Genomic DNA, 57,671 nt, shown 5'->3' on the forward strand with positions numbered 1-57,671 from the left:
CCCATTTTCAGGGAGGAGCCGCCAGTATTGGTGGATTGGCTGCCTTGGAACCACACCTTTGGCGGCAGTCATAACGTCGGCATTGCTCTGTACAACGGCGGCACCCTGTACATCGACGATGGCAAACCCACGCCGCAAGGCTTTGCCGAAACCCTGCGCAATCTGAAAGAAATTTCGCCCACTGCCTACCTAACCGTACCCAAAGGCTGGGAAGAATTAGCCGCCGCACTGGAAACCGACACAGCCTTACGCGAGCGCTTTTTTGACCGAGTGCGGGTGTTCTTTTTCGCCGGAGCGGCCCTATCCCAAGCGGTACGCGAGCGTTTGGATCGCATCGCCGAGCGCCATTGCGGGCACCGCATTCGGATGATGGCTGGCCTCGGCATGACAGAAACTGCGCCCTCCTGCACCTTTACCAATGATCCCTTAGATATTCCCGGCTACATCGGTGGGCCGGCTCCGGGCTGCCAAATCAAACTGGTTCCGGTGGATGGCAAGCTGGAAGGTCGTTTTCGCGGGCCTCATGTGATGCCGGGCTACTGGCGCAACCCCGAGCAAACCGCCGCCGCCTTTGATGAGGAGGGCTATTACTGTTCCGGTGATGCCCTAAAGCTGGTCGATCCGCAGCGGCCTGAGCTGGGACTGCTGTTTGATGGGCGCATTGCGGAAGACTTCAAACTGACGTCTGGGGTATTCATCAGTGTCGGGCCTTTGCGCACCCGTATCATTTTGGCCGGTGCGCCTTACATCCAAGAGGTGGTGATTGCCGCGCCCAATCGCCCGGAATTAGGTGCCATGATTTTCCCACGCTTCCCCGAATGCCGTGTGCTGTCGGGATTGGGAGAGCAAGCCTCCGTAGCTGAGGTGCTGGAATCTCCAGCGGTACGCACTTGGTTAGCCGCTTTGCTGGAAGACTTAAACCGAGAATCCACCGGCAGCTCAACCTATTTGGCTTGGGCCTGTCTGTTGGCGGAACCACCTAGCATTGATCGTGGCGAGGTAACGGATAAGGGCTCGATCAATCAGCGCGCGGTATTGCAGTTTCGCGCCGCCACCGTGGAAGCCCTGTATGCCGGTACTGACTCCAGCCGCTTAACGGCAACGAGGATTTCCTGATGAGCACTGAAGGCTTATTCAGTGAATACCGCTTGGTCGCTTTATTGGCGGCGGTGCGCACGCCTTGGGTGGATCTGGGGGGGGCTTTGTCTCAGGTGTCACCCACGGATTTAGGCATTGCGGTGGCGCGGGCGGTGCTGGCTCAAGCCTCGGTTGCACCTGAGGCGGTAGAGGCAGTGATTGCGGGCTCGGTGGCGCAGGCCAGTTTCGATGCGTATTTTTTGCCTCGGCATATTGGTTTGTACGCAGGGATTCCCCAAGCCGTACCCGCTTTGGGAGTGCAGCGGATTTGCGGAACGGGCTTTGAAGTCTTGGCCCAAGCCGGGAGTTTGATTGAGCATCAAGGCCTTGGGGCGGTGTTGAGCGTGGCCAGCGAATCCATGTCGCGCAATCCGATCGCGGCTTATACCCACCGCAATGGCTTTCGGGTGGGTGCGCCGGTCGAGTTTAAAGACGTGCTCTGGGAGGCCCTGTTCGACCCCGCCGTGGGCATCGACATGATCCAAACCGCAGAGCGCATCGCCCAAGAGTTTGCCCTGAGCCGCATTGAGGTAGACAGCTTTGCTGCCCGCAGTTTTGCGCGGGCTCAGGCGGCGCAGATTGTCGGTTGGTTTCAAAAGGAAATTCTGCCGCTCACCAGCCAAACCTTTGCCGTCGAAGGCTATCAGCCCCGGCATTTGCGGTTGCCGCGTGGTGTGGAGCAACTGAGTACCGATACCCACATCCGCGATTCCTCATTGGCGGCGTTACAACGACTCAATCCCGTGCATGCTGGTGGCGTGCAAACTGCTGGCAACAGTTGTGCGCTGGTGGATGGGGCGGCGGCGGTTTTGTTGGGTTCAACCGCTATTGGCGGTACACCGCCGCTGGCTTGGTTGCGGGCCTCGGCGGTGTGTGGTGTAGCGCCGGAAACTATGGGTTTAGGGCCGGTGGCAGCCATCCGTTTGCTGTTGCAGCGCACGGGCTTGCACCTGTCGGACATTGGGCGCTTTGAAATTAACGAAGCACAGGGCGCGCAGGTGTTGGCCGTGCAACGCCTGCTGGAAATCGACGACCAGTGCCTGAACGTGCATGGCGGGGCCATTGCTCTGGGGCATCCCCTTGCCGCTACGGGGCTGCGTTTAACCCTGACCTTGGCTCGCCAACTTCGGGCCGCTCATCTGCGCTATGGCATTGCCTCAGCCTGTATTGGCGGAGGCCAAGGCATGGCGGTTCTGATCGAAAACCCCGATTACTCAGGTTAAGCCATCATCCTGAATGGAGATTGAACCATGTGGCAGTATCAGGCACCACTGCGCGATATGCGCTTTGTGATCGAAGAATGGTTAGCCGCGCCGAACGATTGGCAAAACACCGCCTCTTTTGCGGGGCTGGATGGAGAGCTGGCTGCGCAGATTTTGGAAGAGGCCGGACGTTTTAGCGCCGGAGTGTTAGCGCCCCTTAATGCTTCTGGCGATCAGGAGGGCTGCCAGTACGCCCAAGGCAAGGTGAAAACCCCGACCGGCTTTCCTGAGGCGTATAAAGCCTTTGTCGAGGGCGGTTGGGCTTCCTTAGCTTGCGCCGAGGCGGATGGTGGCCAAGGCTTACCCCAACTGCTCAACGCAGCCTTGATGGAAATGCTGTTTGCTGCCAACCACGCTTGGGCCATGTACCCCGGCATTGCCCACGGCGCCTATGAATGCCTGAAGGCCCACGGCTCTGATGCACTCAAGGCGCTGTACCTACCTGCCATTGTGTCGGGGGAAATTTTGCCCACCATGTGCCTGACCGAGCCCCAAGCCGGCAGCGATGTGGGCCTACTGCGTACCCGGGCTGAACCCAGCGCCGCAGGGCAGTATCGGGTGACGGGTAATAAGGTCTTTGTCTCCGGCGGGGAACAGGATCTTACCGACAACATTCTGCATCTGGTTTTGGCCCGCTTGCCGGATGCACCTGCCGGCAGTCGCGGTATTTCCTTATTTTTGGTGCCCAAAATATTGCCTGATGGCCGCCGCAACTCCATTAGCTGCGACGGCATCGAGCACAAAATGGGTATTCGTGGCAGTGCCACCTGCACCCTGAGTTTTGAGGGCGCTGAAGGCTGGTTGTTGGGGGAGCCCCATCGTGGCTTGGCCGCTATGTTCGTGATGATGAACTCCGCCCGCTTGCACGTGGGGCTGCAAGGCTTAGGGCATGCAGAAGCTGCTTGGCAAAATGCCTCAGCCTACGCTGCTGAACGCCAGCAGATGCGCGCCGTTTCCCGCCCCGAAGGTAAGCCTGAGGCCAAAGTCGATCCCATTCACTACCACCCAGCCATGCGCCGAACCCTGTTGGAGCTGAGAACCCTCACTGAAGGTATGCGGGCGTTAGGCTATTGGACGGCTCACGGGTTGGACTTGGCCGAGTACGCCGACACCCCAGAGCAACGCCAGCAAGCCCATCGCTGGACTGCGTTGCTGACACCGGTGATTAAAGCCTACTTCACGGAGCAAGGATTTCGGCTGGCCAGCTCGGCGTTACAGGTGTTTGGCGGCTACGGCTATGTGCGTGAGTACGCCATTGAGCAAACCCTGCGCGACAGCCGCATCGCTATGATTTACGAAGGCACCAATGAGATTCAGGCCAACGACCTGCTGTTGCGTAAAGTCATCGGCGATGCTGGTCAGGGGTTGCAGGATCTATTACAGCGGATGCAACAGGAAATAGAACAGTCGGAATCCATTCCCAGTTGCCAGACTTACGCCCGTGCTTTAGCGGACTACGGCGACAAAACCTCGGCCATCACCACGACCTTGATTCAAGCAGCCAGCACCGATCCAGAGCGCCCTTACCGAGCGGCGGGGGATTACTTGCGGCTAATTGGCTTATTGAGTTTGGGCTTTGTCTGGCTGCGCAGTGCGCGTTTGGCCGCAGGGCGCGAGGCCGATCCTTTTTACGCCGCTAAACAAGAGTCGGCGGCCTTCTACTTCAACTACCTGTTACCGGAAGCCAATCATCGGTTGGCTTTGTTGGGCGCAACGCGGCACGGCCTGCCGTTCCTAGCGGAATAACTGAGAAAATAACAATGAAAATCATGGTAGCGGTTAAGCGCGTGGTGGATTACAACATCAAAGTGCGCGTTCGAGCGGATCAAAGCGACGTGGATTTGAGCAACGCCAAAATGGCCCTCAATCCCTTTTGTGAAATTGCCTTGGAAGAAGCCATCCGCCTTAAGGAAAAAGGGCAAGCCAGCGAAGTCATCGCCGTATCGGTCGGGCCGAGCCAAGCCCAAGAACAACTCCGTACCGCTTTGGCGATGGGTGCAGATCGAGCCATTTTGCTGGAAACGGAGGCGGCCCTCAGCTCCCTCAACGTGGCTAAATTGTTGAAGGCCTTGGTCGATCGTGAGCAACCCCAACTAATCATCACCGGCAAGCAAGCCATCGACACCGACAACAACCAAACCGGCCAAATGCTGGCGGCTTTAGCCGGATACGCCCAAGGCACCTTTGCCTCTAGCCTTGAGTTACAGGGTGAGGAAGTGTTGGTGATGCGCGAAGTAGACGGTGGCTCACAGCAAGTCGCCTTGCAGCTCCCCGCCATTGTGACGGCGGATTTGCGCTTGAATGAGCCGCGCTACGCCTCCTTACCCAACATCATGAAGGCCAAGAAAAAGCCCTTAGAGGTGCTGCAACCTGAAGCTTTGGGCGTTGCTTTGACCTCCAACCTTCGAGTTCTGCGGGTCGAAGCGCCCACCGAGCGCCCGCCCGGAATTCGAGTGGATTCGGTGGCGGCGCTGGTGGATAAACTCAAGCACGAAGCACGGGTGATTTGATATGACGATTTTAGTGATTGCAGAACACAATAATCGTGAGCTGGCCAGCGCGACCCTAAACACCCTCACGGCAGCGCAGAAGATTGGGAGCGATATTCATGTGCTGGTGGCCGGTCATGAATGCCAAGGGGTTGCCGCAGCGGTGGCGAAGATTTCTGGGGTCTCGCAGGTTCTGTTGTCGGAGAGTCCCAGCTACGCACAAACCCTAGCCGAGCATCTGGCTTCTTTGGTGGCGCGTTTGGGGCCTGATTACAGCCACATACTGGCCCCGGCGACCACTACTGGGAAAAACTATCTGCCTCGCGTGGCGGCGTTGTTGGATGTGGAACAGCTTTCGGAAGTGGTTGAAATCCTAGCCGCCGATACCTTTAAACGGCCCATTTACGCCGGTAATGCGCTGGCGACAGTACAAACTTGTGCGCCAATTAAGGTGCTAAGTATTCGGCCCACTGCCTTTGCCCCCGCAGCCTATGGAGATCACAGCGCTCCGATTCAAAATCTAGCACCGGAAGCGACACCCGCCTTGTCACGGGTGGTCGCCGAAACGCAAAGCTCATCCGATCGTCCAGATTTGGGCAGTGCTCGCATTGTGATTTCTGGCGGTCGGGGTTTGCAGAACTCTGACAGCTTCCAATTGCTGTACCAACTGGCGGATAAGTTGGGTGCAGCGGTAGGAGCTTCCCGCGCGGCGGTGGATGCGGGCTATGTCTCCAACGATTTGCAGGTGGGACAAACTGGAAAAATCGTTGCGCCGGATCTGTACATTGCGGTGGGTATTTCCGGAGCCATTCAGCATGTGGCTGGCATGAAAGATTCGAAGATTATCGTCGCTATTAATAAGGACGAGGAAGCGCCGATCTTTCAGGTGGCAGACTATGGATTGGTGGGGGATTTATTCGAACTGCTGCCCGAATTAGAGCGAGCGCTCTAGGCTCGTAAAAAAGCTGCCTTACCCACCTAGAGTAAGGCAGAAAGCTAGGGGAAGCCTGCCGAAGCATTCTTCCCTACGAGGCATCTGTGTATTAGACCGGCTCAAGCAGCATGGTGGCTGCGGCCGTATTGGAAATCGGGATATGCAGGTTGGAATGCACCACCCTCACTGGGCCGGGAATGGTGCCGCGCGCTACCAGCCAATTCAGCAGTTCCACGCCTTCGTTGCCGGTTTGCTCTACCAGATCAAGGTCAGAGAACTGGGTAGCCCACTGTGGATCAGTGACCATACTGTCCATGAACTGGAGGTCGAATTCTTTGTTGATGAATCCGGCGCGCTCGCCTTCCAGTTGGTGCGACAGGCCACCCGTGCCGATCACCAGAATTTTGGTGTCTTCTGGGAAGTTAGCAATGGCGCGGCCAATGGCTTCGCCCAGCTTGTAGCAGCGGCGAGCGGAAGGCAGCGGGAAAATCACTGTATTCACGCACACGGGCACCACTTTAACCGGCCATTTCTGATCCGGCCACAGCAAGGCCATAGGGATGGTGAAGGCGTGGTCGACGGACATTTCTTGGCAGGTAACCATGTCAAAGTCATCACGCACTAGGCTGTCGCGTACGTGCCAAGACAGGTCTTCCGCGCCGGGGAACTCGGGCATGGTGGGAATGCCCCAGCCTTCGTCTTCGCTGGTGTAAGTCGCTGCCGTACCGATGGCGAAGGTCGGTTGCTTATCGAGGAAGAAGTTCAGGCCGTGGTCGTTATAGCAAGCCAGCACTACATCGGGCTTCACTTTTTCCAGCCATTCACGAATGGGAGGAAAACCATCAAAAAAGGGTTTCCAGTACGGATCTTGCTGCAGACCAAGATGGATCGCTTTACCAATCAGAGGTACGTGCGAAGTGGTCATGATGCCTACGACTTTTGCCATGATTATTTCCCCGATGCGACCAATTTGGCTTTGAATTCTTCTTTTGTCATGCCGGTTTGCAGAGCGCCGATGTCTTGCATATCAAGACCCAGTACGCCGCTGGCCAGCTTGCCCAGGAAATAAACGCCACCCCCCACACGGATTAAGGACAGCACATCACGCTCTAAAATGGCTGTAGTCTGGCTCTGATCGAGGCCGAATTTTTCGCAGTAAGAGCGCTCGTCACGCAGAAAGTCGTCACGGTTGGCTTTGCTGTTGAAGGAGTAGCACATTTTGTTCAACAGGTAGCCACGGCGGGCTGCTTCGCTATCGAAAATGGGCGCACCCGGAATGGTTCGCTTAGGAGGACGAGGTATCATGTGGCGCTTCCTCAAAGTAGTGAGAATTATTGTTCTGTAAGGAGCCTTAGTCCGTACTGAGCGAGGATTCTCCCCCTCTGAAATAACAAGATAAACGGGGCATTTGTAATACAAAGCATGAGTAATTTCGATTATTTGGACATTGACGGACGCTTATTGCGCATACTGGTTGCTGTGTATGAGGAGGGTTCAATTACTCGGGCCGCCCAACGCTTGGGCATCACCCAATCCGGCGTGAGTCACCTGCTGGAAAAACTGCGCGGTATTGTGGGTGATCCGCTGTTTGTTAAATCTGGGCGCTCGGTAGTAGCTACAGCGCGCGCCTGTGTGCTGGTGGTTGAGGCGCGCCGGTTGCTGGATGAGTTACACGATTTTGGCAGCAAAGCGGAGTTTTCCCCGGCCAGCCTTGAGCAAACCTTGACCATCGCCGCCAACGATTTACAGCGCGACCTGTTGCTTCCGGCGTTATTTGCCTTATTGAAACAGGAGGCTCCCGGCCTGTGTTTTCGGGTGATTCCGTCCAATATTCCCAGCACCGAACTGTTACGCGCCGATCGCTGCCAACTGGCGATTTCCCCCCGTCCACCGGAGGGTACGGACATTTTGCAGCGTCGATTATTTGATGACCGCTACGTGGTGTTTTTTGACACTGAAGTACGTTCCGCTCCCGATGATCTGGCTGATTATCTGGCCGCCGAGCACGTCACCGTAGTTTATGAGCCGCAACGCAGCCTCGATATTGATGATTACCTGAAAAATAAAGGCATTATTCGTCACTTTGGGGTGTGCGTAGCGGGATTTGCAGGTATTCGCTCCTTTTTAAAAGGTTCCCAGTATTTGGCCACTCTGCCACAGCGTCTGGGGGCTAATCAGTTAGCAGGATTTGGTCAGGCTGAAGTGTTGTTTGATTGTCCAGCCATGCCCATGTATGCGATATGGCACAAGCGTTATCAACATGATCCTATGATGCGCTGGCTATTAAATAAACTGTACCAAGTTGCCACTCATATTTAGACTTAGAGCCAATTAAACACAGTTATTGCATAGAATAAAAAGTGAGTATTAATGTATGGATCTCAAGCAACTGGAATATTTTGTTCGTGTCGCTGAGTTAGGTAGTTTTACACGAGCTTCTATTCTGTTAGATGTTGCTCAATCAGCACTCAGCCGACAAGTGCGCTTGCTCGAATTAGAATTTAAGCAAAGTTTATTACTACGCAATGGGCGCGGTGTAGTCACTACCGATGCTGGAAAGTTAATGTTGGAATACGGGCGCGGAATACTGCACCAAGTAGAGCGCATGAAAGAAGAATTAGGGCGCGCTCGAGGTGCTTTAGTGGGAAATGTAGCCCTTGGATTGCCCCCCAGTTTGCTTAAAACCTTGACGGTACCCATCTTTCGAGAGTTTAAAGAACAATTCCCCGCCGCCACGCTGGCTATCCGCGAGGGCCTAACTACCAGTATGCAGGAGTCTTTGGTGTCGGGGCGCTTGGATATTGCCCTGCTGTATAATGCTTCACCCTCTCCCGATATAGATTTAACGCCCTTATTTGAAGAAGAGCTTTTTTTAGTCAGTAGAGCCGTAGATCATCCCTTTAATGATCCTATTTCTATTATGGACTTAGTGGGATATCCCTTAATTATGCCCAGCCGCCCCAATGCCATTCGCATGTTAATTGAGAGCGAACTGGCTAACTATGGGCTACGACCTACAGTAGCATTCGAAGTAGATGGAATTAACGCCATATTAGACTTAGTAGGTGAAGATTTTGGATATGCTATTTTAACTAAAACTGCTGTTATAAACTTTGCCGGCAATCGTCAGTTTCATTTACGCTCGGTAAGCGATAGCCATTTAAAAGCTAAGTTATCACTGGCGGTTAATTCACATCGACAAATAACAGCAACCCAACGGGCGTTAATTGATTTAATTCGGCGGGTGGTTGTGCGTCACTTAAGTTGCTCGGTTTAGCCGCCGTATTGATGGCCCGCCAAGGTACGTCCAGCCAAATAACCAAAAGTCATGCCCGGCCCTAGGGTGATGCCGCCACTGGGATAATAGCCCCCGAATGCCGTATTCATGTCGTTACCCACGGCGAATAAGCCGGGAATAGCTTGGCCTTCCGTGTTTAATACCCGCGCCTGAGCATCCGTTTTTAGGCCGGCAAAGGTGCCTAAACTGCCCGGCAGCAGCTTGACCGCATAAAAAGGCCCTTGTAACGGACGTAATGAAGGATTAGGGCCATGCAACACCTCGCCTTGGGCTTTGTTGTAAGCCGAGCGACCGCGGCCAAAATCCGGATCTTCGCCTTGGGCTGCGTACTGGTTGAAGCGTTTCACCGTGGCTTCAAGACCGGCTGCGTCAATGCCACAGGCTTTAGCCAACTCCGCTAAGGTTTTACCCCGGAATAAATAGCCTTTGTACTGGTAATAACAAGCCCAAAACGGGAAGGGTTTGGCCCAGCCAATGCCATAACGGTTGCGGGCTTTGTGGTCGCAAATCAGCCAAGCGGCATAGGGTTTCCCGGCGGGTGTGCTGGCAAACAAGTGGTTCATAAAGTCGTGGTAGCAGTCGGCCTCATTGGTGAAGCGCTGTCCATCGGCACCTACGGCTAAAAAGCCCGGTTTGGCGCGGTCAATCAGGTGCGGGAAGTTTCTGTACTGCCCATTTGAGCGCGGCACTAAGGAGACGGGAGCCCAAGCTACCGCATGGACTAGATCATCAGCCACTTGGCCACCAACCTGCTCGCCCAAACGCAGCCCATCGCCGGTGTTTTCGGGCGGTGCTGCGGAGTAATGGGGCTGCTTGGGCGTTGTTTGAGCGGTTAATTGAGCAAGGCGGGCTTGATTATGGGGGAAACCACCACAGGCTAATACCACGCCGCGTCGAGCCAGAACTTCAACCCGTTGGCCTTCTATTTCTAAAACCGCGCCACTGATCTGTTTAGCCGTGCCGATTAGTTGCACAGCGGGCGCGCTGGTCAAAAACTCAACCCCCAAATCCAGCGCGCTGCGCAGCAGACGGGCTACTAACGCATTGCCATTCACCAGTTGTTGCCCACGTCCATAACGCAGCACATCCCAGATATGGCGCGCTAATCGTTTAGTAACGTGTTTCATGGAGGCCAGCGAGGTAGTGGCATTGAAAAAATGGCCTAAATCCACCCCACCGGCAATGCCCATACCGCCCAAGCTGATGACATCCAGCGGCGGGCGCAGTTTGTAGATCCAATCACCCAAGGCGCGGCCATCGTAGGGTTGTGCGCAGAGGGAACGCCCGCCCAAAGCGGCCCCGGGGGCATCGCGCATATCCGGCATCCGTGTACCGGAGTAAAAGCGCACGGCGGTGTGCTGCTGGAAAAAATCCACCATCTCCGGGCCGCGTTCTAGATAGGTACGTTGCAGCTCATTGAGCTGATCTTGGTGTACCTGTGAGCGCAGGTAGCGGTCGGGCTCTTCAGCGCTTTCTTGCTGACCTTCGGCCTTGGCTAAGGCGTTACGCGGAATCCACAGCCAGCCACCCGACCAAGCACTGGTTCCGCCCAATTGTGTAGCTTTCTCCGCCACTATGACTTTTAAACCGTAATGGGCTGCCGTAACAGCGGCCGCCAGCCCCGAAGCACCGGAGCCAATCACCAATAGGTCACATTCGAGCATTCGAGGGCCGTGCATGCCGGTGCTCCTTTTATTGTTGGATTGAGATGGGGAAGGATGAGCGGCGAAACCCAAGGCTTCGCCGCTGTGAAGCTATTTCAGCGGGGAGAAACCGGTGGGACGCATCAGACGTGAATCCAGATGCTCTACGGCATCCAGCTCACGGTTTTTACGGCTAAATTCTGCCCAGCGCGGATCGGCAGCCATGCGGGCACGGCGGGCAATGCGGTCGTCCAGACTTTCGTAAGCCCAGATATGCACCACCTGATTGGCTTCACCAAATTCAGTGGTAAAAAAGCCCACCAATTGGCCCAAATGTTCGGTTTGTACGGCCAAAGCATCGCTTTGGTATAGAGCTAACCACTCAGCCATACGGGTGGGTTTCAGGGTGTAGGTGCGCAGTTCGTAATACATAGTCAAGCCTCCAAAGGCTGGATTTAAGCGCGTAGGCGCTCGGTGACGTGGGTGGCAGCGATGTAACCGAAGGTCAGACCGGGGCCAATGGTGATACCGGGGCCGGGGTAAGTGCCGTCCATCAGGGAGTTCATTTCGTTACCGGCGGCGTACAGGCCCTCAATGGGCTGACCGTCTTCGCGCAGCACTTGGGCTTGGGCGTTGGTGACTAAACCGCGAGCGCTGCCTAAATCGCCGGTAAAGACTTGCACCGCGTAAAAAGGTGCTTTGAGTAAGGGCGCTAGGCAGGGATTGGGCTTGTGGTAGGGATCACCCAAGGAGCGGTTGTAGCTGTTACCGCCCTTAGCAAAGTCTGGATCAACACCGCGCTCGGCGTTGGCGTTGTAATCGGCGAGGGTTTTGCGCAGTCCTGCCGCATCTACGCCGATTTGTTGCGCCAATTGCTCGATGCTGGCGGCTTGATGCAGATAGCCGGCTTTAATCAGTGCCGAATTATCCACCGGGCTGGGGCGGGCCAATCCAATGCCGTATTTGCCCAAGGAGTCCGCATCGGCAATCAACCAGCAGGGTGCATTGCCCGACGTGAACATGGCCTCGACAAAGGCGTGGTAAGAGTCGGATTCGTTAACAAAACGCTGGCCTGCTTTATTGACTGCGATGATGCCGGGTTTAGCGCGGTCAGTAACCAAATGCGGGAAGCGCTCTTTGCGGCCATCGGCATGGGTAACTTCCGAGACCGGAGCCCAGAAGAAATTGGCCGCCATGTGCTGGCCAGTTGCGGCCTGTACCTGACTGCCAAGGCGCAGACCATCGCCGCTGTTAGCTTCAGGGGACATGGTGAGGTGCGGCGTTCTGGTATTGGGACGCTGGCTAGCGGCGATGGAGCCCGCTGCAAATCCGCCCATGGCGCAAACCACACCACCAGAAGTCAGTACCCGCTCAGAGCGACCTTCACGCTCAACCACCACACCAATGACTCGGCCCTGTTCCACGATCAGGGACTCAGTGCGCGCGTTTAGCCACAGGGACAATCCCTTGTCAAAGGCTGTAGTAGCCAAGCGCGCAATCAACGCATTACCTACCGTGAGGCGCGTGCCCCGTGGATAGCGTAGCCGGTCGCGGCCATAACGAGCCATCAGGCGCAGACAGTGCCAAAGGGATTTGGGCGAGCGGCGAAAGCTCAGAAAATGCTGAATATCCACCCGGTTGACCATCATGCCGCCAAACAACAGCATGCCGGGCGGTGGGCATTTGAGGTCTTTAAAACGGGCACCTAAACGGCGACCATCGTACTCGATCATTTCCAGCGCACGGCCAAAATCAGTGCCGCCTTCAACCTCAGGGTAATAGTCGGGCGATAGCGGGCGCAGGCTGTAGGCCAGTTCGGTATTTTTTTCCAGAAAACGCAGCGCCTCGGCACCGCGCTGGACAAAGGCATCCACCAATTCCGGGTTGTAGTTAGCGCCAATGATGTGCTTGAGGTAGGTACACACGGCTTCGGGCGAATCCTGCACCGCTGCCGCCTGCGCCTGATCGCTGCCGTAAATCCACACCGCGCCCCCGGACACGGCGGAAGTACCGCCAAAGGTGTCGGCTTTCTCGATCATCAGCACCCGTAAGCCTTTGCACACTGCGGTGGTAGCCGCTGCAAAACCAGCGGCACCGCTGCCGAGTACCACCAGATCGTATTGACTCGTCGGTGCCCCTTGTGGGGCCGAAACAGAAGTTGTCATTCATCAGCCCTCAGATATCCAGCGGAGTTACGCCCATAAAGGCACCTAAATTACCCAGTTGAGCGCGCGCCATTTGCGGGCCGGTCTGGATGGCACAGCCTTTGGACTGAGCTAAGGCCAGCAAGGGGGTGATTTCAGGGGAGGTCACTACATCGGCGACCCAGGTATGGGCAGAAAGGCTTTCCAGCAATTCGCGGGACAGAGGCAGTTCGCCCGTGCCGCCCATGCCAACAGGGGAAGCATTCACCAGTAAATTCAGCCCAGCCAAGGAGGTGGGGGCACGTTCAATGGAGAGGCTGGGGAAGTGGGTTCGCAGTACGTTAGCCAAGGCTTCGGTACGTTCTGCGCTGGGATCTGAGAGTGCCAAACGTGCTACGCCAGCGGCGGCCAGCGCGTAGGCAATGGCACTGCCGACACCCCCTGCGCCTACCACCAACACTGAGGTGCCAGCCGCTTGGAAGCCGTTTTTACGCGCGGCATTTAAAAAGCCTTCACCGTCTACGTTATCGCCCAGCAGCTTTCCGTTGGCTTCACGGCGAATCACATTCACCGATTTTAGAGCAGCTGCGCGCTCACTCAGGCTGTCCAGCAAAGGTACGAGGCTTTGTTTGTAAGGCACGGTTACCACGCAACCGTCTAAGTTATGCCAACCGCGTAAGGCTTGAATAAAAGTTTCTAGGGACTGGCCATCCATATCAATCGGGATCAGCACTTGATCCTGATTTTGGCTGGCAAACCAGGTATTGAAATTCTCGGGCGATTTCACCTGCGCAATGGGGGTGCCCAAAATGGCCACCAATCTCGTTGTTCCACGAACCATGTACACCTCCACTCGGTGTTGTTGGATTTATTGTGGAACTAGCTTGCTTGGACTGATTGCGCTATACCATTCGAATAACGCGCTTTTAATTCGATTATCAGAGTTTAAATGCGATTATCGCAATAAATCCCCCATTCCCAGAGTCGATATGGACAGCCCTAATATTCACCCTCGCGATCTGATTGCCGGTCTGCAAAAAGGCTTGGCCTTGATGCAGTTGTTTAATGATGAGCGTCCGCGCCTATCCGTGCCTGAGGCGGCGCGGTTGTCCGGCATGACGCCCAGCGCCAGCCGCCGTTTTCTACTGACCTTGGTGCATGAAGGCTTTGCTGAGACCGATGGCCGCCAGTATTGGTTGACCCCAAAGGCGTTGCGGATTGGTCAGGCTTATGTGGATTCAGCCCAGCTGCCGCGCATGTTGCGGCCCATCGTGGAACAAACGGCGCGCACTACGCAGGAGCATGTGTCCGTAGGGGTACGCGATGAAGACCACATCGTGCATGTGGTGCGCAGCCGCTATAGCCATATTGCATCGCTGTCCATCCGGCCCGGATCGCGGGTGCCGCTGTATTGCGCGGCCAGCGGTCGGGTGTGGTTGGCCTTTTCGTCGGCTTTAGCGCAGGAGGAATACTTAGAACGCACGCCACTGCGCGCCTTAACGCCCTATACCCAAACCGATAAGGCCCATATTCGCGCTGAGCTGCAACAGGTGGCGATACAGGGCTTTGCCTGTGTGGATCAGGAGTTTGAAATCAATATGCGGGTGCTCAGCGTGCCGCTGTTCGACAGGGCAGGCTTGTTGAAGGCTACCCTGTCCATCACCACCCATGCCTCACGCTTAACGCTGGAGGAAATGCGCCAGCGTTACTTAGGCCCGCTGTACGAGGCCCAAGCGTTGCTGCGGCCCATTTGTTAATCCAGCTTGGCTTCCGGCTCAGTGGCTCCAGCGATGTGGCGTGCGGCCAGATAGCCAAACACCATCGCCGGGCCGAGGTTAATGCCGCCGGAGGGATAGTGTCCGCCCATAATGCTGGCCATGTCCGCGCCAGCCGCATATAAGCCAGAGATGGGCTGGCCTTCGCTGTTCAACACCTGCGCATGGGCGTTGGTACTGAGTCCGGCAAAGGTGCCAAAGCAACCCGCTTCCACCTTGACCGCGTAAAATGGCGGCTTAAGGATCGGCGCTAGGCAAGGATTCGGCCCCTTGTGCAAAGCATCGCCCTGTTTACGGTTATAGGGTGTGCTGCCTTTGCCAAACGCAGGGTCGAGGCCTTGGGCAGCGTGCGGGTTATAACCCTCAACGGTGGCTTGCAGCCCCTTAGCATCAATACCGCACTGCTGAGCTAAGCCCGCCAGCGTGGGCGCGCGTTTTAAATAGCCCGTGCGTACTGCCCCCGCCAAAGGAATGGGGAAGGGACGCGAAAAACCCAGCCCATAACGGCGTTGGGTCGGATGGTCACAGATCAACCAAGAGGCCACCGGCTGATCGGCGGGACTTTGAGTCACCATCGCTGCCACATAGTCGTAGTAACCACCGGCTTCATTCACAAAGCGCTGCCCGTTGGACAGTACCCCAATCACACCGGGCTTGGCGCGGTCGATGATGTGGGGAAAATGGCCAAGGTTACCGTCCCAGTGCATCAAGCGCGATACCGGAGCCCAAGCTACTGGGGAGGCCAAATCAGTGAGCATCTGTCCACCGGCAGCACGTCCTAAAGCAATGCCATCGCCCTCACATTCGGCAGGCGGCAAGGGCAGATGCTCGTTACCTGTGGGTGTACGGGGAAACAGCGCCTTACGCTGGGCTTTGTCGTGGGGAAAGCCGCCGGTGGCCAAAATTACGGCTCTGGCCTGAATACGCACCAAGCCCTTGGGTGTACTGACTTCAGCGCCGGTGACGCGGCCTTGCTCCATCAATAAGCGAGTGACCGGACTGGATTCCCAAAAACTGACCCCCAAAGCCTCGGCCGATTTCGCCAGACGGCCCACCAAAGCCACCCCGTTGACCAATTGCATGGTGCGTCCGTGGCGCAGTAAATCCCAGCCGTGCCGCGTAATTCGACGTAGCACATGCAGCAAGGATTTTGGCGAGCGAGTCACGCTCAAAAATGCGCCTAAATCCGGCCCGGCCATGATCGGCATGCCGAAAAAAGAGGTTTCGCGCATTGTGCGCCGCAACCGGCTCAGCAGGGGGCCAAGTTTGCGGCCATCGTAAGGCGCGGCCACCACCTGATGTCCGCCGGTAGCGGCACCGGGCACACTGCCGTGGATGTCGGGAATGGCATTGCCGTCTCGAAATTGCAGTTCGGTGTGTTGCTCGAAGAAGGCCACCATGTGCGGGCTGGCGGCTAAAAAGGCTTCAATGCGCGGGGCATGGGCGGGGTAGCGCGCTCCCAACTCATGGCGCAGGTAGGTGAACGGCTGTTGTGGGTCTTCGTGGATACCGGCGCGGCGGGCCAGCGGATTGCCCGGTAGCCACATCCAGCCCCCAGACCAAGCCGTGGCCCCGCCGAGCACTGAGGCTTTTTCCACCAAAATCACCCTTTGCCCATGCCAAGCGGCGGTTACCGCGGCTGAAAGCCCCGCGGCTCCGGAACCTATGACCAGTACGTCACAGGTCTGGCTGTTACCTGCTGTGGTTGTATCCATGCTGCTACCTGCGTTGTTTTTAGAACCATGTTCCAATTTTATGAGATAGACCGACGCGATACCAGCCCCAAGCACAGGCTTAGGTTAAAAACTGCGACTTTGTTTAAAGATCAAAACCTTCTACACGGGTATTAAGCTCATGCGCCAAGCTGGCAAGTTTCTGACTGGTGTGCTGGATCAGAGCGGCGGCTTCTGCACTTTCAGAGGCAAAATCACGGATCAAACACAGGTTACGGTCAATTTCACGGGCTACTTGGGCCTGCTCTCCAGAAGCACTGGCGATCAGCAAGTTGCGATCCATCACCTGTCCCATAGCTTGGCAGATGGCTTCTAACACCTGCCCTGTGCGCTCAGCCGCTTGATGAGTTTGGGAAACCCGCTGATGGTTGCCCGTGATGGCCTGCACCACGGTTTCCGTACCGTTTTGGACGTTGGCAATCATGCCTTCGATTTCGCGGGTGGATTCTTGGGTTCGGTGAGCTAAGGCGCGCACCTCATCAGCCACCACTGCAAAGCCGCGTCCCGCCTCACCCGCTCGGGCGGCTTCGATGGCCGCGTTCAGGGCCAATAAATTGGTCTGTTCGGCAATGCCTCGAATCACGTCCAATACTTTGCCGATGGCGCGTGTTTGGGTGGCTAGCTGTTGAATCTGAGCGGTAGCGACTTCGGCTTCTCCAGTCATCTGCTGAATGCAATTTAAGGTTTCCCGTACTTGGCGTGTGCCCTGTTCCGCCACCGTGACGGATTCGCGGGTGGCTTCGGAAGCCAGTTCTGCATTGCGCGCGACCTCTTCTGCGGTTACCGACATTTCGGTCACCGCAGTGGCTGCTTGGCCTACTTCATCGTTTTGCTGAGACAGACGCTGACTGCCGTGCTCGGTGGCTTGGGTCATTTCATGGCAGGACTGACTCAGTTGCCCTGAGGCTCCGACGATGAGGGTCAGGGTGTCGCGCAGGCTGTCCTGCATATGAGCAAGGGCTTCCAGTAACCGAGCCGCTTCATCTTGGCCACTGAGGGGAATCGCTTGTGACAGTCTGCCCTGAGCCACACGCTCTGCAACAGCAACCGCCTGCTGTAACGGCTGCACAATGCTACGAATCAGCAGCCAAGCCATGACTAGGGTAAACAGAATACTGCCCCCGAAAATTACGGCCATGCTCAGTTGAATGTTTTGGTAATGCCCGTCTGCCTGCTGAGCCGCTTTCTGATTAACACGGCTGCTGTAGGTCATTAAAGCGGCATATTGATCCCCAAGGCGCGTCGAATACTCCTGTAATGGCCCATTGAGTAACACTTTAAGATCCTCTAAACGGTTATCGCGTGATAACTGGCGATAACGGCTCAGTTCTTTGAAATACTGATCAATAGTGGCCATGAAGTCTTTGTATTCATTCACTGATTGAAGGGTATTCAATGTACTGAGTTTGGATAAGGCTTCACGCAGCCAATCTTCCACAAGATTTAATCGATCTTGTGTGGGTTGAAGTATGGCGGGCTCGCGGTTAAGCACCATGCGCAGGGTTAATACCCGAATACTCAGAATATAATCCCGAGCCTCGCCCAAATAACGCACGCTGGGTAATAGTTTCTCTTCAGTATGGCGGCCGGTATCCCTGATTTCGCCTATTTGATGCAGTGCGTAGACTCCTTGAGCTATAGCAATTACCACAATAAGGCTAAAGCTGATGAGTGCGCGCCGCGCAATACTTAAACGCCGCAAACAGTCAATAACGAGTTGAGCCATAACAAACCCAGAATGGTATTTAACAGGGGCAATGAAAAAGGCCCTGAAGGGCCTTTTTCATTGCAGGCGATAACTTAGTCCGAAGTCTGTACCAGTTTTCGGGGAGCCATCAGGAACATCCAGGTCAGAGCAATAAAGTACATGACTGGAATCATGGTGAAGAGGATTGAGTAGTTGTTATGGGTGGTGGTCAGAACATAGCCCACGATCTTGGTCATAAACATGCCACCGATCGCAGCGATCATGCCGCCGAAACCAAAAACACTGCTCATCATATGCTTGGGCGTATAGTCCATGACCATACTCCAAATATTGGCAGTCCAAGCTTGGTGAGCACCCACTGCCACGGAGATAGCGATGACTGCCATCCACAAGCTACTGGCGTTAGCGGCTAGAATTACGGTGCTGATACAGCAGGCGAAGCACAGCATGGAGATCAAACGAGCCCGTACCGGAGCCACACCGCGTCCAATCAAGAAGGATGAAAGGATGCCGCCACCCACACTACCAAAGTCAGCCGTCAGGTAAATAATGATCAGCGGGATACCCATCTGAGTCACGCTAATGCCCAAATCGTACTGTTGGTTCAAAAACGGTGGCAGCCAGTAGAGGTAAAACCACCATACAGGCGCTGTAATTGAATAAGCGAGTGCAAAGGCCCAAGTACCGCGCATGCGTATGATGGTGCTGAGGGACGCAGGCTTTCCTGAGTCAGCTTCACCGCTTTGCACATATTGACGTTCAGCATCTGAAACTTTGGGGTGCTCTTCAGGGTTAAAGTAATTCAAACCCCAGAACACCAACCAAATCAAGCCCAAGGCACCCATAAACATAAAGGCTGCTTGCCAACCCCAAACGGCCAAAATCAAGGGCAACAGCATGGGGGTCAACATGGCACCGACGTTAGTACCGGCGTTAAAAATCCCCGTGGCGATGGCGCGCTCTCCGGCTGGGAACCACAGGCGTGTGGTTTTAACACAGGCGGGATAGTTGGCCGCTTCGGTCAAGCCCAGGAAAAAGCGGCACACCATAAAGCCTACGGCAGAGGTGGCCAAACCGTGTAGCCCGGTAGCCAAACTCCACAGCAAAACAGCTAAAAAGAAGGCGCGCTTGACCCCAACCCTGTCGATAAAACGACCTTGCAGCAAAAAGCCAATGGCATAACCGGCTTGGAACCAGAAGTTGATGTCTGCGTAATCCTGCGCAGTCCAGCCCATTTGCTGCGATAAAATGGGCTGCATAATACCGAGGGCCGCTCGGTCAACGTAATTAAGGGTCGTCGCGAAAAAAACCAGAGCGAGCATGTACCAACGTGTATGGCCAACAGCCATGGAGCCACGAATTTTGCTCCAAACACTTTCATGGGGAATAGGAGTTGGCATAGGGTCAGCCGCTGTAGACGCTGTAGAAACGTGGTTCATTGAAAAGCCATCCAATTATTGTTGTGGGAAGGCAGAGGAGGTCTGCTGGAACAGCCTATCTTCGGAAAAAATCAGCCAAAAGTAGCCGAAATACTAAAAATTAAGGGCGATAATGGATTAACTTGCTCGATCAACATGGCACCACCTTTTTTGAAATTGTTATGGAGGACTTGGAGTACAACAAAACGGCTTCCCCAAATACCTATCTCGATCTTTGTGCAGCCGCTTAGGGAGCGTCAATCAATAAACTCTTGTTTGTTCGATAATAGAACACTAAACTCACCAGTTAGTACATTACTAATTGCTTACCTATTAATCGCCCGCGAATAATCCCTGCATGTGGACTTCAGCCACTGACTTTCTGGGCACAGGGTCTCAGTTTTGTTAAACCGATCACCCAAAACACCCTGCCATTGGGTAGGAGCTAACCTATGCATCGCTCGATTGCCACCGTTTCTCTGAGTGGAACCCTTCCGGAAAAGCTTGAAGCCATTGCAGCCGCAGGTTTTGACGGGGTAGAAATCTTCGAAAATGACCTTCTGTATTACTCCGGCAGTCCGCGTGAAATCCGGCAGATGTGTCAGGATTTGGGCATCGCCATTACCCTATTTCAGCCCTTCCGCGACTTTGAGGGCTGCCGTCGGGATCGGCTGGCTAAAAATTTGGATCGAGCCGAGCGTAAGTTCGATCTGATGCAGGAATTGAATACTGATCTGGTACTGGTGTGCAGCAACGTAGCTCAGGACTCGCTCAGCAATGAGTCCATGCTGGTTGACGATCTGAGCTTACTGGCTGAGCGGGCCCATACTCGTGGCCTGCGCATTGGTTATGAGGCACTGGCTTGGGGACGGCATGTCAATACTTGGCAACAGGTATGGAGCATCGTCCATCAGGCCAATCATCCAGCGCTGGGCGTATTGCTCGACAGCTTCCATACCCTGTCGATCAAAGGTGATCCCAGCGCAATTGACCAAATTCCCGGCGATAAAATCTTCTTCGTACAGATGGCCGATGCGCCTTTGTTGGCCATGGATGTGCTGGAATGGAGCCGCCATTTCCGCTGCTTCCCCGGACAAGGAGACTTTGATCTGGCTAATTTCTTAGCCCCGATCATCCGCAGTGGCTACACAGGCCCGCTGTCTTTGGAAATCTTTAACGACGGTTTTCGCGCTGCACCACCGCGCAGTACGGCTGCAGACGGCTTGCGCTCCTTGCTGTATTTGGAGGAGAAAACCCGGCGCGTATTGGAAAAAGACCCAACGCCCCCTGCTGCATTGGATATCCTATTCCAGCCGCCCAAGGCCAGCCGTTACGCAGGCGTGGAATTCATTGAGTTTGCGGTAGACGAGCCTCAAGGTGCCCGTTTGGGCCATTGGTTGGAGCGCTTAGGCTTTAGCTGCACCGGCGCGCATCGCTCCAAGGCGGTTAAACTCTGGCAGCAAGGAGAGATCAACATTGTGCTCAATGCTGAGCCTTACTCCTTTGCCCACGGATTTTTCGAAGTCCATGGTTCCTCCCTTTGTGCTACGGCATTCCGTGTCAAGGATAGCAATGCGGCTTTAACCCGAGCTCGTGATTTCAAAGGTCAGCCGTATCGTGGGCTGGTCGGCCCCAACGAGCGAGAAATCCCCGCTGTACGCGCTCCAGATGGCAGTCTGATTTATTTGGTGGAGCCTTCTCAGCCCGGTCAGCGGATTTACGATACCGACTTTCAACTCCAAACCAATGCCAAAACTTCCTGTGGTCTAAATAGTATCGACCATATGGCTATGGCCCTACCGGCGGAAAGTTTGGATAACTGGGTGCTGTTTTATAAGTCCCTGTTTGACTTTGAAGCCGATGACGAAGTAGTCGTACCCGATCCCTATGGTTTAGTAAAAAGCCGAGCGGTACGCAGTCCCTGTTCCAGTATTCGCTTGCCGCTGAACATCTCTGAAAGCCGCAATACCGCCATTTCTAAGGCCGTATCCAACTATAGAGGTTCAGGGGTACACCATATTGCTTTTAGCTGCGACAACATTTTTGAAGCTGTGAGTCGCGCTAAGGATGCGGGCGTACCTTTGCTGGAAATTCCCCTGAACTATTACGACGACTTAGCGGCTCGCTTGGATTTTGAACATAAATTCCTGAGTGAGTTGGCCTACTACAACGTGCTGTATGACCGCGATCCTCAAGGCGGGGAGCTATTTCATGTATACACAGAACCCTTTGAGGATCGGTTTTTCTTCGAGATCTTGCAACGCAAAAATAACTATGCGGGTTATGGTGCCGCTAATGTGGCTGTTCGCTTGGCTAGTTTAGCCAAATTACGGGCCAACCGCTGACTGGGTGCCTTTTTATCGCTTTCCGCTCAGGGACAGGTGCCCGCATAATGGCGGGCATCTGTCCCTTAGGTGCCCCGTCAATATGACTTATCACACCTCTTCTTCACTTGAAACTTCTACTCGTAAGCCGCGTAAAAACAATCCTGATAAAACCCGTGAGGATATCCTTCAGGCTGCCATCACCGAATTTGTCCAACAGGGATTATCGGGAGCACGGGTAGACGCTATAGCAGAACGTACCCGTACTTCAAAGCGCATGATTTATTACTATTTTGGTAGTAAAGAACAGTTGTATTTGCGGGTATTGGAAAAGCTTTATGGCGATATTCGCCAAACAGAAGCTCAACTTAACTTAGCCGCTTTAGATCCGATACAGGCTATTTGCCGTGTAGTGGAGTTCACTTTTGACCACCATGAACAGCATCAGGATTTTGTGCGTATTGTGAGTATTGAAAATATTCACTACGGTGCCTATGTAAAGAACTCAACCACTATTCGCTCCCTGAGTAACAGTATTTTATCTGCTTTAGAAGATATCTTGCGGCGAGGAGCGGAGCAGAAACTCTTTAAATCTGGAGTTAATCCGTTGGATGTACACTTACTGATTAGTTCGTTTTGCTTTTACCGAACCTCTAACCAATATACTTTTGGACAAATTTTTGATTTAGATTTACAAGATGCTGAAGTCAAACAACGCCATCGAAAAATGATCATTGAGGCGGTACTGGGTTATTTAAAGTTATAAAAATGCTTTTGATACAGTAAATATAATGGAAACATCAATCAGAGTCCACCTCCTAAAACTTGTACGAATCTTTAATTAATGAGATATATAATATTTTAATCCAGATGACATTTGGAGAAATAATCCTCCAAATGTCTGTATATGATTATGACCGGAAAGTACTTTAAAAACTAAAGCTGATTGTATAGCTGAGCACTTAATTCACGGCTAGCTTGCAATAAGGTGGGTAGAAAACGACTTTCTAGTTCTTGGCGGCTAATGTAATTAGTCTGGGTTCTTACATTTAAGGCTGCTAATACCTGACCGCCCGAGCTACATACGGGAACGGCTAAAGAACGTAAGCCAATTTCCAATTCCTGATCTACGAGAGACCAACCTTGTCGGCGTACATCCTCAATGCAATGGCGCAAAGCATTTACCGAATGCAAAGTCCGGTTTGTTTTAATATGTAAGTCTATATTGTCTAAATATTCGTCTAATACTACATCATCTAAGGAAGCTAAAAGAATGCGCCCCATAGAAGTACAATAGGCAGGTAAACGGCTACCCACGCTTAAATCTACGGTACTTAATCGTTGAGGGGTCGATGAGCGCGCAATATAGAGCACTTCGCTTTCTTCTAAGGTAGCTAAAAAGAAGGTTTCGTGGAGTTGTTCACTTAATCGGTTAAGAATAGGTTGCGCTGTTACCGTAAGAGGATTTGAGGATAAATAGGCGTGTCCTAAAGTCAGTACCTTAGGTAACAGTGAGTAAGTACGCCCATTTGAGGTGGCATAGCCCAGCTTCATCAGCGTATGCAGGCAACGACGCACCGCAGCGCGTGGAATTTCTGTACGGTGGCTAATTTGGGCAATGGTTAATTGACGTTTACGCTCTTGAAAAGCATGGATCACCGCCAAACCACGAGCCAGTGAAGCCATAAAATTAGGATCACCGGTAAAACCTTTAATACGCGCAGCGGGTGAGGTTACAGTAGGCGGTGCAATCGTTGAGAAGCTAGGGCGTTGAACGTCAGTCATAAAAAGCCTCCAATCAAAATTGCCTGAAAACAAGTCACGGAACAAACATTGATTTATATTTATTGTTTCGAGCTTCGTTTTCATGCCTTATTAATATTTATTTTATAGATTATTATCGTCGGACAAAACTTATAATAGCTTTCGCCAAGTTATATATTATTAATCAATCAAAAACTTAAAAAGACCAGCTAGCTATAAACTAGCTGGTAAATTAGAAGAACACATCCCCCTGAGATGTTTCCTTCTTTTGCTGCTTAGCACTAATAGGAAAGAGGCAATACTAAATCAGCTCTGCCCATTCCATATTCTTTTAGGGATGTATACATCCCCTGACATTAATAGTCGGGCTGTTCTTACAAGACCACATCCAAGAAGCACTCCATTCTTTTGCTGGAGTTCAACAGTAAATTCGCCAGTGGGGTGTTCAACAGATATTCTAACTCTTTCCTCATCCGTTACATGAGCTATGCCCTGTGTGACCGAGTTTGGAATCAGGCAAGCAGAAGCAAGACTAACAGCCCCAAATACTCCAATAGCTGTATGGCAACGATGGGGTATAAAGGTTCTGCTGCAAATATTGCCCCCATTAGTAGGTTTGGCAATTAATGAGATTTTAGGTACCGTTCTACTCGTTACGTCTCCCAAATTCATGGCCTGTCCTGCTTGAATTCGGATGGATTCGATAACTTTTTTTAACTCTTGATTTGCATTGAGCTGTTCAGCACTTTCGTAGCCCGTACACCCCAAATCCTCTGCCTTAATAAGGATGACTGGCATTCCATTATCAATACAGGTTACTTCAATGCCACCAAATACATCTTTTGCTTTTCCTGTAGGCAGCAAACTGCCACAACTCGAACCGGCGATATCTTGAAATTCAATAATAATCCGGGATGAGGTTCCTGGTACGCCATCAATACAGGTATCGCCCTCATACTCGACGGTTCCGTTAGGTGTTTTAACTTTGGCAACAGCAATTTGACCCGTATTTTCCATAAAAATACGAACCTCTGTTACATCCCCAGTTACCTTAACTAAACCTGACTCAATCGCAAAGGGGCCAACACCCGCTAATATATTTCCACAGTTTTGGCCGAAATCCACAGTAGGAGAATCAACTACTACCTGAGCAAATAAATAGTCAACATCAACCTCTGGTTTTTGAGAGGGCTTTATAATAGCAATTTTGCTGGTAAGTGAATCAGCCCCACCAATACCGTCAATTTGCCTTTTATCTGGGGAGCCCATGCAGGTTAATAAAACTTCTTTAAGTAAATTTTGATCCACCGGCAGATCTTTAGAGTGAAAATAAGCTCCCTTAGATGTTCCACCGCGAATCATCATACAAGGAATACGAGTTTGGGACATTACTGTATCTTCCTCTATTTACTTAAAATAGAGCTAGAGAAAATTAATAGTTATTTTTATAGGTAAACACTATTTAAACGGCTACTCTCTAGCATTTTAGAGTATTTAATTAATTTAATACGGAATTACAGCTCATCTATAGTGTCGATATAACGCAGCCCTTTTTCTGCTAAACGCGGGCGCATATTGTATATATCTAATCCCAGTTCGCCGGCTGCTAAACGGAGGCGCTTTTGCTCTTCTAAATCCGCGCGTTTTTTAGTGGCTTCAAGTACCCTAGCGGCTTCTGAATGTCGAACGACTACCACACCGTCATCGTCTGCGATAATAACGTCACCGGGATTAACCAACTGTCCGGCACAAAGTACGGGCAAGTTGACAGATCCCAAGGTTTCTTTAATAGTGCCTTGGGCATTGATGGCTTTAGACCAAACGTGGAAACCCATTTCACGCAAGGTTTTGGTATCCCTAACCCCTGCATTAATCACTAATCCACGCACACCACGAGCCTTTAGTGAAGTAGCGAGTAAGTCACCAAAATAGCCGTCACAGCAGGCTGAGCTTGGGGCAACCACTAAAATATCACCCGGCTTACACTGCTCAACCGCAACATGGAACATCCAGTTATCACCGGGAGCCACTAAAACCGTTACCGCTGATCCGCTGATAGAAACGTCGCTTTGAATAGGGCGGACATTATAATCGAGTAGACCTTTTCTACCCTGAGCTTCATGAACCGTAGCAACGCCATATTGGGCTAACTCATCGACAATAGATGAGTCAACTCTATTAATGCTTTGAACTACAATTCCTGTTTTTCCGACTAATTCACTCATGGGAAAGCGCTCCGTGGAGTAATTAAATCTACTTTTAATTATTAACTTATTTGCATAACTTAACTTATTCTCTAGTACCAGAGGTTGACATTTTATGCTTAGGCGGGATAATACTTTTATCTAAAGTAGGTATACGTTTTTTTTATGCAAAAAACCCAAATCCTGCCCGAAAGCAAAAAGCATCTAAACTTAATGCACATAAGGGCTTTTATTAAAGTTGCGGAATGTGAGTCTATATCTAAAGCCGCTAACACTTTATATAGATCTCAGCCTGTTATAACACGCTCTATTTCTGACTTAGAAAAAAGATTGTCCGTTCTTTTATTTGAGCGTCATATACAGGGTATGAGACTTAGTAACTATGGAAAGCAGATTTTACCTAGAGCAAAACAGGCAATATCCGAATTATTGAGCATTGCTGATCTTATTAACCAAACACATGAGCCTATTTATTTATACAATACAAAAAGACTTGAGTTATTTATAAAACTATCAGAAACCTACCATGTGCAAACGGTCGCCAATCATTTTGGATTGACCCAACCCGCTGTTAGCACTGCCTTAAAAACCCTAGAGCAAGGATTTGGATTTCCATTGTTTGAACGTACCCCCAAAGGGCTGCAACCCACAAAAATAAGCGATGAAATCAGTGTTTTTGTGCGCCGGGCTTTAAACGAGTTAAAGCATATCGACAGTGATATTGCAGCGTTACAGGGAGAAATCAGCGGGAAAGTAGTGGTTGGAGCCTTACCCTTGGGCCGAACCCGAATTCTCCCTGAAGCCATTGTTAGAATGGTCAGTGCCTATCCAAAAATACAGATAGTAACCATCGAAAGTCCCTTTGATTTATTGGCTAAGGACTTAAGAACAGGAGATATTGATTTTATTTTGGGGGCATTAAGATCGACGGATTATGCCAGTGACTTATTTGGAGAAAAATTGCTTACCGAAGACTTAGTGATTCTAGTACGAAAAAACCATCCGCTACTAAGCCAAGAAAATGCCTTAGATAATCTGAGTTTATCAAAATGGATTTTACCCAGAGCAGGATCTCCGTCTAGAGAACAAATCGACCATTACTTTGATACTATAGGTATGAATCCACCAGACCCTGTTGTTGAAACAGGAGATTTGGCTATTATCCGTGGAGTTCTAATTCGCTCAGATATTCTAGCAATAGTATCAAACCATCAATTAGAGTATGAGATTAAGTCTGGTGATTTAGTAAAGCTACCCATCTATACAAATCATACCAAAAGAGATATTGGTTTAATTTATAGGTCTAAGTGTTTGCACTCTCCTGCTGCCAATATTTTAATGGAGTTCATTAAGTCGGTCGTACAGGACAGTAAACAGCACCATGAGTTTATTTGAACAGCGCTTTAAAATCATACCAACAAGGGCTTCTTAACCATGTTCGTTATAGAAGCCCAAACAGCTATTGAGTTAAAGATTAAGTATTCATCTGGTGAAAGTGAGTCTGCATCCGTTCTGCATTCGCGGGACTACCAGAAAACAGCTCAAAGGCTTTAACCGCTTGAAACACTGCCATATTACTACCATCCAAAGTACGGCAACCCATTTGGCGGGCTGTTTTTAATAGCTCGGTCTCCAATGGAAAGTAGATGATCTCAGCTACCCAAAGCTTAGGGTGTAACAGTTCAGCAGGCAGCGGCATTCCGGGCAATTTAGCCATGCCCACAGGGGTGGTGTTAACCAGTCCATCGGCTACTGCAACCGTAGCGGCTAAGTCGGTGCCTACCACTGCACGATTGGCTCCGAAGTGCGCATTCAGGTTACTCACCAGTTCTTGGGCCTTGGTTGGGTCTACTTCAAAAATCGCCAGTTGTTGAACGCCTTCCGCCAGCAAGGCTTGGGCTACTGCTGCGCCTGCTCCTCCTGCGCCCATCTGCACCACTTTTCCCCGCGCAACATCGGACAGCCCACGACGAAAGCCTTCACCAAACCCTAAGCAGTCAGTGTTATAGCCGATACGTTTACCATCGCGGAATACCACGGTATTTACTGCTCCGATGCTCCGAGCTTCGTCGGAAAGCTCATCAAGCAGCGGAATAACCGCTTGTTTGCAGGGAAAGGTGATGTTCAGTCCGGTAAAACCACCCACTTCGGCGGCCCGAACTAAATCAGGGAGGGCATTGCTATCCAACTTGAGGGCATCCAGATCCAGTAAACGATAAATATATCGAATACCCTGAGCATCACCTTCATGCTCATGGAGGGCTGGAGTGCGCGAGGCTTGAATGCCCGCGCCAATAAGTCCTGCTAAAACGGAAGAGTTTTTATTGTTCATGCTATTCACGCGTTGAGCAAGTGGGCGAAATACTCCAGTCCCAAGCGATAACTCTGGGAACCGAAGCCAGCGATGACACCAACGGCAATAGGTGTCACAAAAGAGTGATGACGAAAGCTTTCGCGCTTATGGACATTGGATAGATGGACTTCGACAATGGGTAGTTCACTGGCTACCAAGGCATCACGAATGGCCACCGAGGTGTGCGTCCAAGCGCCGGGATTGATCAGGATGCCGCCGTATTGGCCACGAGCTTCGTGAATCCAGTCAATCATTACACCTTCATGATTGGTTTGGCGAAATTCGATACTCAATCCCAGATTATCGGCACTGCGCTGACAGAGCGCTGCTATATCCGCTAGGGTTTCATGGCCGTAGGTAGTCGGTTCGCGAGTACCTAACATGTTGAGGTTGGGGCCGTTAAGTATAAGAACGGAAGTTTTCATTATTTTTGTCCATTGCTAACCTGAATGTACTATCTAGTTAATACAGTATCATTCGGTATACTCCAGAGCTATTAGTGTTTGCAAGGTAAATTTTCTGGGACTGGCTCATCAAAAAATATCTGTTCGCCCCCAAAACGGTGAGCCAGATAGACTGCCTAAGTGGTGAACACTGCTTATCGAGTCTTGCTTGCGAAGACTGAGACGAGACTGAGAGCGCCTCTCCCCAAAGTCTTAACAACACAGGCTGATCAAAGAGATGAACGGGTTAATAAAACAGGCTCTAGGCAAGCTAAACCAGCGGTATGGCTGACTGAGCTGAGGGCAATCGGAGCTCCTCTTAGTCCGACATGGTCTCGCCATAGGTTGTTGGAGCTTTTTGAACCGTCGTTCGTACTGTTCCCGAACATCTTTGGGTTTAGTCCGCAAGCGTTTTCTATGCCTCGTTTGGCATCGGCCATCCAGCTTTCGGTCAGATCCTGGATTCGGCGGGCCTCATGTGTGCAGCTTTCTAGTCGGTTATTACAAGTGAGATACCGAAATCGTATTTGTAAGAAATTGTCCGTAAGTTGCTCGATTAATATGGCTCTATCACATTCTAGTTATAGCTTTGTTTAACTAGTTTTAATGTTAAGGCTTTACTGATGGCTTGAGTGCGGCTAGCTACCTGCAATTTTATGTATAAATTTTTTAAATGCCATTTAACCGTTTCAGTAGAAATACTTAAAGATCTAGCCATTTCTTTGTTAGAAAGCCCAGAAGCTAATAAGCTGAGCGTTTGTAACTCACGCTCACTCAGAGGGCAAGAAGTATCAAGATCACTAGTATCTTCGCCACTAAGTTGTTGAAATATATTATGAGTGTAGTTAAATAATTTTATATTTTCTTTTATATTGGTTAAACACTGACTTAATATAGGCAATAATGGACTACCATAATCCAAAATACTGTGCAGTAAGCCCTCCCGGTATCCGAACTCTAAAGCGGACAGCAATGTTTTTTCTGCATCAAGGGGTAGTCCCTTTTTCCATAACAAAATGGCTTTTAAGGGTTTGAGGCGGGCTATCTCTAACCCGCAACCATAATGCTCAAACTCTTTAATTAACTCAGAGATACACTCATCTCCCATATCATATAAATTACGAGCTAATAGTAAATGTGTATGAGCTATCTTTGCATAATGGTGACAGTTAGGGATACTGTGCTCTTTACTAGGAAGCATCTCTATTTGCCAGAGCAATTGCTCAGCCATTACCAAATTATCACGCTGAATATACATAATAATTTGTTCAAGCAATAACCCCGCATGTAAACGCTCCCAAGAACGCTGTACAGCAATGTTCCGCGCACTTTGTATCAGCAATAAAGCCTGGTTATCCTCTGATTGCGCCACAGCCTTTCTAAACAAAGCTCTATACGCAGATAAAACTCCCTCTAAAGGAACCCATTTATCTATTTGCTCTTGTCTTTGGATGACTAAATATTCTAGCTGATCCCAACAACCTCGCTCATAAGCTAGCTCGGCCAAAAGGCTGGCAAGAGTAGCACTTCCGGTGGAATAAGCTCCGGTGAGCTTTTCAACAGACTCTAAGGAGTCTAATAAATATTGTTCAGCGATGTTAATACAGCCTTGCTTTATATAAGACAGTCCTAAAATAAAATTTCTATATACCGTGACAAAAAGATTTTCCATAGGGGATTGTGGGGTTGGCATATAACACTGAACGGATTGAACTAAGTGTAAATCCCCACGCAATAAATGACAAAAACTCAATATATTACATATTAATCCATCTACCCAAATATGGCCCGTTGGAATTTTTGATAATAAGGGTTGAACATAAAACAGTGCTTTATCAATTTGCTCCGCAAAGGCCTCACAAATGGCTTGAGTAACATTTAATCGAATAATCAGTAGCTCTTGAGATATTGATGAGTCTTGAAACCACTGATTGAGCTCATTCAATAAACTTCTTGACTCGTCAAAACGAAAACGGTGGGCCAATGCCCAAGCCATATTCAGCTGGAGATCAATGCGGTATTGGTTATTCGTTATGGGTAACTTCTGTAACCAGCGCAATAAGGTATCAATATCGCCCTGTTCTGCTAAAGATTGGGCACCTGACTCTGCTAAAGTCGGATCGGATGTATTACTTAATCGGCCCGCAGATAAAGCATGGCGCACTGCTTCAGCCCATAAGCTGTGTTTTACGAACCATTGACTGGCTCGCTCATGTAAATCTATAGAATTTACATCAGAGCGCTTTTGTAAGCGCTTTTGCAAGGCTTCAGCAAAGAGTTGGTGATAACGAAACCATTGCCCTTGAGTATCTAAGGCCGCTATAAATAAATTATGCTGTTCTATCCAATCCAGCATGACATGAGCATTGCCTGATCCTGTAACTGCATTGCACAAATCAGCATTTAAACGGTTCAAAACAGAGGTAAGTAATAAAAACTCTTCTACCTCTTTGGGCAGGTGCTCGAAAATAACGTCATGCCAATAGTGATCAATACTTTTAATACCTTCCTCTAAATTTTTTATAGCTTGCTCTGGATTTCGTTTAATCGAGGGTATTAAAGTTACCATTTGCATGCCCGCAATCCAGCCCTCTGTTACCCTCAGTAAGAGCTTGCTTTGAGCTTTATCTAAAGCAAGATCGGCAATCTTTTCAAAGTAAAAATAAGCCTCTGCTGAATCGAATCGTAGTTCGGATGGCCCCAGCTCAATTAACTGTTTATGAATTCTCAACCTACCCAAAGACAAGTCCACAGGACTACAGCGAGTCCCTATAATCCAATGTACATGGGATGGACTTTTCTCTAGCAAAAAATTAATTAACTTGTGAATACTCAAATTATTAATAATATGAAAATCATCTATAAAAAAATAGACCGGCTTTGAGTACTGATATAATACATTTATAAGCGATGCAGTTAACTGCTCTACTGATTTGGAGCTTGCTACAATATCTCGCAAAGTATTGATGTAATTTGGAGGAAAAGCTTGGCTTAGTGAGCCAATTAAATAGCGATAAAACGTATTTATTTGGTTATCTTCAGTATCTAAGCTTAACCAAGCTGCACAATACTCTTTTTGCTTAAGTAAATTATACCATTGAGTTAATAGGGTTGTTTTTCCAAATCCAGCCCCTGCACAGACTACAGCCAAGGTCCAACTTTTTGTTTCTGCCAGTTTACTCTGTAATCGAGGTCGCTCTAACAATCCACCCGTTGAGCGGGGTGGATTTAACTTTGTTATAATTAACGGAAAATCCTGGGTAATATCATTCGAGTCTTGACTATATATTGAGCTTAATGCAGTGCTTGAATTTTTTCTGTTCATTGCATAAACCTTATAATTATTTATTATAATTTCGCCTAGTATAAGGCCTATATAACCTACGTTCCAGATTACTGTCAATGATAACAATTAAAAGCTGAGTGGATACTCGACTAGTATTCGCAACTCATCAATATTGGATTCTGCGGTATGATCACCACTCACTCTATGGGTGGCTTGTAACATTTTAATAGCCAAATCTTTAGCGGCTCCACTTTGAACCACATAACTTACCCAAAAGTTACGCTCCCAATGACGGCCATTCTTAATATTTTTATAGGCTGAATACCCAGAAGCCACTGAAGTGCCATCAATATCCGTGCCTCGTACATAGCGGGTGATGATTGATAATCCCGGTATTCCCAATGCTGCAAAATCATAATCGTAGCGCATCAGCCAAATACGCTCATTGGGATTATTAAAATCCGATACCTGAGAATTGGTATTTAAAAAGAAGTCCCATGTGTGCCATAGGTAGTCAAAAGGGGAGTCTTTATCTATTTGAGTATGGGCTACCACAAAATTATGCGGGCCTGCCTTTAAACCTATCTGGCTGCTCCAAGAGTTATTAGAGAACTGACCTAGCAACTTTTGCCCGGTATCACGGGTACGGTAGTAACGCAGATTAGCATTTAAGGTGAAATAATCGGACAAAGGCTGAACCCAATCAAGATATAAGGAAGTCTGATTCCATATGTTATCTAAACGTCCGTGATGGAGCTTTACAAAAAACTGATCTTTATGATTTAAGTCAAAACCAAAGTATTTAAAATCATCGACTTGTTTAAATCTTCCTCCATAGGCTGTGCCTAAATCCTGATTATGGCCTGTATCGGTGCGGTCACTTTGAGACTCCAATTTTCCGGCCTGAATACTAATGCCTTTGAAAGAGTCGTTAACCAGAGTTAAGCCTCGAAAACTTTGGGGTAATAGTCGTATATCACTGGTATGTACCACTGGATTAATGGGCCGAACATCGCCGTACCTTAACTCAGTATCCAAAAATCGGGCTTTCAATTCGTAGTCCAGTTTACCAAAACTGTCTTTGGGCTTACCGTCACGATTATAACCTCGTCGGGGTAGTAAGCCGGGGCCACTGTTGCCATCCCCCGCCAGCCCATTTCCGCCATCTAATTTAAATCCATATAATCCACGAAGATCCAAGCCCAACCCTATCGGCCCTTGGGTAAAGCCTGAACTAAAACTGGCGATAACGCCATTGGCCCATTCTGCCCGTCGCCCTTTTCGTTCTTTGGTATTCGGGTTAATGGTAGCGTCACCATTTTTAAAATCTTGGGAAAAATAAAAATTTCTATTCAGTAATTTGATATCAGCATCTTCAAAAAAACCGGCGGCATGGGTTTGCATACTGATACATAATGCGCAGGCCGAAGCGACCGAAATACGGCAGGCTCTATCGAGCATAAAGGACACCCGTATCATTAAATTATTTTTATTAAGTATTGAGGAGTTAACTATTGACTCAATAGATTAAATATTCGTTAAAAGCATAATTCGTTCACTGAGGAAATAGCGCTCGATATATATTGTTATTTTTTTACTCATAGAAAGCTCCCGATAAAGCTATTGTTTGTCTTGTTGAGTTATTAGCTTTATGCAGCCCTATAGGGATAGGACTCCCTAGAGGTTAATCGCTCCCCCCCTTAATGGCTCCCCCCCATCTGGGTAGTTATCTGGCGTTGTGTTAATTCCCTACTCTAGGTCTGCCTATCGGCACGAGCACTGAGTTCACAACAATTATTTAAATAATAATGAGGCAAACGCCATGTCATTAACTAAGCCAGAACTTCTTCAGGCTTATCGAAAGATGTACGAGATCCGTGCCTTCGAAGAGCGACTGCATTTAGAAAACACCGGCGGCGATATTCCGGGCTTTATTCACCTCTATACCGGCGAAGAAGCCATCGCCGTAGGGGTGTGCGAAAACCTGACTCCTCAGGATTACATTGGCTCAACCCATCGCGGACATGGCCATTGCATTGCTAAAGGCTGCGATATTCGCGGCATGATGGCGGAAATTTTCGGCAAAGAAACGGGATTATGCCGTGGCAAAGGCGGCTCCATGCACATCGCCGATTTGGAACAAGGCATGCTGGGTGCCAATGCCATTGTGGGCGGCGCACCACCCTTAGTGATTGGAGCCAGTTTGACCGCTAAAACCCTTGGAAACAAAGGCGTTGGGGTGTCTTTTACCGGAGATGGCGGCTCCAACCAAGGTTTAGTGTTTGAAGCTATGAACATGGCCGTGGTACTGCAACTGCCCACCATTTTTATCTTTGAAAACAACGGATTTGGCGAGGCCACCGGCCACGATTACGCCGTAGGCGGACGCAACATCACCCGCCGCGCCGAAGGTTTTGGCATGCCCGCCGTGCGTGTAGATGGCGTGGATTTCTTCGCCGTGTACGAGGCGGTTAAAGAAGCGGTGCAACGTGCCCGTGAGGGTGGTGGCCCCACCGCGATTGAAGCCATGGCCTACCGCTGGCACGGTCATTTTGAAGGCGACCCTATGCTGTACCGCGCCGAAGGCGAAGTAGAACGCCTGCGCGCCGAGAAAGACCCTCTGAAAATCTTCCGCAGTAAAACCCGCAAGCAACTCAGTGATGCGGAGTTGGATGCCATAGAAACCGAAGTAAACGCCCTAGTCGATGAAGCGGTCAGCAAAGCCAAAGCCGACCCCTATCCACCGGCTGAGAACGTTTTAACTGACGTATACGCATCTTACTGAGGAATTTGTACATCATGGCCATCAAGACCTATCGGGAAGCAGTAAAAGAAGCTCTGGCGCAGGAAATGGAGCGCGACGAGCGTGTGGTACTCATCGGTGAAGACGTGCGCGGCGGACAAGCCGGTACTGCCAGCCCGGAAAAACTAGCCACCATCGAAGCCTTCGGCGGTGTACTGGGGGTGACTAAGGGTCTTTGGACTCAGTTTGGCTCATCGCGGGTCATCGACACTCCCATTACAGAGTCGGCCATTGTGGGTATGGCAGCGGGCGCGGCTATGACTGGACTCCGCCCTGTGGCCGAGTTGATGTTCATGGACTTCTTCGGCGTTTGCTATGACATGATCTATAACCAAGCCGCCAAGTTCCGCTATATGTTCGGCGGCAAGGCCAAAACCCCTCTGGTGATGCGCGGCATGATTGGCGCGGGCTTTTCAGCGGCGGCTCAACACTCCCAATCCCCTTACAACATCTTCGGCAGCACACCGGGGGTTAAGGTGGTGGTTCCTTCCAGCCCCTACGACGTTAAAGGCTTGCTGATCCAATCCATTCGCGACGAAGATCCGGTAATTTTCTGTGAACACAAAGCCCTGTACGAGCTGAAAGGAGAAGTTCCGGAGCACGCCTACACCATCCCGCTGGGCGTAGCCAACTACACCCGCGAAGGCACCGATGTCACCATCATCGCCCTGTCAGCGATGGTGCATAAAGCCAACGCAGTAGCCGACAAGCTGCTCAAAGAAGGCATTTCCGTTGAGGTGGTTGACCCACGCACGGTGTCACCGCTAGACGAGGAAGGCATCCTCGAATCCGTTGCTTCCACCGGTCGGGTGGTGATTGTGGACGAATCCTCCGCCCGCTTTGGTTTTGCCCATGACGTAGCGGCTCTGATTGCCTCCCAAGCCTTCCACCACCTGAAAGCCCCCATCGTACTGATTACCCCGCCGCATACGCCGGTTCCCTTCTCACCGCCCCTCGAACAGGCGTGGATTCCCAGCGTGGAGCGCATTGAAGCGGCTGTTCGTAAGCTGATGGAGGCCTAACATGAGCAGCCTATTTGCCATTGAAGTACCCAAGTGGGGGCTCTCTATGGAGGAGGGCACTCTGAGTCGCTGGCTGATCCAAGAGGGCGACTCCTTCAAAGCCCATCAAGAACTGTGCGAGATCGAAACCAGCAAAATCGCCAACGCCTTGGAAGCCCCCAGTGACGGCGTACTCTGTCGCATCATCGCCCAACCCGGAGTCACCCTGCCCGTAGGCGGACTGTTGGGGGTAGGCGCTCAGGGCGAAGTCAGTGCGGCGGACATCGAAGCCTTTATCGCCAGCCGAGGCGGAGCACCTAGCGCTGCTGCAACGCCAGCACCGAGCACAGCCGCCGCGCCGGTTAAAGCCTCAGCCCCTGAGCCTCAGGCAAAAGCTTCCCAAGCGGTAGCGGCCCCTGTGGCAACTCCAGCGCCTCAGAGCACGGCCACCCAGATTCCGGCCACGTTGCAAGGGCAAACCGATGAGACTCAGGTTCAGGCCACACCCCATGCCCTACGGATGGCGCGTGAACTGGGCATTGATCTGGCCAAAGTCACCGGGCAAGGACGCAATGGCCGCATATCGCAAAAGGATGTGGAACAGGCCATTGTGGCGCAGGGCGGACGACTGGCAGCGCCTCAATTGGCAACGCCCAACCGTCAGCCGTTGCGCTCTACCGAAGATGACAGCCGCTTGGAAGCAACACCTCTGGCCCGCCGTTTGGCCAAGCAATGGGGCATTAATCTGCACGATTGCCGCGCTACAGGGGCACGGGGCCGGATTTGCCAAGCAGATGTGGAGGCCGCGCAGCGCACCTATCAGCCTGCCACCTCTACAGTGGCAGCGGCAACTGCTCAGCCGACCGCTATCCCTCAGGCCGATTTTGAGGTTCAGCCGTTGTCGGGGATGCGGCGGGCCATTGCTCAGCGTCTACAAGAATCCAAACGCAACGCGCCCCACTATCGGCTGAGTCTGGACTTGGATCTGGAAAACCTGATGGCCCTGCGTCAGGAAATCAATGCTTCCATTCCACAGGTCAAAGTATCCATCAATGACTTGCTGATTAAGGCCTGCGCCCAAGCCTTGATTCGTGTGCCCGAAGTGAATGTGCAGTACGATGAGGCGAGCCAAAGCATTCGGCGCTACAGCGATGCGGATATCTCCGTAGCCGTGGCCTTACCCGGTGGGCTTATCACGCCCATCGTGCGCGCCGCCAACCAAAAGTCCATTGCGCAAATCTCCACCGAGATGCATCACCTTGCCACCAAAGCTAAGGCGGGCACCTTAAAGCCGGAGGAGTTCCAAGGCGGAACCTTCAGTATTTCCAACTTGGGCATGCTGGGCATTCGTCAGTTCGATGCCATCATCAACCCACCCCAAGCCGCCATTTTAGCCATCGGCAGCAGCGAGCAACGGGTGGTTGCCTTGGATGGGCAAATGGTGATTCGGCAACAGGTTACGGTTTCCCTATCCTGCGATCATCGGGTTATTGACGGTGCGTTAGGCGCTACCTTCCTGCGCGAACTCAAGCGACTGGTGCAAACCCCAGTGCTGATGTTGGTCTGAGGAATTAGCCATGAATGATTACGATGTTTTAGTCATTGGCAGCGGCCCCGGCGGTTATGTAGCCGCCATCCGCGCCGCGCAACTGGGGCTCAAAACAGCCGTGGTTGAAAAGCAACACTTGGGGGGAATTTGCCTCAACTGGGGCTGTATTCCCACCAAAGCCCTGCTCAAAGGCGCTGAAATTGCCCATACCCTGACCCACTTAGATCAGTTCGGTTTCAGTGTCGAGAATCCGCAATTCAAGGTGGAGCGACTGGTTCAGCACAGCCGGGACGTATCCGCCAAGTTGACCGGCGGCATTGCTTATCTGCTGAACAAAAACGGCGTTGAAGTGATCCGAGGCCGGGCTCGGGTGCTGGATAAGGGCGTGGTTTCGGTGCTGGAGGAAGAAACGGAGTCGGTGTTTAAAGCCGCTCATATCATCCTCGCCACCGGCGCACGGCCCCGCAATCTGCCGGGAGTTCAGGCCGACGGGCAGCGCATCTGGAATTACTTTGATGCGCTGGTTCCCAAAGCTGTACCCAGCTCCTTGCTGGTGATTGGCTCGGGCGCGATTGGCATGGAATTCACCAGCCTGTATCAGGATTTAGGCAGCCAAGTCACCTTGGTGGAGCTGAATAATCGCATCATGCCGGTTGAAGATGCCGAAGTCGCCGCCCTAGTGCATAAAAGCTTTGAGCGGCGGGGTATCCAGATTCATACCCAAACAGCGGTTACGGCAGTGGATACGCAAAATCCGCAGCATTTGGTATGCACCCTGCGTCAAGCCAACGGGCAGGAAACTCAGGTCAGCGTCGACCGCGTGCTGATCGCTGCCGGTGTACAGCCTAATATCGAAGATTTGGGGCTAGAAGCCTTGGGCGTGGAGCTGGAAACCGGCTTTATCAAAACCGATGCTTGGGGGCAAACCAATGTGTTTGGTCTGTATGCCATCGGAGATGTAGCCGGTGCCCCTTGTCTGGCCCACAAAGCCAGCCATGAAGGCGTGCTCTGTGTGGAAAAACTGGCCGGTGTGGACTCAGCCCATGCCTTGGATTACGACTACATCCCCGGCTGCACCTACACAAGGCCCCAAGTCGCTAGTTTAGGGCTAACGGAAGAACAAGCCCTCGCTCGAGGTTACCAAGTCAAGGTAGGCCGCTTTCAGTACCAAGCCAACGGCAAGGCCTTGGCGATGGGTGATAGCGAAGGCTTCGTGAAAACCCTGTTTGATGCGGCCACCGGCGCTTTGCTGGGTGCGCACATGGTGGGGCCAGAAGTCACTGAGCAAATCCAAGGTTTTGGTATCGCCCACACCTTGGAGGCTACGGACGAGTTTTTACAGCAGGTGGTATTTGCCCATCCGACGCTGTCGGAAGCCATGCACGAAGCCATCTTGGCCAGTAGCGGGCGGGCATTACATCACTAACGTCGGGTCATTGCTGATACATCCCTTGGTATAAAAATAAGGAAAACGCTATGTCTGTGCAGACCAAATCCGTCACCTCACCGCCTAAATTCTTCATTGGTAAGAACTTTCTGGGCCAACTGGGAACCTACGTTTCTGATTTAGGGAGTCACGCCTACGTTATCTGTGACCCCTTCATTCTGGAGCGCGCCCTGTGCGAGGCTGCGCCTTCTTTTGAAGGTAAAGGCCAAGCGATTTTTGAGCGCTTTAATTTGGAATGTACTCAGCAAGAAATTGATCGCCACTGTGGATTGGTAACGGCAGCAGCGGCCAATGTAATTGTGGGCATTGGCGGCGGTAAAACCCTCGATACCGCTAAAGCAGTGGCTTATGAGCGCAATCTGCCGGTGGTGATTTTCCCAACAATTGCCTCAACCGACGCACCCTGCACGGCATTGGCGGTGTTATATACGCCCACTGGAGAGTTCGACCGCTATCTGTTCTTGCCCCGTAATCCCGATTTAGTGCTGGCCGACAGCCGTATTTTGGCAGAAGCCCCTTTGCGCTTGTTCTTGGCTGGAATCGGCGATGCCTTAGCCACCTATTTCGAGGCGCGGGCCTGTTACCGCGCCAACGGTGAAAACCTAACCCGCCTGAAAATGAAGCCTTCTCGCACCGGTTTAGGATTATCGCGCCTGTGCTTAGACATCCTGCTGGAAAACGCCGTGTCTGCTTGTGTAGCGGTGCGGGAAAAGCGCGTTACTCCAGCGGTTGAGCACACCATTGAGTCCACCATTTACCTAAGTGGTGTGGGGGTTGAAGGCGCAGGGATTGCGGCCGCCCACGCTATTCACAATGGCATGACCCAAGTGCCCTCATTGCATGGCGCTCAGCATGGTGAAAAGGTCACTTTTGGCGTGATTGCGCAACTGGTGTTGGAAAATGCGCCCCAAGCTGAACTGAATTTAGTGCTGGATTTTATTAAAGCCGTGGGCTTGCCCCTGACTTTAGAGGATTTAGGATTGGATCAGTTTGTGGAAAGCCAGTGGCGGCAAGTGGCTGAGTTGGCCTGCTCGGAACAGGATTCCATGGGCAATATGCCCTTTACCGTTACCCCAGGTGATGTGTACGACGCTATCGTAACCGCCAATGCTTTGGCGCATGCCCATAAGGCGTTAGCGCAGGTTCGATCGGTGTTTGATCCTAGCCTGATCGCTTAAACCGCTTCCTATCTGGTACTTCACAGCTTTTGCTGTACGGCTCGATGTGCTCCTCAGTCGCATCGAGCTTTTTTTAGGCATTCAATCAGTATCTAAGTCTTTATAAGCTCCCTCAGTGTGACGACCTGCATTTAGTCACTGCTAAAGCGCCGCAGGTCATTCCAGTTTAAATCTGAAGCTATGAGTGGCAGTTTGCCTATGATCTGGCCTCAAGGACTCAGGCCACCTTGATTCCCCTGTGAAGCTTGTTGAAACCCTGCCAGTGACCTCAGGGGTAAATGCAATGCAGGGATTAACGCCACATATAGAGTTTATTATTTGTTTATTGTCCACTTAAAAATGACAAATAAATCCATTTGTGCTCATTAATATATATCAATAAAGACAGTAATCTTCTCTCCATCGCGTCACTGATGACACATTCCCCTCTAGGAGAGTCCCATGTTTACCAATGCCCACACCGCTATCGCCCTGTTATCACCAGTTTGGTGATCAGAATCAACTGATCCACTTTTTGAGAAATCTAGCGATGGCCGGCGGATTGTTACAGGTAGCGCTCTACGCCGATCCGCAAACCCGCTCAAAAACCTCTGGATACACCCACGCCTAAGCACCGGAAGAGAGCATGAATACTTTATTGAAATCCAATGATCGCGGCTTTGCTGATCACGGTTGGCTGCAATCACACCACAGTTTTTCCTTCGCCAATTACTACAATCCAGAGCAACTGGGCTTTTCTGATCTACTGGTGATTAACGACGACCATGTGGCTCCCGGCAAAGGCTTTAAGCGCCATCCTCATCAGAATATGGAGATTTTCTCCTACGTTTTGGAGGGCACTTTGGAACACCAAGACAGCATGGGTAATGGCTCGCAGATACAGGCGGGTGATGTACAACTGATGAGTGCGGGAACCGGAGTCACCCACAGCGAATTTAATGCTTCGCCTCAGGCTGAAGTGCATTTTCTGCAAATCTGGATTTTGCCCGATACTCAGGGGTTACAACCTAGTTATCAGCAAAAACGTTTTTCCACCGAGGGCAAACGCGGACGCTTGCAACTGATCCTTTCCCCCGATGGCGCGCAGGGATCATTGCGGATTCACCAAGAGGCACGGGTTTACGCCGGACTCTTTGATGGCACTGAACGCACCTCTGTGCCTGTACCTGCACAGCGTTATCTGTATGTTCACTTAGCGCGGGGTAGTCTGACCGTGAACGGCCAAAGCTTACAAGCCGGTGATGGGTTGCGGATTCGTCAGGCAGAATACTTGGAGTTAGCAGGAGGAAACCAAGCTGAGGTGCTAGTCTTTGAGCTACGCCCCCAAGAACTTCCTCATCGAATCTAATCCATACTCAATTCATCCATTAAGCATCTCAAGTTCAGGATTTTATTATGAGTCAGTCTATTCCTAACATTCTCGGTATCTGCGGCAGCCTGCGCAAAGACTCCAACAGCTTGGCCATTTTGAACACCCTAGCTGAGTCGCTTAAAGATAAAGCCCACTTCCGTATTCAGCGTTTGGATGATGTGCCTTTGTACAATCAGGACTTGGATACGCCAGAAGTATTACCCGGTGTGGCTGTTCTGCGCGCCGCCATTGGAGCTGCTGATGGTATTGTGATCGTCACCCCAGAGTACAATTACGGCCTTCCCGGTGTGGTTAAAAATGCGCTGGATTGGGCCTCCCGCCCCTATAATCAATCCACCTTGACGGGCAAGCCAGTGTTGTCGGTGTCCTCATCTCCGGCCTTTACCGGCGGCGTGCGTGCTTTGGCTCAGCTCAACGAAACCCTGCTGGCGATTGGCGTTCAAGTTCTGTCAGGCCCACAGGTGGTGATCGGCACGGCCCATGAAAAAATCCGTGACGGACGATTAGTCGATACAGCCACCCTGAACTTTTTGGATGCCAGCTTTGAGCGACTCTTTGTAGAAATCGCCCAGATTGCACGACGCTAAACTTAAATATCGCCTAAGCGCCTTAACCAAGGTGCTTAGGCGATTTAAAACCGCGTTTGACTGAGGGTCTCGTGCAAGTAATTGCTGAACACCCGAATCAGTAGTGATACCTGACGATGTTGCGGATACAGCGCATAGATGGTTAACGGTGGGGGCCGAAAATCATCCAGTATCCGAACTAAAGCTCCCGACTCCAGATGCCGCCCCACGATAAAGGTGGGTAGTAAGGCCACGCCCAAACCAGCCACCGCAGCATCCCCAATCAGCTCACCGTTATTCACCCGATAACGTCCCCGCACGTTGATGCGCTCCGGTTGCCCCTGATTGCGATACACCCATTCCACGGATTTACTGTGCCCATACAGCAAACACTCATGCTGGGCTAAATCAGCAGGCTCCTGCGGGGTTCCTTTGCGGTTCAAATAGCTGGGGCTGCAACAGGTCACCATATCCGATGCGCCCAAAGGACGGGCCACCAGCGACGAATCGGCCAATACGCCGATCCGCACCGCCATGTCGTAGCCTTCATCCAGCATATCCACCCGACGGTCGCTCAGATCCAGCTCAATGGAGATTTCGGGATAGCGCTCCAAAAACCCCGGTAACAGCGTGCTCAGGTACAGGGTGCCAAAGGACATAGGAGCGGATAAACGCAGCGCTCCTCGTGGTGTGGCCCGCTGCTGGGAGATGGCCTGCTCAGCATCCTCCACTTCCCGCAGAATCTTTTTAGCGCTCTCGTAATAGGCTTGTCCCAAAGGAGTTACGTCCAACCGGCGCGTGGAACGGTTGATCAGACGTACTCCCAAGCGGGCTTCTAGCTGCATTAAGCGACGGCTGACAAATTGCTTGGATAACCCACTTTGTTCTGCGGCGGCGGTGAAACTCTTGCATTCCAGTACGGTAACAAATAACCGCATGTCTTCCAGTTGGCTCATTGTCCTATCCTAGTTTACTGAGTAAAGCCAATTAGCTGCTTATTCTAACCTAAAAGAGACAGTAATCTAGGCTCCAAGGCGCTCAACACCGCGCCACCCACAGATTAAGGAGCTTGACATGACCACAATCCACTTCCCCAAACCTGCTATCAGCACACTGGGCTTACTGGGACTGTTTTTAGGCAGCAGCTTTGCCCACGCAACCGAAGCTACAGGGATCTTTGAATCTCGCCCTTTGTATGTAGTCGTCAACGCTGCCAAAACGACAGAAGCCGAATCCTCAGAAATAGAGTCTTATCACTACGGTGAAACTTTGGATGTTCAGGAGGTGATTTCAATCACTAAGGACAGCTCTGTGACCTGCGCCCCGGTTCCCGTCACCATGCTGTACAAAGACTCTCAAGGCGTTTTGCGTAAGCTGAATTATCAAGTGTTCGATAATGGCTGTCAGAGCGGTTGAAGTGCTCCTTTGTGCCTAGGTGTGTAGTCCCTCAGAAATATGGGTAAAACAGAGCAAGGCGTGAGCCCTATCAGCCAAGACGATAGGGTCAGTCTGTGTTGCAGTTTTTCTCTCTGCGTACAAGGCTTATTTAGTCACCTTAGTCAGCACCCCATAGGCTCTAAAGTCTGAGCAAGGCCTAATCTAAGTTAACCGGCGTAACTAACTTACCCTGATTGAAATAGCTACTCAGATTAGTAAATACCAATTCCGCCATGGCTTGGCGCGTCTCGTAAGTACCACTGCCCAGATGCGGTGTCAGCACTAGGTTATCCATGCTGAAAAATTCAGTGGGAACCCGGGGTTCATCCTCAAATACGTCCAAGGCGGCACCGGCGATTTCACCTGCCTGCAAAGAGGCAATCAAAGCCTGCTCATCCATGACTGAGCCCCGTGCCACGTTAATCAAGTAGGAGTCGGAGCCCAAGGCTTGCATCACCTCACGGTTAATCAAGTGCTTGGTTTCTGGGCCTCCGGGCACAATCACCACCAGATAATCGGATTGGCGTGCCAGCTCTTTAAGGTCTGAGTAGTGGGTATAGGGCACATCTGGATAGGGCTCACCCCGGCGAAAATAGGCAATTTCCATATTAAAAGCCGCCGCACGCTTGGCAATGGTTTTGCCGATTTTCCCCAAACCCACGATGCCGCAGGTTTTACCAGTAAGGCCACGCCCTAAGGGAAATTTAGCTGACGTCCATTTCCCAGCCCGCACAAAGCGCTCGGCCTCGCTGATTCTACGGGTTAGACAGAGCATCAGAGCTAAAGCCGTTTCCGCCACCGCATTGTTCAAAACATCAGGGGTATTACTGAGACGGATGCCGCGTTTAGCCAGATACGCAGTATCAATGGCATCGTAACCCACACCAAAGCTGGTTACGACCTCAAGGGAGGACAGGCGCTCTAGTAAGGCTGTTTCCAGACCATATACGCCACTGGTAACAACCGCTCGCACATGAGGGCCCCGATCGGCCACCCAAGCATCCAAATCCTTAATCTCCCAACGCTTGTGTACTTTGAAATCGCGGGCTAGGGCTTGCATCAGAAACTCGTGCAGCGGGCCCCAAACCAGTACATCAATAGTGCTGTTGGTCATCAGTAACTCCTGTACGACCTCTTAACAAGGCCGTAATTAGTGGATATCAATCAACCAAGTCCCTAAGACCGCCGTCTCCCACCAGTGATAGTAACTTAAGCCGGGTTCCTAAGCAGAAAACTCAAGGGCTGTCCCCACAAAAGCACGAATGAGGCGATCAGGAACGAACTTCTTTAGAGCTACCACTTTATAGCCCATCCACCTCGAGTATCGACACTGATGCGGCTGAGATTTGGCTAAAGACATATTGGGGGAGCAAAAGTGACAGTAGGCCAATACTTGTGCCTGCTAAAACCTTACGGCGACTTAAGTGGCTGGAAAACATGACGGCTCCTATTTTTAAAAAATAATAAAAACTATATTACTTATTCTATTATAGAATAATATTTTTCCGTGATAAGCCGCAGGCTTTGAAGGTTTGGGTTGAGTAACCTGTATTTTTTATCTGGTATAAAAATTTATTTTTAGATATTTAAAAATTAAATTTTTGCATAATTAATTTATTCCTAAAGAATATTTATCAAAGCATTTTTATACGGATATTCTCAATCCAGACCGACCCCTTTCCAGTGGAGGTGTTAGCTTTCAACCCCCTTGAAGAGGTCGTGTATGCCGAATGTTCCCGTCTCAGCTCAGCGTTTTAATCGCCCCATCAGTCCCAACCCGAGGGGCTCTGTCTTGTTAGTTATCCGCTCTCCTCAGCCTTGCACAGCCTAAAGCAGCCACGCCTTTTCGGAGACACTGCCATGAGTCTATTTCAACCCGCCCAATTAGGGGCTTTTAAGCTCCGCAATCGCATCCTGATGGCTCCACTCGGACGCGCTCGCTCCGATAAGGAACTGCGGATTCCCTTACCACGCGTAGCCACCTACTACCAGCAGCGCGCCAGCGCGGGCCTGATTATTTCCGAAGCCAGCCATGTATCGCCCTACAGCGTTAGTCGGCCCGGTGGTTCGGCCATTCATACGGAGGCCCAAGCCCAAGGCTGGAAGCCCGTCACCGCAGCGGTACATGCCGCAGGCGGGTTGATCGTACAACAGCTATTCCACCTAGGCCGTAAAGCTCATCCTTCGCGGCTACCGGGTCACGCTTTACCTGTAGCGCCCTCAGCCATCGCCGCTCAAGGGCTGGCCGAAACGGCTGAAGGGCCGCAAGCCTTTCCCGTCCCTAGGGTGTTGGATATCAGCGAAATTCCCGGCATTGTTGCAGAGTTTCAGCAAGCGGCACGCTATTCCAAACAAGCGGGATTCGATGGCGTGGAAATTCACGCCGCCAATGGCTATTTAATCGACCAATTCCTGCGTGATGGCACCAATCAACGGACGGACGATTACGGCGGCTCTGTAGAAAACCGTGCCCGCCTACTGCTGGAAATTGTGGATGCGGTGCTGGAAGTTTTTGGCCCAGATCGCCTAGGCGTGCGCCTATCACCGCACTTTGATTTGGATGGCATTCAGGACAGCAATCCTGCGGCCCTGTATAGCTATGTGGCCGAACAGCTACAGGCGCGGGGCATCGCCTACCTACACTTGATTGAGCCAGACAGCATCCCCGCTGAACGACGTTTAGCGCCCCGTCTGCGCGAACTGTTCCAAGGTGCTTTGGTATTGGCCGGTGAATTTGACCAACAACGCGCGCAACAAGCGTTAGAACAAGGCCGCGCCGATTTTATTGCCTTTGGCCGCCTGTTTATTGCCAATCCCGATCTGGTGGAGCGCTTCCGCCGTCAAGCCCCCTTAAATACACCGGATACTGCCAGTTTTTACATCGGCGAGGATCAGGGCTACATCGACTATCCCTTTTTAGCCCCACAACGGGCCAGCGCCTGAGGAAGTGAGCCGCCATGACAGAATCTCTGAATCAGTTGCTGGCCGATCTGCACACCGAACGAGAGCGCACTTGGGATGCAGCGGATTTACAGGTCAACATCGACCAACGCCGCCGCTTGGTGGAGGAAGCTCCCCGCAGACGCTTTGTTCAATCCGGCGACTTTGTGGCTCCCTTTGAGTTACACAAAGTGGGCGGCGAACGCTTAACGCGAGACGGCCTATTGGCCGATGGGCCAGCGGTGTTGGTGTTCTTCCGTTTTGCGGGCTGTCCGGCCTGTAATCTGGCCATTCCCTATTACGACCGTCAGTTGTATCCCCAGTTACAGCAATGGGGCGTGCCTTTAGTGGCCGTCAGCCCACAGGTGCCAGAACGCCTCATCGAGATCCAAACCCGCCATGCCTTAAAGCTGCACGTGGCCAGCGATTTGGGCAATCAGCTCGCCCAGCGCTTTGGCATTGTGTACCAATTTGACCAAGCCTCCCAACAAGCGGCCCTAGCCAAAGGGCCCGGCATTGGTGTGATTACGGGCACAGGGACTTGGGAGCTACCGCAACCCACCGTAGTGGTTATTGGCCAAGATCAGCGGGTGCATTTTGCCCAAGTCTCCCCCGATTGGCTGGTTCGCACCGAAGCCAGCCCCATTTTGGAGGCCGTACAGGCTTTGCTACCTACCCAAACCAACGGCCCACTTCGTAACGCCGTTGGCTATTAACAGAACATTGCCCCAATCCCTAAAGGAGTACCCCATGAGCACGGAAAAAGTCGTCAACCTGTCTGAAATCCTGAAAGTCACCCCGCTGGAGCCCACCCTTGGGGCGGAAGTCAGCGGTATTGATCTGAAAAAGCCCCTCAGCCCGGCAGTGCGCGACCAGTTAAAAACCCTGTTACTGCAATACAAGGTGCTGTTCTTCCGCGATCAGTTCATCAACACTCAGGAACAGGTAGCTTTTGCCCGTAATTTTGGCGAGCTGTATGTGCATCCCACCACCCAGCAAGCCGATCCTGAGTTACCGGCCGCCCATTTAATTCGCGCCGAAGAGTCCCGTGCCCTGTACGGTGAAGCGGTGAAAGGCCGTTGGCATTCGGACACCAGTTGGCTGCTTAAACCCACTTATGGCGCGGTGTTACGCCCAGTGACCCTGCCGGAGTTTGGCGGCGATACCATTTGGGCCGACAGCGGTTTGGTGTACCGCAATTTGCCGGATGAGGTGAAAGCCCGCATTGAGGATGCCTATGTGGTACACAACTTCAAGCCCTCGCTGGATCGCGTGGGTTATGAATACCCCATAGTGTCCCATCCACTGGTTCGTACCCATCCGGAAACCGGCGAGGATGTGCTGTTCATCAATTTCTCCATGTTTCCCTACATTTTGGGTTGGAGCCCAGAGGAAAGCCGCGCGCTGGTGGATTACCTACTCAAAGAGTTCAGCCACCCTGAATACCAAGTGCGCTTTAAGTGGCGCGAGGGTTCGGTGGCGTTCTGGGATAACCGCTCGACTCTGCATTACCCAGTGACCAACTACGGTGACTTCCCGCGTGTCATGGAGCGAGTGCTGATCGCCGACGAAGACATTCCCCACCGCGCACGCTTGGCTAAAGCGGGCTAATCCATCGTCACGGAACGCGAGCGATCAACGCCTTTTGGTCGCTCCTGTTTTTAATTGGAAGGAGGGGAATGGATGTCAGAGGATCTTGCCGCATCTTTGGTGGAGCATGTACTGAGCTTTCCAGCAACGGGTTTAACCGATGAGGTCAGCCAGCATCTGGGGTTGGATTTGGCCGATAGCCTAGCCGTCACTCTGGGTGGGAGTCGGGCGGAAGGCATTGCCGCTTTGCAACAGGTCGTGCAGCAACAGTATCAAAGCGGTCAGGCGCGGGTCGTCAACTCCAAGCTGTCTCTGCCTGCGGTGGCGGCCGCCCAGCTTAATGCCTCGGCGGGACACGCGCTGGATTACGACGATACCCTCGACGAAGGCGGCGGTATGCACGCCGGAGCTTTGGTGCATAACGCCGTGCTGGCCGTAGCCGATGAGCTGGGCAATGTCAGCGGCGCAGATTACAGCCTAGCCGTAGCCCTCGGTTTGGATGTGGCCGTGCGTTTAGCCCTCGCCCCGACCCAAGATTTTGGCTGGCACCGTACTTCAGCCTTTGGCATTTTTGGCGTGGTCGCAGCTCTGGGGCGCTTGCTCAAGCTTGATCACAGCCAACTGCACAATGCCTTTGGGATCGCTTATTCTCAAGCCAGCGGCAATCGCCAATGTATTTTGGACGGTGCCCTATCTAAGCGCTTGCAGGCCGGATTTGCCGCCCGTGATGGTATTACCGCTGTACTCCTAGCCCGCGCTGGCTTAACCGGAGCGCAAGCAGTCTTTGAAGGCCCCGATGGATTTTTCAACCTCTACCAGCGTGGCGCTTACCGCCCTGACGTGATTACCGAGGGTTTAGGAACACAGCTCTTAAGTGCGCGCATCTCCTTAAAACCCTACCCTTGCGGGCGTAATGTGCATGCTTTATTGGATGCCAGTTTAGCCGCCCGTCCAGCGCACCAAGGACGCAGTATTCAATCCATTCAGGTGTATTTAGAAGAAGCCGCCTTAGCACGTAATCGCACCCAATACCCGGAGCACAGTGTACAGGCCCAGTTCAGCATTCCTTTTTCCTTGGCACTGAGCACTCTATCCGGCCAAACCCGTCTACAGGATTATGCCGCGCCCCAATCCGCTTCTGACGCGGTCAAGGCACTGGCGGCTAAGGTGGAGTTACGCTCCCAAGGCAACCAACCGAGTCGCTTAGTGTTTGTGTATGACCAAGGGGGCAGTCACACAGTACCCCTGATTACCCCCAGCCTTGGGCATCCGCACAACCCCTTAACCGCAACCGATATTCGCCGCAAGCTGTGGGATTGCAACGCCTTCGCGCACAACCCCTTGCGGGATGAAACCTTGGAGCAACTGCTACACCACAGCCTATCCATCCGTAACCTAGCCAATACGCAAACACTGACCCGCCTATTGCAGATTGACCACTGACCTTTCTTGGAGCCCAGTCTATGCCAAACACCAATACCCTATTGCAACAGCGCTATGCCCTCCCTGCTGAGGAACAACCCGCTTTTATCGACAACGCCATTACCCGTTTTTTGCTGGAGCACCGCAGCGTCCGGGCTTATCAGGATAAACCTTTGCCTGAAGGTACACTGGAAACCCTGCTGGCGGCAGCGCAGTCGGCAGCCACCTCCTCTAACCTGCAAGCTTGGTCGCTGTTGGCGGTGGAAAACCCTGAACGCAAAGCCCGTCTGGCGGCTTTATCCAACGATCAAGCCCACATTCGCCAAGCGCCTTTATTTTTGGTGTGGTTGGCGGATTTTTCCCGCATTCAGCGCCAAGCCGAAGCACAGGGAGCAAGCCTAGAAGCGCTGGAATATCTGGACAGCTTTCTGGTGGCCAGCACAGACGCAGCCTTAGCAGCGCAAAATGCGGTATTGGCGGCGGAATCCTTAGGATTGGGTACGGTGTATATCGGTGCCTTGCGCAACAACCTCGCCGCAGTGATTGATGAACTGGGTTTACCGTCTTGGGTGTATCCGGTTTTTGGTTTGGCCATTGGTTACCCCGATGCCCAAAAACCAGCAGCCATCAAGCCTCGCCTGCCGCAATCGCTGGTACTGCATCGGGAAACCTACCGAATTCCTGAGGACGAAAGCACCCAAGTACAGGATTACGATCAACGTATTGGTGCGTTCTACCAGCAACAGGGGCTGAATACGCCCAGTTGGACGCGCCAATCCATCGAACGCCTGAGCCGCCCACAGATATTGAGCGGACGTGAACACCTACTGGCCACCCTTCAAGCCCAATCCTTTCAACTGCGTTGAGGGTTCATCGGTACATTTTTGTACTTACATATAAGTAAAAAGAACTTCACAGTATTTTTTTATAGCATTAGTGTCTCCCTGCGTGTGCTTTCGATCAATCGGAAACACCTAAGCGGCCAGCCTCAAAGGTTGGCCGCTGGTCGTATTAAGGCTTGGAGAACCCGATGGGCAGTCCCTCATCACTCAAACTCGGTGTGCAAATTTGCGGCGTTGGTTACGGCTGGGGCGAATGGCGGCACCCGGATGTGCCCGCCGATGCCAGCATCAGCCTCAATTTTTACCGTCAGCAAGCACAACTGGCCGAGGCGGGTCGGCTGGATTTTCTGTTTATCGCCGATAGCCTGCACATTCACGAGAAATCCAACCCGCATTACCTGAATCGCTTTGAGCCCCTAACGTTGCTGTCGGCCTTGGCCACAGTAACCGAGCATATTGGTTTAGTAGCCACCGCCAGCGTCAGCTATACCGAGCCCTTTAATCTAGCGCGCCAATTAGCTTCTTTGGATCATCTCAGTGGCGGGCGCGCGGGTTGGAATGTGGTCACTTCTTGGCTGTCTGGTACGGCGGATAACTTTGGCAAAGCCGAACATCCACCCCATCGGGTGCGCTACTACATGGCCCGCGAGCATTTGAGCGTGGTGAAAGGGCTTTGGGACTCGTGGGAGGACGATGCCTTTGTGCGCGATAAGCCCAGCGGGGAGTTTTTCCTACCCAGCAAACTGCATCGGCTGGATCACAACGGCGAGTTTTTTCGGGTTAAGGGGCCACTGAATATTGCTCGCTCGCCACAAGGCCAGCCGGTGATTTTTCAGGGCGGTACCTCAGTGGAAGGGCGCGAATTTGCGGCCGGTCACGCCGATGTGGTGTTCCTAAACCCAGAGTCATTGACTGAAGCTCAGTGGCGATACCAAGACATTAAGGGACGAGCCGCATGTTTAGGGCGCAATCTACAGCAGGTGCAGGTACTAGCCAATATTCGGCCTGTGGTGGGACGCACCGCCAGCGAGGTAGAGCAACGTTACCAGCACATCTGCCAGTTCATCACTTTGGAAGATGCCTTAGTCACCCTAGGGCGGCCCTTTAATGACCACGATTTTTCGCGCTATCCGCTGGATGAGCCTTTCCCGGATGTGGGGGATCTGGGGCGTGAACATCTGCAAGGTCACTCCGAGCACATCAAGCAAGTAGCGCGGGATGAAAAACTCACCTTACGTCAAACCGCATGGCGCTTTGCTTTGCCGCAGCGGGAGTTCACTGGTACTCCAGAACAGCTGGCGGATCGACTGGAACATTGGTTCCAACAAGGGGCCGCCGACGGTTTTGTGATTAACCCTTGGCCGGGGGGCTTACAGCACTTTGTTGAGCTGGTGATTCCTGAGTTACAGCGGCGCGGTCTGTTTCGCCGTGAGTACAGCGGCCACACCCTGCGCGATCATTTGCAGCTTTCCACACCCATCAACCGCTATGCACCGCGCCGGGAGCTGATTTAATGCTTCTCTAATTCATTCTTGGTTGGCCCCAGCAACACTTTAGCACGCTGGAATACCGAGCCCATCACCCAGTGCCGATTGGGGTGCTGCCCTGCCCATTCGTCCCAACCGGAATAACGCCGGTAATAACCCAGAGTTCCAGAGGCCTCAGCCGTCTGCTCGTCGATGCCTTCTGGCTGCTCACAGTTGGGGCTGACGTATAGGGCATCGCTTGTGCAGTACAGCTCGCACATATAGCAGCTTTGGCAATCCTGCTGGCGGGCAATGGAGGACAGCCCATCTACACCTAACTCAAATACCTGCGCTGGGCAGACCTCAAGGCATTTCTGGCAGCCGGTGCAACGGTTGCGGATCACTACTTCGATCATGCGGGAACTCCTGCGGCAGGCTCTGGGCGTACCCATAGCTGATCTAAACCGCCGGTATTCAGACGGTACTGATAGGCCTCCGAAGAATCTGGAATGTCTTGGCGGTAGTGCAGCCCTCGGCTTTCTGGGCGAGCTAAAGCACTGCGGTAACACCAGCGGGCACTGGCAATCAGGGCGGCGGCTTCGCGGGCTTTGACTTGTTCAGCGCCCTGCCCTGTTAGCTGTTGTCGCGCTTCTTGCCAAGCCGTCTCTAAACGATCCAAGGATTGATTCAGGCCCACTTCAGTACGGAAGAAGTTTTTATCGAAGGGCAGCATTTCATCACGCACCTGCGCTACCAAACGTGCGCTTAAACCGGAGTTTTTAGCGGCTGTTTGCGAGCCTAAACCCACCTGTCCTGCGCCATCGGCGGTTTCGTGCAGACGGCGGCCTTGGCTGAGTGCTTGCTGGGCTAATGCCTGCCCCGCCCAAACGCCAGAAGACAAAGCCCAAGCCGCATTGACTGCACCGCCGCCGGTATTGGCTCCGGCTACCAGCTCACGGGTGGCTGTGTCACCAATGGCGTACAGTCCGGCCACCAAGGTTTGACAGAATTCATTGATTATGCGTAATCCTCCCGTACCGCGAATGGTACCCTCGGCACGCAAACTGACCTCAAATCGCTGTTGGTAAGGGTCAAGCCGAGCGCGATTGAACAACAGGGGCACATTGGGGGAAATCTCCGCCAGTTGACGGCGAATATCTTCCGGCACGCGGTGCAGGCTGCAATACACCGGGCCTTCCAGCAGGGCGGTGGCTAAATCAAAGGTACGCACTGAGGGATCGGCCTCGCGTACTGGAGCAATCTCCCGCCCAGAAGCATCGTAGTAGGTGGCGAAGGCGTAGATCATGGCGCGGGTCATGGTGGTTTGGCCTTGGGCCACGCAGTAGGCGTTGGAAAACTCCATTCCCGATAAATCCGCGTCCACTTCGGCGGCCATCAGCAAACCGTCGCCGGTGTTGTTGCCGCTGCCCAGCAAGTGGGATTTAAAAGCACAGCCGCCGGTGGCCAAAATCACCCCGGCCGAGCGAATCAACCATTCCCGCTGCTGACGAATTTGCCAACCCCGAGCGCCGCCTACAGAACCATCGGCGCGAACCAGCAGTTCCAAGGCTGGGCTGTGATCCAAAATCCGCACCCCCGAAGCCAACATGCGCTGACGCAAAGCGCGCATGTACTCCGGCCCGCGCAAAGCCGCGTAGATCGGCTGACCTTGCTCGTTACGGGCAAAGTCGTACCAAGGAGCCAGGGTAGGAAGTTGTTGCCAGGTTTCGGCCAAAATGCGGTGCATCCAGCTTTTATCCGCCAAGCCAAGAGTGGGAACGGCACGGGCATCCACGGCGGCCTCGCGCTGTTCGGGAGCTACCCACCAATGGGTCGGGCCTGCGGTGGCGGTCACGCCACTAGTTCCACAGTAGCCCTTATCCACCAAAATCACTTCAGCTCCGGCTTGGCGGGCGGCGATGGCGGCCCAAGCCCCAGACATACCACCGCCGATAATCAGCACATCCGTATGCAATACGAGACGCTCTTGGGCCTCGCGGGTTTGAATACTCATAGAGCAGCGGTCTCAGGTTCACGGTAAAAGGCGGGGGGATCGAAGGCTTTAATCTCCGGCAATTCTGCTTCCCAGCGTTCGATATCGACGTAGCAGGTATGGGCGGTGCAGCCTTGGGACAGGCTGGAAGCGCCCACATCCTCGGTCAGTACATTGGGGTTGCCGTGGATTTCGAGGGTCTGGCTGTCCTTGGCTGACAAAGGGTCATACCAAGCGCCGGTAGCCAATTGCACCACGCCGGGGCGGATGTCTTGGCTCAGAATCACGCCCGCCAATAAAGCGCCCCGCTCGTTGTACACCCGCACCACGTCACCTTCGGCAATGCCTCGTGCAACAGCATCTTGAGGATTTAGGGTGATAGGTTCGCGGCCTTGGATTTTTGAGGCACGACTGTAGCCCCCGTGATCGTACTGGCTGTGGAGGCGGGTTTTGGGTTGGTTAGAAATCAGATGCAAAGGATAGGTCGGGGCCGGTTTTTCCAACCAAAGTGGATGGCCGGGGCAATCGGCGTAACCAAAGTCGGCGATGCGTTGGGAAAACAGCTCAATACGGCCTGAGGGTGTGGGTAAAGGATGAGCCTCTGGGTCGTTGCGAAAGTCGTTTAGCAGAATGGTTTGCTGTTCAGGCTTGGCGATCTCAAAGCGACCCTCGGCCCAAAAATCCTCAAAGGAGGGCAAGTGGATGTTCTGTTCTTCAGCACGGGCAAAGGAGTCTTGGTAGATGTAGCGCAGCCAGTCCATTTCGTCGCGGCCTTCGCTGAAGTCCTCACTAAAACCTAAGCGCTGGGCTAAGTCGCAAAAGATCTGATAATCGTCCCGTGCCTCACCCACAGGTTCGATGACCTTTTTCATGGCAATCATAAAGCGGTCGGAACTGGCGCTGCCGATGTCGTTGCGCTCTAAAGCGGTAGTAGCGGGCAACACCACATCGGCATGTTTGGCCTGTGCCGTCCAGTATTGGTCTTGCACAATGATGCTTTGCGGTTTCTGCCAGGCTTGGCGCAGTTGGTTCAGGTCTTGATGGTGGTGGAAGGCATTACCACCGGCCCAGTAAATCAGCTGAATATCCGGGTAATGTAGATGCTGTCCGTTGTAATCGAAGGGTGCGCCGGGGTTGAGCAGCATGTCCACAAAGCGCGCCACGGGAATAAAGTCCCGCACCGGGTTTTGCCCCTGAGAAAAGCGCGGCCCGGAGAAGGGTTTACGCCCACTGCCGGTATTATTCATGCAGCCGTAGCCCACGCCAAAACCGCCGCCCGGTAAACCGATTTGGCCTAATAGCGCGGCTAAAACCACGGTCATCCAAAAGGGTTGTTCGCCATGACGTGCCCGTTGCAATCCATAAGCCACGTTGATCATCGTGCGGCTGGAGGCCATGCGCCGTGCCAGTTCACGGATGTGCTCGGCGGGAATGTCCGTCACTGGGGCGGCCCAGTCTGGGGTTTTGGGCTGGCCATCGCTCAGTCCCAACAGATAATCGCGGAAGGGGGCAAAACCCACCGTATAGCGCTCTAAAAAGGCCTCATCGTGCAAGCCTTCGCTGACCAACACATAGGCTAAGGCCAGCATAAAAGCGGTGTCGCTGCCGGGACGTAGGGGCCACCATTCGCTGTTGTCGCTTTCCAGATCGCTGCGCAAGGGGCTGATGTTGATAAAACGCACCCCCGCTTGGGTCAGTTGCTCTAAGGCCGGACGCAACAGGTGATCGCTGGCTCCACCGGGGCTGTTCTGGGCGTTTTTGATCGGCAAACCGCCAAAGGCTACAAACAGCTCGCAGTGTTCGGCCAAATTATCCCAACTGGTATGTTGGGACAGCAACCAATCCATCGGCGCGACGATGTGCGGCATTAGCACCCGCCCCGCACCGAGACTGTAGGTATCCACACTGTACACATAGCCGCCAAAGCCATTCAAAAAACGGTGCAATTGGCTTTGCGCATGATGAAAACGCCCCGCGCTAGCCCAGCCGTAACTGCCGCCAAAAATAGCTTGATTGCCGTATTGGTGGCGCACGCGTTGTAACTCAGCGGCGACCCAATCCAAGGCCTGATCCCAACTCACTTCCACAAAGGGCTCTTGGCCTCGGCGTTCTGGGTGACTGCCGGGGTTTTCCAAGGCGCTGCGGCGAATAGCCGGGCGACGAATACGGCTGGGCGAATCAATGGCTTCGGGTAAAAATAGGCCGATGGGCGAGGGATCCTGATCCCATTCTGCCGCTAACATGCCTTCTAAGCGGCCATCGCGTACCTGTGGGCGGTATACACCCCAATGCAAAGCGGTATAGCTCATGCGGTATGGACTCTCTCAAATAGGGTTACGACCAAAATCCCTTCACCCACAGCGGGCGTACATCCAAGCGCTGACTCAGCACTCCTGCCTCATGGAACAGGTCGGCTACGGCCTGTTGGGAGGCAATGGCTGAATCGTCCACCGGAATCAAGCGATAGGGCTCGCTTTGGGCGCGGAATTGGTCGAGGAATAAAGAGGCATCCAAGCCGGTGATTTCCGAGCTGCGCTTGGCCCATTGCTCTGGGTTAGCCTGAATCCAATCCCAAGTGCGCTGTTCGAGGGCCAAATAATCCTGAATAGCGGCCACCTTGGCGGCGTCTTCCAATACGGAGGTGCGGGCGGCAATCACATAGTTACCGGACAGATAGCCCAAGCCTGTTTTTAGGACTCGTGCTTGGAGCCGTGCTAACGCAATGCGAATGTAAATGCCGTAAATTACCCACGCATCCAACTGACCGCTTTGGAAGGCGGAAAAACCATCCTGTGGCGTTAAACCGACCGGAGTGATATCGGCAAAGCTCAACCCCTGCTCTTTGAGGGCTTTGATCAGAAAATAATGGGCGGTGGTGGAGCGCACAAAACCCACCCGCTTGCCCTTAAGGTCAGCCAAGGATTGGATTTTGGAATCCTTAGGCAACAGGATGGCCTGATTACTGTTCACATCGCCGCGCAGCACCGCAATCAGCTTGATCGGCGCTTGGCTTTGGATGGCAAAGATGGGCGGAATCTCACTCATGCTGCCGATGTCCAGACTGCCCCCCGACAGGCCCTCGACAATCAAGTTACCCCCTGCCATTTCTGCGTGCTTCACCTGATAGGGATTAGGCTTTAATCCAGCATCGGCAAAAAAGGACGAAGCCTGTCCTTTATAGGTACCCACGTTGAGCAGCACTTTGGACAGGTCCGGCTGATTGGGCGCGGCTAACAGATTCCAGCGTCCAGTTAGGGTTGCACCCAGCAGCAGAGAGCCACCCAGTACCAAGTCGCGCCGCCCAAGATTCAAGATTGTTTTAGACATGGAATATCCCCTCAAAAATCGTAGGCCAGCTTGGTGTACCAAGCGCCGCCACCGGGGTGGAAGGGCGCATCGCCGTACATGGCTTGGCTGCCGTTAGCATTGCGCACGCCGTTTTTATCCGGGCGTACATCAAAAATATTGGTGCCGCCGACACTCACCGTCAGGCTGTCCATAAAGGTGTAGGAAACGTCTAAATCGGTGATCCATTTGTCGCCAAACTTGCGATCTTGAGCGGCGTTCTGCTGCCAAGTCTCCACTGAGCCATAGCGGGTATGCATCAAATTGACGATGTAATTACCCACCGTCCAATTCGCCCCCAGCATCAACTTGGTGTGGGGCGAAGCGGCTACTAAAGTACCCTCAGCGGCATGGCCAATCAGGGTAATCCCAGAACCTAAGTTGCTTAAGGCTGGCGCTTTACGGCTACGAATGGTGGTGTTATTCCAGTTAAAGCCCAGCGTCCAACGCACTTCTCCAAATCCAAACTCGGTGAAATCAGTAGTGTGATCAGCCACCAGATCCACGCCTCGGGTGCGGGTATCGAAGGCGTTGGTGTAGAAGCTGGCCCAAGTGGTACGCGCCAGACCGTTGGCGGCCAGAATATCGCCCAAAGCGCCATTGCCCCCAGAGCGGTCGTACAGGTTTTCCGACAGGGCAATGCGGTCGTCCACGTCAATGACGTAGGCATCCAGAGTGACGTTAGTGCGCGGCGTAGGTTGCCAAGTCAAACCCAAGCCCAGATTTTTGGTGCGCTCGGACTTGAGTTCTCCACCACCCAGCGCAGTGGCCAGAGCACTATCCGGTTTCACCGTTTTGCGCAGAG

The 57,671-nt window shown here is 52.3% G+C and carries 49 protein-coding genes (2 of these 49 running past the window's edge); 26 read left to right on the forward strand and 23 right to left on the reverse strand.

The genetic code is table 11. The annotated features are described in order from the left end of the window. The 5 genes in view from LX59_RS06860 to LX59_RS06880 are tightly spaced (at most 27 nt apart) and all read left to right on the forward strand, a layout consistent with a single transcriptional unit that may run on beyond the window. Nucleotides 1–1,116: the 3' portion of a feruloyl-CoA synthase gene (locus LX59_RS06860; protein WP_144571109.1), read on the forward strand. It extends 768 nt beyond the left edge of the window; 1,116 of the gene's 1,884 nt are visible here — the last part of the coding sequence; its start codon lies beyond the left edge, outside the window; it ends in the stop codon at nucleotides 1,114–1,116. Then, on the forward strand, nucleotides 1,116–2,360 hold the full coding sequence (locus LX59_RS06865; protein WP_144571110.1) for a thiolase family protein: 1,245 nt from the start codon (nucleotides 1,116–1,118) through the stop codon (nucleotides 2,358–2,360). The genes LX59_RS06860 and LX59_RS06865 overlap by 1 nt, the downstream gene beginning before the upstream one ends. A 27-nt stretch (nucleotides 2,361–2,387) precedes the next feature. Beyond that, entirely contained in the window at nucleotides 2,388–4,145 is a 1,758-nt protein-coding gene (locus tag LX59_RS06870; RefSeq protein WP_144571111.1) for an acyl-CoA dehydrogenase family protein, read from the forward strand. A gap of 14 nt (nucleotides 4,146–4,159) precedes the next feature. Next, nucleotides 4,160–4,909 carry an electron transfer flavoprotein subunit beta/FixA family protein gene (locus LX59_RS06875; protein WP_144571112.1) on the forward strand — a complete coding sequence of 250 codons (750 nt, stop codon included), beginning with the start codon at nucleotides 4,160–4,162 and terminating at the stop codon, nucleotides 4,907–4,909. 1 nt (nucleotide 4,910) lies between these two features. Beyond that, complete coding sequence (locus LX59_RS06880) at nucleotides 4,911–5,840, forward strand: electron transfer flavoprotein subunit alpha/FixB family protein (RefSeq protein WP_144571113.1); 930 nt, start codon at nucleotides 4,911–4,913, stop codon at nucleotides 5,838–5,840. A gap of 91 nt (nucleotides 5,841–5,931) precedes the next feature. Here the strand turns inward: LX59_RS06880 and LX59_RS06885 are convergent, their stop codons facing one another. Continuing rightward, complete coding sequence (locus LX59_RS06885) at nucleotides 5,932–6,768, reverse strand: class III extradiol dioxygenase family protein (RefSeq protein WP_144571114.1); 837 nt, start codon at nucleotides 6,766–6,768, stop codon at nucleotides 5,932–5,934. Nucleotides 6,769–6,770: 2 nt separating this feature from the next. Next, entirely contained in the window at nucleotides 6,771–7,127 is a 357-nt protein-coding gene (locus LX59_RS06890) for a protocatechuate 4,5-dioxygenase subunit alpha (protein ID WP_144571115.1), read from the reverse strand. Between the two features lie 117 nt (nucleotides 7,128–7,244). On the opposite strand from LX59_RS06890, the gene LX59_RS06895 reads away from it, so the two are divergent. Further along, nucleotides 7,245–8,141 carry a LysR family transcriptional regulator gene (locus tag LX59_RS06895; RefSeq protein ID WP_144571116.1) on the forward strand — a complete coding sequence of 299 codons (897 nt, stop codon included), beginning with the start codon at nucleotides 7,245–7,247 and terminating at the stop codon, nucleotides 8,139–8,141. A gap of 55 nt (nucleotides 8,142–8,196) precedes the next feature. Further along, a complete protein-coding gene (locus LX59_RS06900) occupies nucleotides 8,197–9,099 on the forward strand; it encodes a LysR family transcriptional regulator (RefSeq protein ID WP_144571117.1) in 903 nt (300 codons plus the stop codon). Here LX59_RS06900 and LX59_RS06905 read toward each other — a convergent pair. The 4 genes from LX59_RS06905 to LX59_RS06920 form a co-directional block, all read right to left on the reverse strand. After that, nucleotides 9,096–10,799, reverse strand: a complete 1,704-nt coding sequence (locus LX59_RS06905) for an FAD-dependent oxidoreductase (RefSeq protein ID WP_246118699.1) — start codon at nucleotides 10,797–10,799, stop codon at nucleotides 9,096–9,098. The genes LX59_RS06900 and LX59_RS06905 overlap by 4 nt on opposite strands. A gap of 75 nt (nucleotides 10,800–10,874) precedes the next feature. Further along, complete coding sequence (locus tag LX59_RS06910) at nucleotides 10,875–11,195, reverse strand: NIPSNAP family protein (protein ID WP_144571118.1); 321 nt, start codon at nucleotides 11,193–11,195, stop codon at nucleotides 10,875–10,877. Between the two features lie 23 nt (nucleotides 11,196–11,218). Further along, on the reverse strand, nucleotides 11,219–12,928 hold the full coding sequence (locus LX59_RS06915) for an FAD-dependent oxidoreductase (protein ID WP_144571119.1): 1,710 nt from the start codon (nucleotides 12,926–12,928) through the stop codon (nucleotides 11,219–11,221). A gap of 10 nt (nucleotides 12,929–12,938) precedes the next feature. Beyond that, nucleotides 12,939–13,748 (reverse strand): shikimate dehydrogenase family protein, encoded by an 810-nt coding sequence (locus LX59_RS06920; protein WP_144571120.1) that lies wholly within the window; start codon nucleotides 13,746–13,748, stop codon nucleotides 12,939–12,941. Nucleotides 13,749–13,896: 148 nt separating this feature from the next. Here LX59_RS06920 and LX59_RS06925 point away from each other — a divergent pair, with 148 nt between their 5' ends. After that, on the forward strand, nucleotides 13,897–14,664 hold the full coding sequence (locus LX59_RS06925) for an IclR family transcriptional regulator domain-containing protein (RefSeq protein ID WP_144571121.1): 768 nt from the start codon (nucleotides 13,897–13,899) through the stop codon (nucleotides 14,662–14,664). Here the strand turns inward: LX59_RS06925 and LX59_RS06930 are convergent. The 3 genes from LX59_RS06930 to LX59_RS06940 form a co-directional block, all read right to left on the reverse strand. Beyond that, on the reverse strand, nucleotides 14,661–16,397 hold the full coding sequence (locus LX59_RS06930) for an FAD-dependent oxidoreductase (protein WP_144571122.1): 1,737 nt from the start codon (nucleotides 16,395–16,397) through the stop codon (nucleotides 14,661–14,663). The genes LX59_RS06925 and LX59_RS06930 overlap by 4 nt on opposite strands. A gap of 103 nt (nucleotides 16,398–16,500) precedes the next feature. Then, on the reverse strand, nucleotides 16,501–18,141 hold the full coding sequence (locus LX59_RS06935) for a methyl-accepting chemotaxis protein (RefSeq protein WP_144571123.1): 1,641 nt from the start codon (nucleotides 18,139–18,141) through the stop codon (nucleotides 16,501–16,503). 74 nt (nucleotides 18,142–18,215) lie between these two features. Beyond that, entirely contained in the window at nucleotides 18,216–19,523 is a 1,308-nt protein-coding gene (locus tag LX59_RS06940) for an MFS transporter (RefSeq protein ID WP_144571261.1), read from the reverse strand. A 470-nt stretch (nucleotides 19,524–19,993) separates the two neighbouring features. Between LX59_RS06940 and quiC the strand changes: the two genes are divergently transcribed. Next, a complete protein-coding gene (quiC, locus tag LX59_RS06945) occupies nucleotides 19,994–21,886 on the forward strand; it encodes a 3-dehydroshikimate dehydratase QuiC (protein WP_144571124.1) in 1,893 nt (630 codons plus the stop codon). Nucleotides 21,887–21,968: 82 nt separating this feature from the next. Continuing rightward, nucleotides 21,969–22,631, forward strand: coding sequence for a TetR/AcrR family transcriptional regulator (locus LX59_RS06950; RefSeq protein WP_144571125.1), 663 nt, complete (start codon nucleotides 21,969–21,971; stop codon nucleotides 22,629–22,631). 170 nt (nucleotides 22,632–22,801) lie between these two features. On the opposite strand, the gene LX59_RS06955 is transcribed toward LX59_RS06950, so the two are convergent. The 3 genes from LX59_RS06955 to LX59_RS06965 form a co-directional block, all read right to left on the reverse strand. Next, nucleotides 22,802–23,650 (reverse strand): IclR family transcriptional regulator domain-containing protein, encoded by an 849-nt coding sequence (locus tag LX59_RS06955; protein WP_144571126.1) that lies wholly within the window; start codon nucleotides 23,648–23,650, stop codon nucleotides 22,802–22,804. Between the two features lie 285 nt (nucleotides 23,651–23,935). Further along, entirely contained in the window at nucleotides 23,936–25,018 is a 1,083-nt protein-coding gene (locus LX59_RS06960; protein ID WP_144571127.1) for a 4-oxalomesaconate tautomerase, read from the reverse strand. A gap of 125 nt (nucleotides 25,019–25,143) precedes the next feature. Next, nucleotides 25,144–25,854, reverse strand: coding sequence for a 4-carboxy-4-hydroxy-2-oxoadipate aldolase/oxaloacetate decarboxylase (locus LX59_RS06965; RefSeq protein ID WP_144571128.1), 711 nt, complete (start codon nucleotides 25,852–25,854; stop codon nucleotides 25,144–25,146). A gap of 144 nt (nucleotides 25,855–25,998) precedes the next feature. Here LX59_RS06965 and LX59_RS06970 point away from each other — a divergent pair, with 144 nt between their 5' ends. Continuing rightward, entirely contained in the window at nucleotides 25,999–27,228 is a 1,230-nt protein-coding gene (locus tag LX59_RS06970; protein WP_144571129.1) for a LysR family transcriptional regulator, read from the forward strand. 79 nt (nucleotides 27,229–27,307) lie between these two features. Here the strand turns inward: LX59_RS06970 and LX59_RS06975 are convergent, their stop codons facing one another. The 4 genes from LX59_RS06975 to LX59_RS06990 form a co-directional block, all read right to left on the reverse strand. Further along, nucleotides 27,308–28,165 (reverse strand): shikimate dehydrogenase, encoded by an 858-nt coding sequence (locus LX59_RS06975; RefSeq protein ID WP_144571130.1) that lies wholly within the window; start codon nucleotides 28,163–28,165, stop codon nucleotides 27,308–27,310. A gap of 5 nt (nucleotides 28,166–28,170) precedes the next feature. Next, nucleotides 28,171–28,611, reverse strand: coding sequence for a type II 3-dehydroquinate dehydratase (aroQ, locus tag LX59_RS06980; protein WP_144571131.1), 441 nt, complete (start codon nucleotides 28,609–28,611; stop codon nucleotides 28,171–28,173). Nucleotides 28,612–29,206: 595 nt separating this feature from the next. Continuing rightward, nucleotides 29,207–31,954 carry a winged helix-turn-helix domain-containing protein gene (locus LX59_RS06985; protein WP_144571132.1) on the reverse strand — a complete coding sequence of 916 codons (2,748 nt, stop codon included), beginning with the start codon at nucleotides 31,952–31,954 and terminating at the stop codon, nucleotides 29,207–29,209. Nucleotides 31,955–32,041: 87 nt separating this feature from the next. Beyond that, the gene (locus LX59_RS06990; RefSeq protein ID WP_246118700.1) at nucleotides 32,042–33,319 is read right to left on the reverse strand and encodes an OprD family porin; all 1,278 of its coding nucleotides are present in this window, start codon (nucleotides 33,317–33,319) and stop codon (nucleotides 32,042–32,044) included. Between the two features lie 418 nt (nucleotides 33,320–33,737). On the opposite strand from LX59_RS06990, the gene LX59_RS06995 reads away from it, so the two are divergent. From LX59_RS06995 to LX59_RS07030, 8 genes are all read left to right on the forward strand, one after another. Then, complete coding sequence (locus tag LX59_RS06995) at nucleotides 33,738–34,700, forward strand: thiamine pyrophosphate-dependent dehydrogenase E1 component subunit alpha (RefSeq protein WP_144571134.1); 963 nt, start codon at nucleotides 33,738–33,740, stop codon at nucleotides 34,698–34,700. Between the two features lie 14 nt (nucleotides 34,701–34,714). Further along, entirely contained in the window at nucleotides 34,715–35,740 is a 1,026-nt protein-coding gene (locus tag LX59_RS07000; protein WP_144571135.1) for an alpha-ketoacid dehydrogenase subunit beta, read from the forward strand. 1 nt (nucleotide 35,741) lies between these two features. Continuing rightward, on the forward strand, nucleotides 35,742–37,286 hold the full coding sequence (locus LX59_RS07005) for a 2-oxo acid dehydrogenase subunit E2 (RefSeq protein ID WP_144571136.1): 1,545 nt from the start codon (nucleotides 35,742–35,744) through the stop codon (nucleotides 37,284–37,286). Between the two features lie 10 nt (nucleotides 37,287–37,296). Beyond that, on the forward strand, nucleotides 37,297–38,694 hold the full coding sequence (gene lpdA, locus LX59_RS07010; RefSeq protein ID WP_144571137.1) for a dihydrolipoyl dehydrogenase: 1,398 nt from the start codon (nucleotides 37,297–37,299) through the stop codon (nucleotides 38,692–38,694). Between the two features lie 50 nt (nucleotides 38,695–38,744). Further along, a complete protein-coding gene (locus LX59_RS07015; protein WP_144571138.1) occupies nucleotides 38,745–39,893 on the forward strand; it encodes a glycerol dehydrogenase in 1,149 nt (382 codons plus the stop codon). Between the two features lie 451 nt (nucleotides 39,894–40,344). Then, the gene (locus LX59_RS07020; RefSeq protein ID WP_211354835.1) at nucleotides 40,345–40,503 is read left to right on the forward strand and encodes a hypothetical protein; all 159 of its coding nucleotides are present in this window, start codon (nucleotides 40,345–40,347) and stop codon (nucleotides 40,501–40,503) included. A gap of 15 nt (nucleotides 40,504–40,518) precedes the next feature. Next, complete coding sequence (locus LX59_RS07025; protein WP_144571139.1) at nucleotides 40,519–41,241, forward strand: pirin family protein; 723 nt, start codon at nucleotides 40,519–40,521, stop codon at nucleotides 41,239–41,241. A gap of 47 nt (nucleotides 41,242–41,288) precedes the next feature. Continuing rightward, entirely contained in the window at nucleotides 41,289–41,852 is a 564-nt protein-coding gene (locus LX59_RS07030; protein WP_144571140.1) for an NADPH-dependent FMN reductase, read from the forward strand. A gap of 44 nt (nucleotides 41,853–41,896) precedes the next feature. Here the strand turns inward: LX59_RS07030 and LX59_RS07035 are convergent, their stop codons facing one another. Further along, nucleotides 41,897–42,787, reverse strand: coding sequence for a LysR family transcriptional regulator (locus LX59_RS07035; protein WP_144571141.1), 891 nt, complete (start codon nucleotides 42,785–42,787; stop codon nucleotides 41,897–41,899). A gap of 118 nt (nucleotides 42,788–42,905) precedes the next feature. Here LX59_RS07035 and LX59_RS07040 point away from each other — a divergent pair, with 118 nt between their 5' ends. Further along, entirely contained in the window at nucleotides 42,906–43,247 is a 342-nt protein-coding gene (locus tag LX59_RS07040; protein ID WP_144571142.1) for a DUF2790 domain-containing protein, read from the forward strand. 178 nt (nucleotides 43,248–43,425) lie between these two features. Here LX59_RS07040 and LX59_RS07045 read toward each other — a convergent pair whose 3' ends face one another. Then, nucleotides 43,426–44,382, reverse strand: coding sequence for a 2-hydroxyacid dehydrogenase (locus tag LX59_RS07045; protein WP_144571143.1), 957 nt, complete (start codon nucleotides 44,380–44,382; stop codon nucleotides 43,426–43,428). A gap of 746 nt (nucleotides 44,383–45,128) precedes the next feature. Here LX59_RS07045 and LX59_RS07050 point away from each other — a divergent pair. From LX59_RS07050 to LX59_RS07075, 6 genes are all read left to right on the forward strand, one after another. Beyond that, nucleotides 45,129–46,211, forward strand: a complete 1,083-nt coding sequence (locus tag LX59_RS07050; protein ID WP_144571144.1) for an alkene reductase — start codon at nucleotides 45,129–45,131, stop codon at nucleotides 46,209–46,211. Between the two features lie 14 nt (nucleotides 46,212–46,225). After that, the gene (locus tag LX59_RS07055; protein WP_144571145.1) at nucleotides 46,226–46,924 is read left to right on the forward strand and encodes a peroxiredoxin-like family protein; all 699 of its coding nucleotides are present in this window, start codon (nucleotides 46,226–46,228) and stop codon (nucleotides 46,922–46,924) included. A 34-nt stretch (nucleotides 46,925–46,958) separates the two neighbouring features. Then, on the forward strand, nucleotides 46,959–47,819 hold the full coding sequence (locus LX59_RS07060; RefSeq protein WP_144571146.1) for a TauD/TfdA dioxygenase family protein: 861 nt from the start codon (nucleotides 46,959–46,961) through the stop codon (nucleotides 47,817–47,819). A 72-nt stretch (nucleotides 47,820–47,891) separates the two neighbouring features. Then, nucleotides 47,892–49,241: an MmgE/PrpD family protein gene (locus tag LX59_RS07065; protein WP_144571147.1), complete on the forward strand. Its 1,350-nt coding sequence runs from the start codon at nucleotides 47,892–47,894 to the stop codon at nucleotides 49,239–49,241. A 20-nt stretch (nucleotides 49,242–49,261) separates the two neighbouring features. Further along, nucleotides 49,262–50,086: an NADPH-dependent oxidoreductase gene (locus tag LX59_RS07070; protein ID WP_144571148.1), complete on the forward strand. Its 825-nt coding sequence runs from the start codon at nucleotides 49,262–49,264 to the stop codon at nucleotides 50,084–50,086. Nucleotides 50,087–50,250: 164 nt separating this feature from the next. Continuing rightward, nucleotides 50,251–51,576, forward strand: coding sequence for an LLM class flavin-dependent oxidoreductase (locus tag LX59_RS07075; protein ID WP_144571149.1), 1,326 nt, complete (start codon nucleotides 50,251–50,253; stop codon nucleotides 51,574–51,576). On the opposite strand, the gene LX59_RS07080 is transcribed toward LX59_RS07075, so the two are convergent. The 5 genes in view from LX59_RS07080 to LX59_RS07100 are tightly spaced (at most 25 nt apart) and all read right to left on the reverse strand, a layout consistent with a single transcriptional unit that may run on beyond the window. Beyond that, nucleotides 51,573–51,944 carry a 4Fe-4S dicluster domain-containing protein gene (locus tag LX59_RS07080; RefSeq protein WP_144571150.1) on the reverse strand — a complete coding sequence of 124 codons (372 nt, stop codon included), beginning with the start codon at nucleotides 51,942–51,944 and terminating at the stop codon, nucleotides 51,573–51,575. The genes LX59_RS07075 and LX59_RS07080 overlap by 4 nt on opposite strands. Then, on the reverse strand, nucleotides 51,941–53,542 hold the full coding sequence (locus tag LX59_RS07085; protein ID WP_144571151.1) for an FAD-dependent oxidoreductase: 1,602 nt from the start codon (nucleotides 53,540–53,542) through the stop codon (nucleotides 51,941–51,943). Before LX59_RS07085 ends, LX59_RS07080 begins: the two co-directional genes overlap by 4 nt. After that, a complete protein-coding gene (locus LX59_RS07090; protein ID WP_144571152.1) occupies nucleotides 53,539–55,830 on the reverse strand; it encodes a molybdopterin guanine dinucleotide-containing S/N-oxide reductase in 2,292 nt (763 codons plus the stop codon). The genes LX59_RS07085 and LX59_RS07090 overlap by 4 nt, the downstream gene beginning before the upstream one ends. Nucleotides 55,831–55,855: 25 nt before the next feature. Continuing rightward, nucleotides 55,856–56,848: an ABC transporter substrate-binding protein gene (locus LX59_RS07095; RefSeq protein ID WP_144571153.1), complete on the reverse strand. Its 993-nt coding sequence runs from the start codon at nucleotides 56,846–56,848 to the stop codon at nucleotides 55,856–55,858. Between the two features lie 11 nt (nucleotides 56,849–56,859). Further along, nucleotides 56,860–57,671 carry the 3' end of a TonB-dependent receptor plug domain-containing protein gene (locus tag LX59_RS07100; protein WP_246118701.1) on the reverse strand. The gene runs 1,660 nt beyond the window's last position, so the window shows 812 of its 2,472 coding nt (coding positions 1,661–2,472); the start codon falls outside the window, past its right edge; it ends in the stop codon at nucleotides 56,860–56,862.

The organism is Azomonas agilis (assembly GCF_007830255.1).
Classification (GTDB): Bacteria; Pseudomonadota; Gammaproteobacteria; order Pseudomonadales; family Pseudomonadaceae; genus Azomonas; species Azomonas agilis.

Excerpts from the sequence above, each read along its gene's own strand:
- LX59_RS07020 (WP_211354835.1), top strand. The coding sequence starts at position 40,345 with ATGCCCACACCGCTATCGCCCTGTTATCACCAGTTTGGTGATCAGAAT.
- LX59_RS06875 (WP_144571112.1), top strand. The coding sequence starts at position 4,160 with ATGAAAATCATGGTAGCGGTTAAGCGCGTGGTGGATTACAACATCAAA.
- aroQ (WP_144571131.1), bottom strand. The coding sequence starts at position 28,611 with ATGAAAACTTCCGTTCTTATACTTAACGGCCCCAACCTCAACATGTTA.
- LX59_RS06935 (WP_144571123.1), bottom strand. The coding sequence starts at position 18,141 with ATGGCTCAACTCGTTATTGACTGTTTGCGGCGTTTAAGTATTGCGCGG.
- LX59_RS07050 (WP_144571144.1), top strand. The coding sequence starts at position 45,129 with ATGAGTCTATTTCAACCCGCCCAATTAGGGGCTTTTAAGCTCCGCAAT.
- LX59_RS07065 (WP_144571147.1), top strand. The coding sequence starts at position 47,892 with ATGTCAGAGGATCTTGCCGCATCTTTGGTGGAGCATGTACTGAGCTTT.
- LX59_RS06940 (WP_144571261.1), bottom strand. The coding sequence starts at position 19,523 with ATGCCAACTCCTATTCCCCATGAAAGTGTTTGGAGCAAAATTCGTGGC.
- LX59_RS06965 (WP_144571128.1), bottom strand. The coding sequence starts at position 25,854 with ATGAGTGAATTAGTCGGAAAAACAGGAATTGTAGTTCAAAGCATTAAT.
- LX59_RS06880 (WP_144571113.1), top strand. The coding sequence starts at position 4,911 with ATGACGATTTTAGTGATTGCAGAACACAATAATCGTGAGCTGGCCAGC.
- LX59_RS07015 (WP_144571138.1), top strand. The coding sequence starts at position 38,745 with ATGTCTGTGCAGACCAAATCCGTCACCTCACCGCCTAAATTCTTCATT.
- LX59_RS07085 (WP_144571151.1), bottom strand. The coding sequence starts at position 53,542 with ATGAGTATTCAAACCCGCGAGGCCCAAGAGCGTCTCGTATTGCATACG.
- LX59_RS07060 (WP_144571146.1), top strand. The coding sequence starts at position 46,959 with ATGAGCACGGAAAAAGTCGTCAACCTGTCTGAAATCCTGAAAGTCACC.
- LX59_RS06910 (WP_144571118.1), bottom strand. The coding sequence starts at position 11,195 with ATGTATTACGAACTGCGCACCTACACCCTGAAACCCACCCGTATGGCT.
- LX59_RS06995 (WP_144571134.1), top strand. The coding sequence starts at position 33,738 with ATGTCATTAACTAAGCCAGAACTTCTTCAGGCTTATCGAAAGATGTAC.
- LX59_RS07030 (WP_144571140.1), top strand. The coding sequence starts at position 41,289 with ATGAGTCAGTCTATTCCTAACATTCTCGGTATCTGCGGCAGCCTGCGC.
- lpdA (WP_144571137.1), top strand. The coding sequence starts at position 37,297 with ATGAATGATTACGATGTTTTAGTCATTGGCAGCGGCCCCGGCGGTTAT.
- LX59_RS06870 (WP_144571111.1), top strand. The coding sequence starts at position 2,388 with ATGTGGCAGTATCAGGCACCACTGCGCGATATGCGCTTTGTGATCGAA.
- LX59_RS06960 (WP_144571127.1), bottom strand. The coding sequence starts at position 25,018 with ATGTCCCAAACTCGTATTCCTTGTATGATGATTCGCGGTGGAACATCT.
- LX59_RS07095 (WP_144571153.1), bottom strand. The coding sequence starts at position 56,848 with ATGTCTAAAACAATCTTGAATCTTGGGCGGCGCGACTTGGTACTGGGT.
- LX59_RS07025 (WP_144571139.1), top strand. The coding sequence starts at position 40,519 with ATGAATACTTTATTGAAATCCAATGATCGCGGCTTTGCTGATCACGGT.
- LX59_RS07040 (WP_144571142.1), top strand. The coding sequence starts at position 42,906 with ATGACCACAATCCACTTCCCCAAACCTGCTATCAGCACACTGGGCTTA.
- LX59_RS06915 (WP_144571119.1), bottom strand. The coding sequence starts at position 12,928 with ATGACAACTTCTGTTTCGGCCCCACAAGGGGCACCGACGAGTCAATAC.
- LX59_RS06925 (WP_144571121.1), top strand. The coding sequence starts at position 13,897 with ATGGACAGCCCTAATATTCACCCTCGCGATCTGATTGCCGGTCTGCAA.
- LX59_RS06920 (WP_144571120.1), bottom strand. The coding sequence starts at position 13,748 with ATGGTTCGTGGAACAACGAGATTGGTGGCCATTTTGGGCACCCCCATT.
- LX59_RS06955 (WP_144571126.1), bottom strand. The coding sequence starts at position 23,650 with ATGACTGACGTTCAACGCCCTAGCTTCTCAACGATTGCACCGCCTACT.
- LX59_RS06970 (WP_144571129.1), top strand. The coding sequence starts at position 25,999 with ATGCAAAAAACCCAAATCCTGCCCGAAAGCAAAAAGCATCTAAACTTA.
- LX59_RS07045 (WP_144571143.1), bottom strand. The coding sequence starts at position 44,382 with ATGACCAACAGCACTATTGATGTACTGGTTTGGGGCCCGCTGCACGAG.
- LX59_RS06895 (WP_144571116.1), top strand. The coding sequence starts at position 7,245 with ATGAGTAATTTCGATTATTTGGACATTGACGGACGCTTATTGCGCATA.
- LX59_RS06930 (WP_144571122.1), bottom strand. The coding sequence starts at position 16,397 with ATGGATACAACCACAGCAGGTAACAGCCAGACCTGTGACGTACTGGTC.
- quiC (WP_144571124.1), top strand. The coding sequence starts at position 19,994 with ATGCATCGCTCGATTGCCACCGTTTCTCTGAGTGGAACCCTTCCGGAA.
- LX59_RS06975 (WP_144571130.1), bottom strand. The coding sequence starts at position 28,165 with ATGAACAATAAAAACTCTTCCGTTTTAGCAGGACTTATTGGCGCGGGC.
- LX59_RS07090 (WP_144571152.1), bottom strand. The coding sequence starts at position 55,830 with ATGAGCTATACCGCTTTGCATTGGGGTGTATACCGCCCACAGGTACGC.
- LX59_RS06905 (WP_246118699.1), bottom strand. The coding sequence starts at position 10,799 with ATGCACGGCCCTCGAATGCTCGAATGTGACCTATTGGTGATTGGCTCC.
- LX59_RS06865 (WP_144571110.1), top strand. The coding sequence starts at position 1,116 with ATGAGCACTGAAGGCTTATTCAGTGAATACCGCTTGGTCGCTTTATTG.
- LX59_RS07005 (WP_144571136.1), top strand. The coding sequence starts at position 35,742 with ATGAGCAGCCTATTTGCCATTGAAGTACCCAAGTGGGGGCTCTCTATG.
- LX59_RS06885 (WP_144571114.1), bottom strand. The coding sequence starts at position 6,768 with ATGGCAAAAGTCGTAGGCATCATGACCACTTCGCACGTACCTCTGATT.
- LX59_RS06900 (WP_144571117.1), top strand. The coding sequence starts at position 8,197 with ATGGATCTCAAGCAACTGGAATATTTTGTTCGTGTCGCTGAGTTAGGT.
- LX59_RS07055 (WP_144571145.1), top strand. The coding sequence starts at position 46,226 with ATGACAGAATCTCTGAATCAGTTGCTGGCCGATCTGCACACCGAACGA.
- LX59_RS07075 (WP_144571149.1), top strand. The coding sequence starts at position 50,251 with ATGGGCAGTCCCTCATCACTCAAACTCGGTGTGCAAATTTGCGGCGTT.
- LX59_RS06890 (WP_144571115.1), bottom strand. The coding sequence starts at position 7,127 with ATGATACCTCGTCCTCCTAAGCGAACCATTCCGGGTGCGCCCATTTTC.
- LX59_RS07070 (WP_144571148.1), top strand. The coding sequence starts at position 49,262 with ATGCCAAACACCAATACCCTATTGCAACAGCGCTATGCCCTCCCTGCT.
- LX59_RS06985 (WP_144571132.1), bottom strand. The coding sequence starts at position 31,954 with ATGAACAGAAAAAATTCAAGCACTGCATTAAGCTCAATATATAGTCAA.
- LX59_RS07000 (WP_144571135.1), top strand. The coding sequence starts at position 34,715 with ATGGCCATCAAGACCTATCGGGAAGCAGTAAAAGAAGCTCTGGCGCAG.
- LX59_RS07080 (WP_144571150.1), bottom strand. The coding sequence starts at position 51,944 with ATGATCGAAGTAGTGATCCGCAACCGTTGCACCGGCTGCCAGAAATGC.
- LX59_RS06950 (WP_144571125.1), top strand. The coding sequence starts at position 21,969 with ATGACTTATCACACCTCTTCTTCACTTGAAACTTCTACTCGTAAGCCG.
- LX59_RS06990 (WP_246118700.1), bottom strand. The coding sequence starts at position 33,319 with ATGCAAACCCATGCCGCCGGTTTTTTTGAAGATGCTGATATCAAATTA.
- LX59_RS07035 (WP_144571141.1), bottom strand. The coding sequence starts at position 42,787 with ATGAGCCAACTGGAAGACATGCGGTTATTTGTTACCGTACTGGAATGC.